The sequence below is a fragment of the Actinoplanes sp. NPDC024001 genome (assembly GCF_040638955.1).
In the GTDB taxonomy this organism is placed as follows: domain Bacteria; phylum Actinomycetota; class Actinomycetes; order Mycobacteriales; family Micromonosporaceae; genus Actinoplanes.
Genome location: NZ_JBEZZB010000074.1, coordinates 1 through 48,091 on the forward strand (window position 1 = coordinate 1; position 48,091 = coordinate 48,091).

At 72.4% G+C, this 48,091-nt stretch carries 46 protein-coding genes and 1 pseudogene; 31 read left to right on the plus strand and 16 right to left on the minus strand.

The genetic code is table 11. The features are described from left to right. A partial coding sequence (locus AB0F81_RS26945) for a hypothetical protein (RefSeq protein WP_360201565.1) occupies positions 1-508 on the plus strand: 508 nt, incomplete at its 5' end. Next, on the plus strand, positions 505-1,071 hold the full coding sequence (locus AB0F81_RS26950; protein WP_360201567.1) for an ATP-binding protein: 567 nt from the start codon (positions 505-507) through the stop codon (positions 1,069-1,071). The genes AB0F81_RS26945 and AB0F81_RS26950, both read left to right, overlap by 4 nt. An 11-nt stretch (positions 1,072-1,082) precedes the next feature. Here AB0F81_RS26950 and AB0F81_RS26955 read toward each other — a convergent pair whose 3' ends face one another. Continuing rightward, positions 1,083-1,817: a VOC family protein gene (locus AB0F81_RS26955; protein WP_360201569.1), complete on the minus strand. Its 735-nt coding sequence runs from the start codon at positions 1,815-1,817 to the stop codon at positions 1,083-1,085. A 110-nt stretch (positions 1,818-1,927) separates the two neighbouring features. Between AB0F81_RS26955 and AB0F81_RS26960 the strand changes: the two genes are divergently transcribed. The 7 genes from AB0F81_RS26960 to AB0F81_RS26990 all read left to right on the plus strand — a co-directional run bounded on the left by AB0F81_RS26960 (position 1,928) and on the right by AB0F81_RS26990 (position 7,777). After that, entirely contained in the window at positions 1,928-2,470 is a 543-nt protein-coding gene (locus tag AB0F81_RS26960; protein WP_360201570.1) for a DoxX family protein, read from the plus strand. Positions 2,471-2,501: 31 nt separating this feature from the next. Further along, entirely contained in the window at positions 2,502-2,885 is a 384-nt protein-coding gene (locus AB0F81_RS26965; RefSeq protein WP_360201572.1) for a VOC family protein, read from the plus strand. 16 nt (positions 2,886-2,901) lie between these two features. Next, positions 2,902-3,732, plus strand: coding sequence for an NAD(P)-dependent oxidoreductase (locus AB0F81_RS26970; RefSeq protein WP_360201573.1), 831 nt, complete (start codon positions 2,902-2,904; stop codon positions 3,730-3,732). 123 nt (positions 3,733-3,855) lie between these two features. Beyond that, entirely contained in the window at positions 3,856-4,377 is a 522-nt protein-coding gene (locus tag AB0F81_RS26975; RefSeq protein WP_360201575.1) for an RNA polymerase sigma factor, read from the plus strand. Beyond that, complete coding sequence (locus AB0F81_RS26980) at positions 4,370-5,611, plus strand: sialidase family protein (RefSeq protein ID WP_360201577.1); 1,242 nt, start codon at positions 4,370-4,372, stop codon at positions 5,609-5,611. The genes AB0F81_RS26975 and AB0F81_RS26980 overlap by 8 nt, the downstream gene beginning before the upstream one ends. A 107-nt stretch (positions 5,612-5,718) precedes the next feature. Then, complete coding sequence (locus AB0F81_RS26985) at positions 5,719-6,210, plus strand: CAP domain-containing protein (protein ID WP_360201578.1); 492 nt, start codon at positions 5,719-5,721, stop codon at positions 6,208-6,210. 88 nt (positions 6,211-6,298) lie between these two features. Next, entirely contained in the window at positions 6,299-7,777 is a 1,479-nt protein-coding gene (locus AB0F81_RS26990) for a gluconokinase (protein ID WP_360201580.1), read from the plus strand. 180 nt (positions 7,778-7,957) lie between these two features. Here the strand turns inward: AB0F81_RS26990 and AB0F81_RS26995 are convergent, their stop codons facing one another. Then, positions 7,958-8,482 (minus strand): hypothetical protein, encoded by a 525-nt coding sequence (locus AB0F81_RS26995; RefSeq protein WP_360201582.1) that lies wholly within the window; start codon positions 8,480-8,482, stop codon positions 7,958-7,960. 88 nt (positions 8,483-8,570) lie between these two features. On the opposite strand from AB0F81_RS26995, the gene AB0F81_RS27000 reads away from it, so the two are divergent. The 3 genes from AB0F81_RS27000 to AB0F81_RS27010 all read left to right on the plus strand — a co-directional run bounded on the left by AB0F81_RS27000 (position 8,571) and on the right by AB0F81_RS27010 (position 10,632). Then, positions 8,571-8,987 carry an MmcQ/YjbR family DNA-binding protein gene (locus AB0F81_RS27000; protein ID WP_360201584.1) on the plus strand — a complete coding sequence of 139 codons (417 nt, stop codon included), beginning with the start codon at positions 8,571-8,573 and terminating at the stop codon, positions 8,985-8,987. A gap of 583 nt (positions 8,988-9,570) precedes the next feature. Then, positions 9,571-10,026 (plus strand): hypothetical protein, encoded by a 456-nt coding sequence (locus tag AB0F81_RS27005; protein WP_360201586.1) that lies wholly within the window; start codon positions 9,571-9,573, stop codon positions 10,024-10,026. A 30-nt stretch (positions 10,027-10,056) separates the two neighbouring features. After that, entirely contained in the window at positions 10,057-10,632 is a 576-nt protein-coding gene (locus tag AB0F81_RS27010; RefSeq protein ID WP_360201588.1) for a dihydrofolate reductase family protein, read from the plus strand. 15 nt (positions 10,633-10,647) lie between these two features. Here the strand turns inward: AB0F81_RS27010 and AB0F81_RS27015 are convergent, their stop codons facing one another. Continuing rightward, complete coding sequence (locus AB0F81_RS27015; protein WP_360201590.1) at positions 10,648-10,824, minus strand: hypothetical protein; 177 nt, start codon at positions 10,822-10,824, stop codon at positions 10,648-10,650. Positions 10,825-11,116: 292 nt separating this feature from the next. Between AB0F81_RS27015 and AB0F81_RS27020 the strand changes: the two are divergent. Both AB0F81_RS27020 and AB0F81_RS27025 read left to right on the plus strand, forming a co-directional pair. After that, positions 11,117-12,495, plus strand: a pseudogene (locus AB0F81_RS27020) (FAD-linked oxidase C-terminal domain-containing protein). Positions 12,496-12,573: 78 nt separating this feature from the next. After that, positions 12,574-13,785 (plus strand): PHB depolymerase family esterase, encoded by a 1,212-nt coding sequence (locus tag AB0F81_RS27025; RefSeq protein WP_360201592.1) that lies wholly within the window; start codon positions 12,574-12,576, stop codon positions 13,783-13,785. Here AB0F81_RS27025 and AB0F81_RS27030 read toward each other — a convergent pair. Then, a complete protein-coding gene (locus AB0F81_RS27030; protein WP_360201594.1) occupies positions 13,772-14,266 on the minus strand; it encodes a DinB family protein in 495 nt (164 codons plus the stop codon). The genes AB0F81_RS27025 and AB0F81_RS27030 overlap by 14 nt on opposite strands. A 159-nt stretch (positions 14,267-14,425) precedes the next feature. Here AB0F81_RS27030 and lon point away from each other — a divergent pair, with 159 nt between their 5' ends. Continuing rightward, on the plus strand, positions 14,426-16,735 hold the full coding sequence (gene lon / locus AB0F81_RS27035) for an endopeptidase La (RefSeq protein ID WP_360201596.1): 2,310 nt from the start codon (positions 14,426-14,428) through the stop codon (positions 16,733-16,735). Positions 16,736-16,748: 13 nt separating this feature from the next. Here the strand turns inward: lon and rph are convergent, their stop codons facing one another. The 3 genes from rph to AB0F81_RS27050 are packed head-to-tail and all read right to left on the minus strand — an operon-like array spanning position 16,749 to position 21,879. Then, positions 16,749-19,322, minus strand: a complete 2,574-nt coding sequence (rph, locus tag AB0F81_RS27040; RefSeq protein WP_360201598.1) for a rifamycin-inactivating phosphotransferase — start codon at positions 19,320-19,322, stop codon at positions 16,749-16,751. Beyond that, entirely contained in the window at positions 19,319-20,194 is an 876-nt protein-coding gene (locus AB0F81_RS27045; protein WP_360201600.1) for an alpha/beta hydrolase, read from the minus strand. The genes rph and AB0F81_RS27045 overlap by 4 nt, the downstream gene beginning before the upstream one ends. A gap of 29 nt (positions 20,195-20,223) precedes the next feature. Further along, positions 20,224-21,879 (minus strand): hypothetical protein, encoded by a 1,656-nt coding sequence (locus tag AB0F81_RS27050; RefSeq protein ID WP_360201602.1) that lies wholly within the window; start codon positions 21,877-21,879, stop codon positions 20,224-20,226. A gap of 143 nt (positions 21,880-22,022) precedes the next feature. Here AB0F81_RS27050 and AB0F81_RS27055 point away from each other — a divergent pair, with 143 nt between their 5' ends. After that, positions 22,023-24,887: a BTAD domain-containing putative transcriptional regulator gene (locus tag AB0F81_RS27055; protein WP_360201604.1), complete on the plus strand. Its 2,865-nt coding sequence runs from the start codon at positions 22,023-22,025 to the stop codon at positions 24,885-24,887. Here AB0F81_RS27055 and AB0F81_RS27060 read toward each other — a convergent pair whose 3' ends face one another. Then, positions 24,888-25,991, minus strand: a complete 1,104-nt coding sequence (locus AB0F81_RS27060; RefSeq protein ID WP_360201606.1) for an SGNH/GDSL hydrolase family protein — start codon at positions 25,989-25,991, stop codon at positions 24,888-24,890. It lies immediately after the preceding gene. A 90-nt stretch (positions 25,992-26,081) separates the two neighbouring features. Between AB0F81_RS27060 and AB0F81_RS27065 the strand changes: the two genes are divergently transcribed. Then, a complete protein-coding gene (locus tag AB0F81_RS27065; RefSeq protein ID WP_360201608.1) occupies positions 26,082-26,252 on the plus strand; it encodes a hypothetical protein in 171 nt (56 codons plus the stop codon). Positions 26,253-26,306: 54 nt separating this feature from the next. Here the strand turns inward: AB0F81_RS27065 and AB0F81_RS27070 are convergent, their stop codons facing one another. The 3 genes from AB0F81_RS27070 to AB0F81_RS27080 form a co-directional block, all read right to left on the minus strand. Next, a complete protein-coding gene (locus AB0F81_RS27070) occupies positions 26,307-26,693 on the minus strand; it encodes a hypothetical protein (RefSeq protein WP_360201610.1) in 387 nt (128 codons plus the stop codon). Between the two features lie 207 nt (positions 26,694-26,900). Further along, entirely contained in the window at positions 26,901-28,463 is a 1,563-nt protein-coding gene (murJ, locus tag AB0F81_RS27075) for a murein biosynthesis integral membrane protein MurJ (RefSeq protein ID WP_360201649.1), read from the minus strand. Positions 28,464-28,547: 84 nt separating this feature from the next. Beyond that, positions 28,548-28,925 carry a VOC family protein gene (locus tag AB0F81_RS27080; protein WP_360201612.1) on the minus strand — a complete coding sequence of 126 codons (378 nt, stop codon included), beginning with the start codon at positions 28,923-28,925 and terminating at the stop codon, positions 28,548-28,550. 59 nt (positions 28,926-28,984) lie between these two features. Here AB0F81_RS27080 and AB0F81_RS27085 point away from each other — a divergent pair, with 59 nt between their 5' ends. Further along, positions 28,985-29,524: a histidine phosphatase family protein gene (locus AB0F81_RS27085; protein WP_360201614.1), complete on the plus strand. Its 540-nt coding sequence runs from the start codon at positions 28,985-28,987 to the stop codon at positions 29,522-29,524. A gap of 13 nt (positions 29,525-29,537) precedes the next feature. Here the strand turns inward: AB0F81_RS27085 and AB0F81_RS27090 are convergent, their stop codons facing one another. Further along, the gene (locus tag AB0F81_RS27090; RefSeq protein ID WP_360201615.1) at positions 29,538-30,743 is read right to left on the minus strand and encodes a helix-turn-helix transcriptional regulator; all 1,206 of its coding nucleotides are present in this window, start codon (positions 30,741-30,743) and stop codon (positions 29,538-29,540) included. Between the two features lie 100 nt (positions 30,744-30,843). Here AB0F81_RS27090 and AB0F81_RS27095 point away from each other — a divergent pair, with 100 nt between their 5' ends. Further along, positions 30,844-32,169 (plus strand): MFS transporter, encoded by a 1,326-nt coding sequence (locus tag AB0F81_RS27095; protein ID WP_360201616.1) that lies wholly within the window; start codon positions 30,844-30,846, stop codon positions 32,167-32,169. A 90-nt stretch (positions 32,170-32,259) separates the two neighbouring features. Next, a complete protein-coding gene (locus AB0F81_RS27100; RefSeq protein ID WP_360201618.1) occupies positions 32,260-32,754 on the plus strand; it encodes a hypothetical protein in 495 nt (164 codons plus the stop codon). Positions 32,755-32,761: 7 nt separating this feature from the next. Here the strand turns inward: AB0F81_RS27100 and AB0F81_RS27105 are convergent, their stop codons facing one another. The 3 genes from AB0F81_RS27105 to AB0F81_RS27115 all read right to left on the minus strand — a co-directional run bounded on the left by AB0F81_RS27105 (position 32,762) and on the right by AB0F81_RS27115 (position 34,559). After that, positions 32,762-33,055: a hypothetical protein gene (locus AB0F81_RS27105; RefSeq protein ID WP_360201620.1), complete on the minus strand. Its 294-nt coding sequence runs from the start codon at positions 33,053-33,055 to the stop codon at positions 32,762-32,764. A gap of 45 nt (positions 33,056-33,100) precedes the next feature. Continuing rightward, a complete protein-coding gene (locus AB0F81_RS27110) occupies positions 33,101-33,526 on the minus strand; it encodes a response regulator (RefSeq protein ID WP_360201622.1) in 426 nt (141 codons plus the stop codon). A 217-nt stretch (positions 33,527-33,743) separates the two neighbouring features. Then, on the minus strand, positions 33,744-34,559 hold the full coding sequence (locus tag AB0F81_RS27115) for an SAM-dependent methyltransferase (RefSeq protein WP_360201624.1): 816 nt from the start codon (positions 34,557-34,559) through the stop codon (positions 33,744-33,746). Between the two features lie 113 nt (positions 34,560-34,672). Between AB0F81_RS27115 and AB0F81_RS27120 the strand changes: the two genes are divergently transcribed. From AB0F81_RS27120 to AB0F81_RS27155, 8 genes are all read left to right on the plus strand, one after another. Then, on the plus strand, positions 34,673-35,911 hold the full coding sequence (locus tag AB0F81_RS27120) for a GAF domain-containing protein (RefSeq protein WP_360201626.1): 1,239 nt from the start codon (positions 34,673-34,675) through the stop codon (positions 35,909-35,911). A 50-nt stretch (positions 35,912-35,961) separates the two neighbouring features. Then, positions 35,962-36,366: a RidA family protein gene (locus tag AB0F81_RS27125; protein ID WP_360201628.1), complete on the plus strand. Its 405-nt coding sequence runs from the start codon at positions 35,962-35,964 to the stop codon at positions 36,364-36,366. Position 36,367: 1 nt separating this feature from the next. Then, entirely contained in the window at positions 36,368-37,327 is a 960-nt protein-coding gene (locus tag AB0F81_RS27130; RefSeq protein WP_360201630.1) for a serine hydrolase domain-containing protein, read from the plus strand. A gap of 737 nt (positions 37,328-38,064) precedes the next feature. Then, positions 38,065-40,680 (plus strand): SDR family NAD(P)-dependent oxidoreductase, encoded by a 2,616-nt coding sequence (locus tag AB0F81_RS27135; protein ID WP_360201631.1) that lies wholly within the window; start codon positions 38,065-38,067, stop codon positions 40,678-40,680. Positions 40,681-40,715: 35 nt separating this feature from the next. Continuing rightward, positions 40,716-41,429, plus strand: coding sequence for an ABC transporter ATP-binding protein (locus AB0F81_RS27140; protein WP_360201633.1), 714 nt, complete (start codon positions 40,716-40,718; stop codon positions 41,427-41,429). Next, a complete protein-coding gene (locus tag AB0F81_RS27145; RefSeq protein WP_360201635.1) occupies positions 41,426-42,748 on the plus strand; it encodes an FtsX-like permease family protein in 1,323 nt (440 codons plus the stop codon). The genes AB0F81_RS27140 and AB0F81_RS27145 overlap by 4 nt, the downstream gene beginning before the upstream one ends. After that, positions 42,745-43,968 carry a sensor domain-containing protein gene (locus tag AB0F81_RS27150; protein ID WP_360201637.1) on the plus strand — a complete coding sequence of 408 codons (1,224 nt, stop codon included), beginning with the start codon at positions 42,745-42,747 and terminating at the stop codon, positions 43,966-43,968. The genes AB0F81_RS27145 and AB0F81_RS27150 overlap by 4 nt, the downstream gene beginning before the upstream one ends. 1 nt (position 43,969) lies before the next feature. Then, positions 43,970-44,617 carry a response regulator transcription factor gene (locus AB0F81_RS27155; RefSeq protein ID WP_360201639.1) on the plus strand — a complete coding sequence of 216 codons (648 nt, stop codon included), beginning with the start codon at positions 43,970-43,972 and terminating at the stop codon, positions 44,615-44,617. Between the two features lies 1 nt (position 44,618). Here AB0F81_RS27155 and AB0F81_RS27160 read toward each other — a convergent pair whose 3' ends face one another. After that, positions 44,619-45,038, minus strand: a complete 420-nt coding sequence (locus AB0F81_RS27160) for a nuclear transport factor 2 family protein (protein ID WP_360201641.1) — start codon at positions 45,036-45,038, stop codon at positions 44,619-44,621. A 165-nt stretch (positions 45,039-45,203) separates the two neighbouring features. On the opposite strand from AB0F81_RS27160, the gene AB0F81_RS27165 reads away from it, so the two are divergent. From AB0F81_RS27165 to AB0F81_RS27175, 3 genes are all read left to right on the plus strand, one after another. After that, positions 45,204-45,902, plus strand: coding sequence for a BTAD domain-containing putative transcriptional regulator (locus AB0F81_RS27165; RefSeq protein WP_360201643.1), 699 nt, complete (start codon positions 45,204-45,206; stop codon positions 45,900-45,902). A 34-nt stretch (positions 45,903-45,936) separates the two neighbouring features. Then, complete coding sequence (locus AB0F81_RS27170; protein ID WP_360201645.1) at positions 45,937-46,314, plus strand: hypothetical protein; 378 nt, start codon at positions 45,937-45,939, stop codon at positions 46,312-46,314. A 102-nt stretch (positions 46,315-46,416) separates the two neighbouring features. Then, positions 46,417-48,000 carry a peptide chain release factor 3 gene (locus AB0F81_RS27175; RefSeq protein ID WP_360201647.1) on the plus strand — a complete coding sequence of 528 codons (1,584 nt, stop codon included), beginning with the start codon at positions 46,417-46,419 and terminating at the stop codon, positions 47,998-48,000. Positions 48,001-48,091 lie beyond the last annotated feature (91 nt).

Sequence of the window (48,091 nt, forward strand, 5' to 3'; positions counted from 1 at the left end):
CCCCGCCATCGCCGCGGTCGGGGCCGCGGTGATCTTCCCGGCCGGCGCCGCCACCGCGGCGCTGGCCGGCGCCGACCTTCCGGTCGCGGCCTCGCCCGCCTTCGGCCTGCGGTTCGCCGGCCCGCCGGGCCTGATCCGGGCCGTGCTCTCCACACCCGACTTCGACGTACGGGAGGTCCGCCCCGGCCGCTACCTGATCGCGGCCCGGTGGACCCGGGATGCCGACGCGGACGCCCTGGCCGAGCGCTGCCTGCGGCGGTTCCGCGCGATGTTCCGCTTCGACGGGCGACTGCGACCCCTCACCTACGGCGTGGTGCACCGCCCGATGCCCGCCGCCGGCCCGATCGTCGGCGCGGTCCGCCCCGGCCGCTACGTGGCGGTCCTGCACGCGGGCATCACCTTCGCCCCTACCGTGGCCCGCCTGCTCGTCGCGGAACTGATGACCGGCGAGCCCGCCGCCGGGCTGCGCCGCGCCCGACCGCCCGTGATGAGAAGCTCTGAGCTGTGACGGGAAAGCCCACGCTCTACCTGACGGTCGGTTTGCCGGGCGCCGGAAAGACAACGCTGGCCAGGCAGCTGGCGCAGGAACAGCGTGCGCTCCGGCTCACCCCGGACGAGTGGATGGCCCCGCTCTTCGGCCACAACGAAGCCGACGGCCGGCGGTCGATCCTCGAGGGCCGGATGATCTGGACCGCCCACGAGGTGCTCCGCGGCGGAGCGTCCGTCATCCTCGACTTCGGCTGCTGGACGAGCGAGGAGCGCTATGCGATCCGCGTGATCGCCGAGGCCGCCGGCGCCGATTTCGACCTGCGATACGTCGCACTCGACGAGCCGGAACGCCGGGCCCGGGCCCGTCGCCGCACGCTCGAATCCCCCGAGACCTCGTTCGCGATGACCGAGGCGGACCACGACCTCTACCTCTCCCAGTTCCATCCGCCCACCGCGGAGGAACTCAGCTGCGCTCCGCCACCCGCGCCCCCAGTGGGCTTCGCCAGCTGGCATCACTGGGCGAGCGACCGTTGGCCGTCGCTGCCGCGCCTGGACATGCCCGCGGGTGCTACCGCTCTGTGACGAGGGTGGCCTCAGTGCGGGGCGAGGACGCAGAACTCGTTGCCCTCCGGGTCGGCCAGGACCCGCCACGGGAATTCGCCCTGATCGGTCCGGGCCTCGGTGGCGCCCAGTGCCAGCAGCCGGTCCACTTCCGCCTTCTGCCCGTCGGGGTGCGGCAGCAGATCGAGGTGGAGACGGCTGGGGGCGCCGGTCGCGCCGGGCGTGCGCAGCAACTCCAGGTACGAGCCGACGTTCGCGGCGGAACGCAGCCGCGCGAAGTCGTCGCCCACCTCGTGCGGGGTCCAGCCCAGCGCCTCGTGCCAGAACCGGGCCATGGTCCGCGGGTCCGCGCAGTCGACCACGACCGCGGCGATCGGCCCGGTGTCCCGGTAGACCTCCCGGGGCTCCAGCACGCAGAACACGTTGCCTTCCGGGTCGGCCAGCACGGTCCACGGGACGTCGCCCTGCCCGACGTCGGCGGGCCTGGCGCCGAGACCCGTCAGGCGCGCGACCAGCTCCGCCTGGTGGGCCGCCGAGGTGGTGGCGAGGTCAAGGTGGACGCGGCCCTTCCCGGGCGCCGGGTCCGGGACGGCGATGACGTCGACGCAGAAGGCCACCGGGTCCGGCCAGACGAAGCCGGCCGGCCCGACAGCCGTCGCACCGGGACCCTCGCTGAAGATCTCCCAGCCGAGCGCCGCCGCCCAGAACCGGCCGAGCGCCGCGGCGTCTCGCGCCTTGAGGTTCACGTGAGCGAGCCGCAGTGCCATGCCGCTGATCATATGGCTGTTCCGTGGGCCGTTCCGTGGTGAGCACGGATGTGACTCCGTGGTCCCGGCCGCGAAGCTGAGGTCCTCAGCCACTCGGACAGGAGACCACCATGAACGCGAACGTCATCGCCACCGCCCCGCCCCGCGTCCGCTTCACCCTCGACGGCGCGCTCTGGGCGCTGCAGATCGTGTGGGGCTTCTTCTTCGCCGGCAGCGGGTTCGGCAAGGTGCTGCTCTACGACACCACCCTCTACGCGGCGGCGCCCCAGTCGGTGGCCTGGTACGCCGCGGTGCCGCAACCGCTGATCGTCGTCATCGGGGTCGCTGAGGTGCTCGGAGGCATCGGCCTGTTCCTGCCGGCCCTCACCCGGGTCAAGCCGTGGCTGACCCAGGTCTCCGCCGCCGGACTGGCCCTGACCATGGTGCTGGCCGCCGGCTTCCACCTGGTGCGCGACGAATGGATGCTGGTGCCGGTGAACCTGGTGCTGGCCGCGGTCGCCGTGTTCATCGCGGTGGGCCGGTCGAACCGGCGACCGATCGCATCGGCGCCGCTCACCACCCGGCGCGTGCTCACCGCGGCCGCGGTGCTCGCACTGATGACGCTGACCATGATCATCCCTACCTGGTACAGGATGACCCAGGGCCAGTTCTGACCCCAGATGATCACCGATCTATGGTGTGACCATGGCGTCGGTCAAGCAGGTCCAGATCACCTTCGACTGTGCGGAGCCCCAGCGTGTCGCCCGCTTCTGGAGCGAGGTGCTGGGGTACGTCCGTGCCGCCGACGACGACGAGTCGTGGTCCGCGTGCACCGACCCCACCGGTGTGGGCCCGCGGCTCTACTTCCAGCGGGTTCCCGAGGGCAAGGTCGTCAAGAACCGCGTGCACCTCGACGTACGCGTGGGGGTCGGTCTCAAGGGTCAGGAGCGCGTGACCGCGCTGGAGACCGAGGGCACCCGCCTGGTCGCGCTCGGCGCCACCCGGGTGCGGCTGCTGGAAGCGGATGAGGAGAACGAGTCCTGCCTGGTGATGCAGGATGTCGAGGGCAACGAGTTCTGTCTCGACTGAATCACGGGAGGTCGTCATGCGGATCGCCGTCACCGGAGGCAGCGGCAAACTGGGCCGGGCCGTCGTCGCCGACCTGCGCGAGCACGGCAACGAGGTGATCAATCTGGATGCCGCCGCCCAGCGGCCGGACATCCGTATCGACCTCACCGATTACGGGCAGACGATCGAGGCGCTCACCGCGATCGACGACCGTTACGACCGGATCGAGGCGGTCGTGCACCTCGCCGCCATTCCGGCTCCCGGACTGACCGGCAACGCCGCGACTTTCCAGAACAACATCACCGCGACGTACAACGTGTTCGCCGCCGCCAAGGCGGCCCGCATCACCAACGTGGTCTGGGCCTCGAGTGAGACGCTGCTCGGCATCCCGTTCGACACCCCGCCGCCCTACATTCCGCTGGACGAGGAATACCCGGCCCGCCCGGAATCCCGGTACGCCCTGGCCAAGCATCTGGAAGAGGCCATGGCGGCGCAGTTCTGCCGGTGGGATCCAGCGCTGAAGATGATCGGGCTGCGGTTCTCGAACGTCATGGATCCCGAGGACTACGCGGAATTCCCCTCGTTCGATTCCGACCCGCACCTGCGCAAATGGAATCTGTGGGGTTACATCGACGCCCGTGACGGCGCGCAGGCGGTCCGCAAGGCGCTCGCCCACGACGCCACCGGCGTGGAGATCTTCATCATCGCCAACGCGGACACGGTGATGAGCCGCTCGTCGGCGAGCCTCGCGGCCGAGGTCTACCCGGACGTCCCGGTGACCAAGGAGCTGGGCGAGCACGAGACCCTGCTCTCCATCGACAAGGCGCGGCGCATTCTCGGATACGAGCCGCAGCACACCTGGCGCTGAGCCGGCGCACGGCGCCGAGCGCACCCAACCGGCCCCGGCGGGCCGAGGAACAATCGACACCGATGCAACCGCACGACCGTGCCGGTGGTCCTTCCTCATGACCGTCGACCACGAGGAGGGTGCGTGGATGCCGAGGAGGCAGTGCGGCAGGCCTACGAGGCCTACTACCGGCGGCTGGTGACTCAGATCTTCGGCCTGGTCGGTGACCTCGCCGAAGCGGAGGACGCCGTGCACGAGGCGTTCGCCCGGGTGCTGGCCTCGCCGGGGTCCTTCGTGCGGGCCGACGACGCCGAGCGCTGGCTGCGGGTGGTCGCCCTCAACGTCGCGCGGAGCCGGTACCGCCGGCGGTGGCTGTTCGATCGGCTGATCCGTTCCGGTCGCATCCCGGCGTCACCGGCTGCCGTCCCGGGGCTGTCGGCGGACCGGGTGGCGCTGCTCGCCGCACTGCGGCGGCTCGCGCCACCGACCCGCGAGGCGGTGGTGCTGCACTACCTGGCCGACCTGTCGGTCGCCGAGGTCGCCGCCACCCTCGAGGTCCCGGTCGGCACGGTCAAGGCCCGGTTGGCCCGCGGCCGGGCCAGTCTCGCCCGGCTCCTCGCCGACGACGAGCCCGCTGCGCTGCCCGAGGAGATACGTCATGCTTGAGACACACTTCTCCCGCCTGCGGTCCGATGTCGGCGATGCGGTGCGCCAGCCTGATTTCGCCACCGTACGCGGGCGCGCGCGCCGGGTGCGCCGCCGCCGGGCCGTCACCGCGTCCAGCGCGGCGCTGCTCGTCACGGTGCTGACCATTTCCGGTCTCGGGTACGCGACCCGAACCGGCCCGGTGGCGTCTCCGCCACCGGTGGTGAACGACGGCCGGCCGCGGATGGGCCTGGTGGTGAGCGCGGGAAGCACCCTCTACAGCATCGTCCTGCCCTGCGACACCTGTGCCATGGAGCTGCACGCCTCCGGGGACGGCGGCGACACCTGGCTGCGCCGCGCCGAACCGCCCGAAGCGACGGGAACCGACAGCTCGCGCTTGGTGTCACTCTTTTCGCTGGGCCGGGGGATCCTCGCCTGGAACGTGCGAACGGTCGCCGTCGACGCGCTCGCCACTTCCCCGCCCACGCCGTCCGAGCGGCTGTGGGTGACCCTGGACGGCGCCCGGAGCTGGCACGAAACCACGATCGACACCGAACCGGTGGACGTGGTGCCGGCCGGTACCCAGCCCGTCGACTGCGACCGGCTGAACCTGACGAGCTGCCGGGTCGCCGCGGTGAGCGCGACCACCGGCCGGTTCGCCCCGCTGGCCACCCAGCCCACCGGCATCACGGTCCTCCCGGGATGGCAGCAGCGGGTCAACGTGCCGCTCGACGGCCGGATCTGGGTTCCCGGGGTGGACCCGGCCACGAAGAAACCCGCGGTGGCAAGCAGCTCCGACGCCGGGCGTACCTGGGAGACCCACGTCTTCACCGACGGCGTCCCGGCCGTGCTCAAGGGCGGCGGCCGGACCGCCGAGAACTACCTGCCGCAGGTGGCCGCCGGCCCCGACGGGACGGCGTACGCCATGACCTACCGCTCGGACGGCGTGGTGGACGTGCGGTACACCGCCGACGGCGGGAAGGCTTGGAGCCCGGCCGTCACCCTGCGCGAGTTCCAGCAGAAACCGGGGTTCGTCGCCGCCGACGGCACGCACATCGTCACCACCGGCGCGGGGCTCCTCGCCGGGCGCGCCGGCGGCCGATATGAGCCGGTGAGCCTGCCCGGATATCCGGCCGAGCCACGGCAGACGCAGGTCACCTCGCGAGACGCCGCCGAGCCTTACCTGGTGCTTTCCCCGACGGAGCCGTACCTGTCCCGGGACGGACTGACCTGGCGGCGGATTCCGCTCCCCTGATCCCGGCAACCAGCCTGCGACGATCACGCACCACGTCGCTAATCCGGGCGGCCGGGGGCGGGCCGAACAGAACGGTGCAAGCAACGAGATCTACGAAAGGGACCTTCTTGCGCAACGTTCTTCGCCGCTTCGCCCTGGCCGTCATCCTCACCCCGGCCGCCGTCGGCGCCGCCACGATGATCGCCAGCCCCGCCGAAGCCGCCCCGGCGAAGGCCAGCGAGACCGCCCTGCAGACCGAGATCAACCGCCTGGTGAACGTGGAGCGCGCCGCGCACGGCTGCGCCGACCTGACCGTCGACGCCCGGCTCACCGAGGCCGCCCGCGAGCACAGCTCCTGGATGGCCCAGACCGGCGACTTCTCGCACACCGGCCGCGCCGGCTCGAACTTCGCGAGCCGCTCGAAGGCCGCCGGGTACGCCCAGCCGTCCGCCGAGAACATCGCGTGGGGCTACCGCAGCGCCGCGCAGGTGGTCGAGGGCTGGATGAAGAGCCCGGGTCACCGCACCAACATCCTCAACTGCGCGTCGAAGACGGTCGGTGTCGGCGCGGTGTTCGCGGCCAGCGGCACCCCGTACTACACCCAGAACTTCGGTTACTGAGAAGACCCCCAAGGCGACGCCCCAGCCGATCCCTCTGCGGCTGGGGCGTCGCCGTGTCTCGTTCGATGATCACGGTTAGGGTTGGCGGATGACCCGGACCGACGACGACGTCGCCCTCCACGCGGCGCTGGACCCGCTGGTGCTCGCGCTGGACATCGGGTCCACGGCCACCCGCGGCGGCGTGCACGACGCGTCCGGCCGGCGGGTTCACGGCCTGCAGCACAAGGTGCCGCACGCCTTCACCGTCGCGCCCGACGGCACCTCGGTCATCGACCCCGAGCAGGTGACCGCGGAGGTCGGGCAGGTCCTCGACGCGGTGACCGGCGACCCGCGACTGGGCACCCGCATCGCCGGCGTCGCGATGGACACCTTCGCCGCCTCGCTGATCGCGGTCGACGCGGCCGGGCGCGCGCTCACCCCGTGCGTGACCTACGCCGACTCGCGCAGCGCGGGCGCGGTGACGGCACTACGGGACGAACTGGACGAGCAGGCGGTGCAGCAGCGCACCGGGACACGGCTGCACACGAGCTACCACGCGCCGCGGCTGCGCTGGCTCGCGAGCAGCCAGCCACGCGTCGTCGCCGAGGCGGCGGCCTGGTGGTCCCTGGGCGAGTACATCCTGGCCCGGCTGATCGGGCTCCCGCTCGCCGGGACGTCCACGGTGGCGTGGACCGGGCTGCTCGACCGTCGTACCGGTGAGTTCGACACCGAACTGCTCGCCGCCGCGGGGATCGGGGCCGGGCAGCTCTCGCCGCCGCGGGACATGACGGAGCCGGCAGCCGCGGCGGCCCCGGCACGCTGGCCCGCTCTCGCCCGGGCCGTGTGGTTCCCCGTCATCACCGACGGCTTCGCCAGCAACATCGGGGCCGGGGCGGTCGACGCCACGGTGCTCACCGCGGCGACCGCCACCAGCGGCGCGCTGCGGGTGCTGCTCGACGGCCCGGCCGATCCGCTGCCGTTCGGCTTGTGGAACTACCGGGTCGGCGCGGGACGCACCCTGCTCGGCGGGGCGATCAACGACGTCGGTCGCGCGATCAGCTGGGCGCAGAGCACGTTGCGGCTCAGCCCGGCGCTCGCGCCGGTCCTCGCCGCACCGCCCAGCGACGGTACGCCGCTGGTGCTGCCGTATCTCACCGGTGAACGCGCGCCCGGCTGGGTCGGTGGGGCCCGTGCGATCTTCGGTGGGGTGTCCGCCGCCACGGACGCCGACCTCATGTTCCGCGGGATCGTCGAGGGTGTGGCCATGACGTACGCGCGGGTGGCCGACGAGCTGCGTCCGGCCGCCCCGGAGGTTCTGGAGGTCGCGGCGTCCGGGCGGGTCAGCAACGACCAGCCGGAATGGCTCCAGGTGCTCGCGGACGTACTCGGGCGGCCCGTCACGCATGTGACCCGGCGGCGCGCCACGCAGCGCGGCACCGCACTGCTCGCGCTCGACGTGCTGGCGCCCGGCGTCCCGCGGGCACCTCGCGCCACCGGCGTGACCTATGAGCCGCGGCCCGCCCACGTCGAGCATTACGCGCAGCGGCGCGTGCGATTCGCAACGGTGTACGACGCGCTGGTGCGCTGATCTCAGATCGCCCGCCACCGGACGCGGTAGGCGGGACGCTGGGCGCCATAGCGATGTGGCACTTTCGACGAGCGCCATTCCGCATCGAGACGCCGGGCATTGCCGGGAACGGCGCGATGCGGTCTTCAATACGAAGATGTCCCATTGCTCGCGTTCCCGCCGCGGAGTACGGGCCCGGCGCTATCGCCGTAAGCCGGCCAGCAGGTCCGTCAGCAGGGCCGTCAAGTCGTCAGCGCGGGAGTCCAGCGTCGCCATCTCCTCGGGGAGATTGCTGAATCCGGCTGTGACCATGGCGTTCTCGGACCAGGCCCGGATCCCGATCTTCTCCTCCAGAAAGCCCACCGCCGGGACGCCTACGTCGGGCAGCTCGACAGCGCCGACCCAGCCGTCCTCTTCCTCCGGCCGGCCCACCATCATCTCGACTTCCTTGTGGGTATATCGCCGGTTGTTCCTATTGATGGAGAATTGCACTCCGAACGCGGCGGGCGCGTCTTCTTCGCCGTAACGACAATGGACGGTGTATGTGGCGTCGCTGAGGTTGGTCCAGTCCAAAATGCCGACCCCGATCTCGGCGAACGCCGGCGCGGTCACTTTCGGGCAGGTGCCTCCGATGCCGGTCCAGGGCGGCGGCGGCGCGGGTTCGGCGGCGCACCCCTGCAGGGCGGCCAGGACGAGACACCCGACGATCCAACGACGCACACTCACGCTCCGGTTCCTGCCCTTCTCCGCCGAGTGCAGCATGATCGCACGCCGGGGGCGGCGAGGTTTCGCCGGTGACCGCTACAGTCGGCCCATGTCCGGCCCCGGAGACGTGCCATCGGAGATCCTCGACCGGCTTCGACCGATCTGCCGGCGGTTGCCCGAGACGCATGAGGAGCCGGCGTGGATCGGCGTCCGCTGGCGGATCCGTGCGCGGACCGTCGCCCACGTCTACACGCCGGACCTGGAGCGGTCCCCGGTCTACGCGCGGCACCTGGTCGACGGCGAGGCGCCGACCGTGATGACGTTCCGCGTGCCCGCCGACGACCTGCTCGGCCTGACCGCGGCGGGCTTCCCGTTCTTCCGCGCTCCCTGGGGCACCAACGTCGCCGCCGCGATCCTCGGTGACCACACCGACTGGACCGAGATCGCCGAGCTGATCACCGACAGCTACCGCGAGCTGGCCCCGAAGTTCCTCGCCGCCCGGCTCACCCCCCAGCACCGCACGTGAGGAAGTGCGGCGGTGAGTCTCCCGCTCGTGAGCGCACGCCGATCACGGCCAGCTGGCTCCCAGTGCTGTTCTGAGCGCGTGCAGACAGCCCTAACGCCCAGCCGGTCCCTCCGGCTGCACCCCAGAGCCGCCCCGGCCGGCCCGACTCGACACTGACCGCCAGCCAGCCCACCCGGCTGCACCTCAGAGCCGCCCCAGCCGGCCCCACACGACACTGACCGCCAGCCGGATCGCCCGGCTGCACCTCAGAGCTGCCTCGACCGGCCCCACACGACACTGGCCGCCAGCCGGGTCGTCCGGCTGCACCTCAGAGCTGCCTCGACCGGCCCGACACGACACTGGCCGCCAGCCGGGTCGTCCGGCTGCACCTCAGAGCTGCCTCGGCCGGCCCGACACGACGCTGGCCGCCAGCCGGGTCGTCCGGCTGCACCTCAGAGCTGCCTCGGCCGGCCCGACACGACACTGGCCGCCAGCCGGGTCGTCCGGCTGCGCCTGAGGGCTGCCCTGGCCGGCCTGAGGCGACGCTGGCGGTCAGCCGAGTGGTTCGGCCGTTCACGGGACAGTCCTGTGTACCGGCGGGGAGGTGATCTGCAACGATGCGCGGGTGCGGACGGATGAGGACCGGCTGGCGGGAGCCGCGGTGGCGCTTGTCGGGCTGTTCTCGGGCAAGGACAGGGAGTTCGGCACCACGCTGGATCGGCTCGCGTCGATGGTGGAGGCGCACGGCGGCAGGGTGGTGGGCCGGCATGTCCAGCGGCGCGGTGTCTCACACGGCGGCGTGAGCAGGATGTCCGCGCCGTTGTCGCGGCGGACGTTGCTGAGCCCGGGCAGAGCACGCGAAGTCGCCGAAGCATGCCGCGCGGCCGGGGTCGATGTGGCGGTCTTCGCCAATCCGCTGACCGATCACCAGCGCGCTGTGCTCACCGACCTGTTCGGCTGCCCGGTCATCAGCGGGGCGAACAAGCCGGCCAGCAGCGCGCCGAACGGCATCGCGGCCGGGCCTGTCAGCGATGAGAATCGCCGCCCGGTTCGGTCTTAGCGATGTCGGGACGAGAAGGCGGAGGCGGAAATGAGTGCTGCGGTTCTCTACATGTCGGTTTCCCTCGACGGGTACATCGCCGACGCCGGGGATCGGCTCGGTGGGACGGACGGCAACCGGCTGCACCACTGGGGGCTGATGCCGGACGGGGAGACCTTCCGGTCCGGCGGGGTGGCCGGTGAGATGCTCGCCGAGTACAACGCGACCGGCGCCGTCGTCGCGGGGCGGCGGACAGTGGAGATCGTCGACCACTGGGGTGGCGATCACCACGGGATGCCGATCTTCGTGCCGAGCCACCGGCCGGCCGGGGAGTCGGCGGCGAAGCATCCGCTGGTCACCTATGTGACCGACGGGATCGCCAGCGCGATGCGGCAGGCCAAGGAGGCGGCCGGGGACCGGGACGTGCTGGTGCACGGCGCGTACACCGGGCAGCGGGCGATCGAGGCGGGCGTGCTGGACGAGGTGCAGATCCACCAGATCCCGGTGCTGCTGGGCGGCGGCCGCCGGTTGTTCGACACGTTGCCGTCGCCGGTGGAGCTGGAGATCGTGCGGGTCATCGACACGCCGGAGGCGACCCACCTGCGGTATCGCATCCGGCGTGCGTGACGTCAGCGGCGCGGCTCAGGCGCGCAGCAGGAACTCCGAGCCGACGTAGGCGCCGCCGGACTGGCGCTGGATGAGGCTCGCCTCCGCGCCGACGAAGCCGCGGAACGTGCCGGCGTCGTCGACGATCTGGAGGTAGGCGATGGTGTGACCGTTCGGGTTGGTCGGGCAGTCGATCTCCGCGGCCCGGTACACCTGGTTGTCGAAGTACCTGCGGCGACCGTCGCGGGCGGGCGTGCCGGCGAGGTTCCCCTTCCAGTTGGGGTTGGGGTTCTGCGGGCAGGCCGCGCCCGTGCACCGGGTGTAGCCGGAGAAGTCGCGCCGGTACTGTCCCTCGGGCGTAGCCGGGCCAGCCCGGCCGGGTGCGGAGCTGGCTTGCCTCTGGGCAGCTCGGCGACCTGGCCGGCCGTGGCCGGCACCGCGGACACGATGGCGGACACGGCGATCGCTGTCGATGGAACCGGGGGCGTCGCCGTAGGGTCGGGAGATGGCAGGGATCACCGAGAGCCTGGGGACCATGGATGTGGTCGAGGACCCCGATGTGCTCGCCTCGCTCAGCCACGACGACGCCGAGTGGGCGCCCTACGGCAAGGCCGTGGCCGCTGTGCGACCGCGGAGCACCGAGGAGGTGCGGCGGGTGGTGCGGGCCTGCGCGCAACGGCAGATCCCGATCGTCCCGCGCGGCGCCGGGACCGGGCTGTCCGGCGGGGCGAACGCGGTCGACGGGGCGATGATCCTCGACCTGTCGAAGATGAACCGGATCGTCGAGATCGACGCCGACAACATGACCGCGACCGTGCAGCCGGGTGTGGTCAACGACGACCTGAAGAAGGCGGTCGCCGCGCACGGGCTGTGGTACCCGCCGGATCCGGCGAGCGCGCCGTGGTCGACGATCGGCGGCAACGTCGCCACCAACGCGGGCGGGCTGTGCTGCCTCAAGTACGGGGTGACCCGCGACTACGTGCTCGGCATGGAGGCCGCGGTGGGCGGCCCGGCCGGTGACTACGGCACCGTGGTGCGGCTCGGCCGGCGCACCACGAAGGGCGTGAGCGGCTACGACCTGGCGGGCCTGTTCACCGGCTCGGAGGGCACCTTCGGGGTGATCACCGAGGTGACGCTGCGGCTGCGGCCGGCCCGCCGGGAGGCGCCGCGGACCGTGGTGGGTGCGTTCGGCAGCGTGGTCGCCGCCGGTGAGGCGGTCGCGGCGGTCACCCGGGCGGGGCTGCTGCCGGCCGCGCTGGAGCTGCTCGACCGGACCTGTCTGCGGGCCGTCGAGGAGTGGAAGCACCTGGGGCTGGAGGCGGACGCGGCGGCGCTGCTGCTCGCCCAGCTGGACACCGCGGGGGCGGCCGGGGACGAGGAGGCCGCAGCGGTGGCCGGGGTGTTCCGGTCGGCCGGGGCGCTGTGGGCGGAGCGGTCCACCGACGAGATCGAGGCGGAGGCGCTGTTCGCGGCGCGGCGGCTCGCCTATCCGGCTCTGGAGCGGCTGAGCCCCGTACTCACGGAGGACGTCTGTGTGCAGCGCTCCCGCGTACCGGAAATGCTCCTGGCGATCGAAGCGATCGGCGCCCGGCACGGGGTGACCATCGCGACGATCGCGCATGCCGGTGACGGCAATCTGCATCCGATGATCCTGGCCGCCGCCGGCGACGAGGCGGCGAGGCGCGCGGCGCAGGCCGCGTTCGAGGAGATGCTGAGCGAGGCGGTCGCGATGGGTGGCACGGTGACCGGCGAGCACGGGGTGGGCTGCTGAAACGGGCCGGGATGCGGCAGGAGCTGTCGCCGGCGGTTCTGGCGATGCAGGTCGCGGTGAAGCAGACGCTGGATCCGCTGAACCTGTTCAACCCGGGCAAGGTCGTCGGCTGACGATCCACACAGGTGGATGCGTGGTTGTGGATCCGCTCCACATAGGCCTCTGATTAACATCGCCGTAACGTCCGCGACATGAATCCCCGAAGGTTGTGGCCGGCGCTGCTCGCTGCGGTGCTGGCCGTCGCCGGTCTCGCGATGTCCCCGCTCTCCCCCGCGAACGCGGCCGCCACCCTCACGCAGGTCGGCTCGTTCGGCAGCAACCCCGGCGCCCTGCGCATGTACTCCTACGTCCCCACCGGTCTGCCCGCCGGCCGGCCGCTGATCGTGGCCCTGCACGGCTGCACGCAGAGCGCGAACGCCTACTACAGCAACTCCGGCTGGCCCAAGTACGCGGACCTGTATCAGGCGGCGATCGTCTTTCCCGAGCAGACCTCGGCGAACAACGCGCTCTCCTGCTTCAACTGGTTCACCGCGGGCGACATCGCCCGCGGCCAGGGCGAGGCCCTGTCCGTCAAGCAGATGGTCGATCACGCCATCAGGACGTACGGGTCGGACGCCTCCCGGGTCTACGTCACCGGTCTCTCCGCGGGCGGGGCGATGACCGCGGTGATGCTCGCCGCCTACCCGGACGTGTTCGCCGGTGGCGCGGTCGTCGCCGGCCTGCCCTACAACTGCGGAACCGTCTGCCAGTACCAGGCGCAGAGCAGGACGCCGAAGCAGTGGGGCGACCTGGTCCGGGCGGCGAACCCCGGATACACCGGCCCGTGGCCGCGGGTCGCCATCTGGCACGGCACCGCGGACACCACCGTGGTCCCGGCGAACGCCACCGAACTGCGCGACCAGTGGACCAACGTCTGGGGCATCTCGCAGACGCCGTCGTCGACCGCGGGCCTGCCGGGTTCGACCACGGTGACGAACTACCACGACAGCACCGGGCGCAGCGCGGTGTCGCTCTACGAGGTGCGGGGGCTCGGGCACGGCACGCCGGTCGCGCCGGGCAGCGCGGAGGACCAGTGCGGCACGACGGGCGCGTACTTCCTGAGCTCGATCTGCTCGTCCTACCACATCGCCCGGTCGTGGGGACTGGGCGGCGGCACGCCCCCGCCGTCGCCCTCCCCCACGGTGTCGCCCACGCCGTCTCCCACCGCGCAGCCGTGTTTCACCGCGAGCAACTACGCGCACACCACCGCGGGGCGGGCCACGCAGTCCGGCGGTTACACGTACGCCAACGGGTCCGGCCAGGCGATGGGGCTGTGGAACACCTTCACCGTGCGCACGCTGCGCCAGACCGGCCCGAACCATTACGTCCTCGCGGACGGTCAGTGCTCCGTCAGCGGCCGGTGACGCCGTCGATCAGTTCGCGGAGGATGTCGGCGTGCCCGGCATGCCGGGTGGTCTCGCCGGTCACGTGAGCCAGCACCCAGCGCAGTGTGCGGGGCGCCTCGTTCACCGGCTGGGCGGTACGCACGTCGAGGTCGCCGACAGCGCGGATGAGCGCGTCGCTGTCGGCGATCGCGGCGTGATAGCCGGCGATGACCTGGTCGGCGGACTGCCCGTCGGCGACCGTCATGCCCAGGTCGACGTCGGCATATCGGTCGTCGCCGGCCAGCGTGTAGCCGAACCAGTACCGCTCGGCGCCGGTCAGGTGATGCACCAGCCCGAGCAGCGTCGTCTCGGAGACCACCAGGCGGCGCCGCATCTGCTCCTCGTCCAGGCCGTCCAGCTTCTTCAGGACGCAGGACCGGCTGAAGGACAGGAACGCCAGTGCCGTGTCGGTCTCGTCGTCGTCGTTGAACGGCACCGGTTCGCGCTGTGACTCGAGCATGGGCAGCGACCCTACGGTGATCCGCGCCGGCCGTCATCCCCATTACGCGGCAGCCGGTCTCCATCGCCGGAACGGCCGCTGTTCGCTCGCAGTGAACGCCGGAAGATCCGGAACCCCGCCGAGGTTGAGCCGGTCATACTCAACCTCCCGGAGGTAAACGTGACCAGCAAGCGACTCCCCGTGCTGTTCCTCGACGACGTCGTCCTGCTTCCGGGCATGGTCGTCCCCGTCGTCCTGGACGAGGCCGCCCAGGCCGCCGTCGACGCGGCCCGCACCTCGGCCGGCTCCGAGCTGCTGATCGCCCCGCGGCTGGAGGACCGGTACGCCTCCTACGGCGTGGTGGCCACCCTCGAACAGGTCGGCAGGATCCGCGGCGGCTCACCGGCCGCCGTGTTACGCACCGGCCCGCGCGCCCGCATCGGCAGCGGGGTGACCGGCCCCGGCGCGGCCCTGTGGGTCGAGGCCGAGCCGGTCACCCCCGCGGCGCCGAGCGAGGAGGTACGGGACCTCGCGGACGCGTACAGGAAGCTGGTCGTCTCGGTCCTGCAGCGCCGCGAGGCGTGGCAGGTGATCGACTCGGTCAGCGCCATCGACGACCCCGGCGACCTGGCCGACACCGCCGGCTGGGCGCCCTATCTGTCCAACGACCGCAAGCGCGAGCTGCTGGAGACCCCGGACGTCGAGGCCCGGCTGCGGCTGCTGATCGAGTGGACTAAGGACTTCCTGGCCGAGTCCGAGATCAGCGACACGATCGAGAAGGACGTCCGCGAGAACGTCGAGAAGCGCAACCGCGAATACCTGCTGCGCGAGCAGCTCAAGGCGATCCGCAAGGAGCTCGGCGAAGGCGAGCCCGACGGCACCGACGACTACCCGGCCCGCATCGAGGCCGCCGATCTGCCGGAAGCCGTCCGCGAGGCGGCACTGCGCGAGGCCGGCAAACTCGAGCGCGCCGGCGACCAGAACCCGGAGGCCGCCTGGATCCGGACCTGGCTCGACACCGTGCTCGACCTGCCGTGGAACGTCCGCACCAGCGACAACACCGACCTGGCCGCGGCACGGGCGGTGCTCGACGCCGACCACCACGGCCTCGACGAGGTCAAGGAGCGCATCGTCGAATACCTGGGCGTCCGCGCCCGCCGCGAGTCCCGCGGCCTGGAGACGGTCGGCGGCCGCGGCTCCGGCGCGGTGATCCTGCTGGCCGGCCCGCCCGGGGTCGGCAAGACCTCGCTCGGCGAGTCGGTGGCCCGCACCCTGGGCCGCAAGTTCGTCCGGGTCGCGCTCGGCGGTGTCCGCGACGAGGCGGAGATCCGCGGCCACCGCCGGACCTACGTCGGCGCGCTGCCCGGCCGCATCGTCCGCGCCATCAAGGAGGCCGGCACGATGAACCCGGTCGTGCTGCTCGACGAGGTGGACAAGGTCGGCAGCGACTACCGCGGCGACCCGGCGGCGGCACTGCTCGAAGTCCTCGACCCGGCGCAGAACCACACGTTCCGCGACCACTACCTGGATCTCGACCTCGACCTGTCCGACGTGCTCTTCATCGCCACCGCGAACGTCCTGGAGACCATCCCGCAGGCGCTGTTCGATCGGATGGAGCTGATCACCATCGACGGCTACACCGCGAACGACAAGGTCGCCATCGCCCGCGACTTCCTCGTGCCCCGCCAGCTCGAACGGGCCGCCCTCGCCCCCGGCGAGGTGACGGTCACCGAGGCCGCCCTGCGCGAGATCGCCGCCGACTACACCCGGGAGGCGGGGGTGCGGTCGTTCGAGCGCCTGCTCGCCAAGGCGTTCCGCAAGGTGTCGCTGCGGGACCTGCCCGCCACCATCGACACCGGCGACCTGAAGGATCTGATCGGGCGCCCCCGGTTCACGCCGGAGTCCGGCGAGCGCACCGCGGTCCCCGGCGTCGCCACCGGCCTGGCGGTCACCGGGATGGGCGGTGACGTGCTCTACATCGAGGCGTCCCTGCTGCCCGGCAACACCGGAGGCCTGTCGGTCACCGGCCAGCTCGGCGACGTGATGAAGGAGTCCGCGCAGATCGCCCTCTCCTGGGTCCGGGCGCACGCCGGCGAGCTGGGCATCTCCCCCGAACAGCTGGACCACCCGATCCACCTGCACGTACCGGCGGGCGCGGTGCCCAAGGACGGCCCCTCGGCGGGCGTCACGATGACGACCGCGCTGGTGTCGCTGCTGCTGGGCCGCAACGTGCGCGCCGAGGTCGGGATGACCGGCGAGGTGTCGCTGACCGGCCGGGTGCTGCCGATCGGCGGCGTGAAGCAGAAACTGCTCGCCGCTCAGCGGGCCGGCCTGACCGAGGTCTACCTGCCCGAACGCAACGAGCCGGACCTGGACGACGTCCCGGCCGACGTGCGGGCGGCGCTGACCGTTCACATCGTGTCCGACGTCCGGGAGATCCTGGAGACGGCCCTGGAGCCGGTCTCCGCCGACGCGGTCGCGCGCGCCTGATCGGTGGCGTGGCTCAGTCGAGCAGCTCGACGTAGCCGTCCGTGCCGTGCACGCGGATGCGCTGCCGGTCGCTGATCAGTGTGGTGGCGTTCTCCACGCCGACGACGGCCGGCAGCCCGTACTCGCGGGCGATCACCGCGCCGTGGGTCATCAGGCCGCCGACCTCGGTGACCAGGGCGCCGACGGTGACGAACGCCGGCGTCCAGCTCGGGTCGGTGTAGGCGGTGACCAGGATGTCGCCGGGTTCCAGGTCGGCCTCGGCCATGTCGAGGACGACCCGGGCCCGGCCCTCGACGGTGCCGGCCGAGACGGGCAGGCCGGCCAGCGCGCCGGGCGGCAGGTCGGCGCGCCGGTAGGCGCCGGTGACGGCTTCGCCCTCCGACGTGAGCACGCGGGGCGGGGTGAGCGCTTGGAACTGCGCGAACGCCTGCCGGCGTTCGCGCAGCAGCCCGTCATCGACCTGGCGGGTACGCACGACCTCCGTCAGCTCCGGCACGGTGAGGAAGAAGATGTCCTCGGCGTCGTGCAGGACGCCGGCCTCGACCAGGCGGCGGGCTTCGGCCAGCAGCGCCTTCTTGTAGACGAAGTAGCGGCTGACCAGGTGGTACTTCGGGTACTCCCGGTAGCCGATGAAGGTCCGGACCCGGTCGATCATCCGCTTGGTCTCGGTGGCCTTCGCCTCGCCGCCGGGCAGCTCCCGCAGGCGGGCCAGCAGGTCGCGCTCCTTCTCACGGGCCTCGCGCAGGCCCTGGGCGAAACGCCGCTCGCGGGCGCCGGGTTCGGCGTTGCGGACGTTGCTGAGGATCATCGGCACGATCGCGGTGGGGTGTTCGCTCCACCGGGGCCGGGTGATGTCGATCTCGCCGACGCAGCGCATGCCGTACTCGTCGAGCCAGGCCTGGATGGCGTCGCGCGCCTGCTGCCCTCCGGGCAGCCGCGGCAGCGCGCCGAGGAACCCGTCGTCCGCGGCGCTCTCCAGGACTGCGATCACTTCCGGGTACGGGCGGACCGCGTCCGCGACGTCCAGCAGCGCCAGCCCCATCTCCGAGGTGACGTTGTGCGCGGCGGACTGGGTGAGCGTGTCGGCCGCGCCCCGTTCCCCCAGCCAGGTCTGCAGGTTCTCGTTCAGCCACCAGGTGGCGTCCATCCCGGCCATGATCGCCTGCAGGTTCCGGGGCTCGAAGACCTGCCGCCGGATCGCCCGGATGTCGGACTCGACGAACTCCAGCAGCTCCGCGCCGGACCTCGCGCCGATCTCCCGCCGCAACGTGTCGAGGGAAGCCACCATCCCCTCGATCAGGGCGGTGACGATCGCCGGATCGGTCGCGAGCGGCTCCGGCTCGGGCCGGTCACCGGCCGGGGCGGCCTGCGGTGCGGCCGCCGTGGGCAGGAAGCCCTCCCGGTCGGCGACGGTCCGCAGCGCGTCGCCCATCAGCGGATCCGAGCGTTCGATCGCCTGCACCATGGCCGGATCCGTCAGGCGCGGGGTGACGTCGACGAAGAGCCGCCCGCCCGCGTCGACCATGGGCGCCGGGGAGGTCAGCTTCCACACCGACAGCCCCAGCGGCCGCATCGCCTCGGTCATCATCTGCTGGTGGCCGACCGAGAGGTAGACGTGGTTGCCGTCGTCGGCGGCCTCCGGGATCGGGAACAGCGTGGTGATCGGCCGGCTCTGCACGATCGCGAAGCCGTCGTCGTCGCGGCACCACTCGATGTCCTGTGGGCTGCCGAAGTGCGCCTCGACCACCCGGCCGAGCTCGGCCAGCCGTACGATCTCGGGGTCCTGCAGGACCGGAAGGTCCTGGCGCTGCGGCTCGACCTGCTGGTGTTCGGTGCCGCCGCCGGGCGCGGCGTGGATGGCGAGCCGCTTCGCGGCGATCTTGCGGGTCACCACGGCGCCGTCGCGAACCCGGTAGACGTCGGCGTTGACCAACCCGGAGACCAGGGCCTCGCCGAGGCCGAACCCGGCGTCGATCGAGGTCACCCGCCGGTTGCCGGTCACCGGGTCGGCGGTGAACAGGATCCCGGCTGCCGTCGGAAAGACCATTTCCTGTACGACGACAGCCATCCGCACCGTGTGGTGATCGACCCCGGCGCGCAGCCGGTAGGTGACCGCCCGCTCGGCGAACAGCGACGCCCAGCACCGGCGGACGTGGTCGAGCACGGCCGCCTCGCCGATCACGTTGAGGTAGGTGTCGTGCTGGCCGGCGAAGGAGGCCGCGGCCGAGTCCTCCGCGGTCGCGCTGGACCGCACCGCGTAGGCGGTCCCCTCCCCGAGCGCGTGGCTGATCTCCGCCGCCAGATCGTCCGGCACGGCCAGCGTCTCGACCGTGTGGCGCAGCCGCGCGCTGAGGTCGCGGATCGCGTCCCGGTCGCCGGGGTCGAGCTCAGCCAGCCGGGCGAGCTCTGCGGGCAGCGCCGGCGTCTCGGCGATGATCCGGTCGAAGGCGGCGGTCGTGACGCAGAAGCCGGGCGGGACCCGGATGCCGTCGATCCGCGAAAGCTGCCCGAGGTGGGCGCCCTTGCCGCCGGCGAGGTCGATCCGCGTCCGGTCGAGGTCCTTCAGATTGATGACGTAGCGGGTCACCGCTCACCGCCCTCTCGCATCGTCGCGTCGTCGCCTCGCGGCGTCGCCTCGTCGCGTCGTCGCGTCGCGTCGTCGTCGTCGTCGTCGAGGAAGTCGCTCAGCGCTCGCACCCAGGCATCGTGCTGCTCCAGGTGAGCATCATGACCGGCGTCCGGGATGACGACGTGCCGGGCGCCGGGCCGTAGCTCCCGCATCCGCCGGACCTCAGGATCCGGCAGGATGCCGTTCTCTCCCTCAACGAGCAGGGTGGGCGCGGTGATTCTCTGCCATTCTGCCCACCGTGCCGCATTCGCCACCGGCGCGATCGCGTTTCGCATGACGTCGGCGTCGAACCGCGGCCACAGTCCGTCGCCGCGATCCTCCAGATCGCGGAGCCATGCCCGGGCTATCGGCGTCGAGCCCAGGAATTCGGCGGCGGCCGCGGCGCCGGGGAACGGCACCGGCCAGGAGGCGAACCAGGCTTCGAGCTCGGCCGGGTAGTCCTCGCCGCTGCTTCCGCCGACCCCCGCTTCCAGCAGCACCAGCCGGCGCACCAGCGCGGGGTGGTCCGCAGCCACCAGCATCGCCGTGTGCCCGCCCATCGACTGGCCCACCAGCGACACCGGTTCGCCGGCAGTGAGCGTGCGGATGACCGCGACCACGTCCTGAACGTAGGCCTGCCGGGACAGATCAGCGGGCCGGCGCGTGGAACGGCCGTGCCCGCGTTGATCCACGGCGATGACCCGGTGGCCGCGCCGGATCAGGGACTCGGCGGTGGGCAGCATCTCCTGAGCGCTCCCGGCCAGGCCGTGGAGCAGGACGACGGGGTCACCCTCCCCTCCGTCGAGGCAGCAGAGGGTGACCCCGTCACGGTAGATCTCGGCCCGCTTCACACGGCCGAAGATCGCACTGATGGGCCCCGTCAGGCAACCGGCGCGAGACCGATGTCGACGACGGTGTCGCCGGCGTCGGTGACCTCCACGACGGCGCTCCAGCCGCGGTTGTAGTAGCCGCCGACGCTGCCGACCACGTCCGAGTCGGTGGCGTCGTCGCCCGCGTCCGGGGTGGTGAACTCATACGGGATGCCGTCCATCAGGTAGACGTTGGCGACGTACCGGCCGGGCTTGAGCCGGGTGGAGTAGACGCCGCTCTCGTCGACGTAACCGCGCGGCACGTCCCAGGTCGGCTCGGTGCCCTCCAGCACGAACTCGATCTTGCCAACCTTGCCGTACGCGCTCGGCTCGCCGGCGTCGCGCTGCCCGTCACGGTCGTTGTCGAGCCAGGCGTGGCCGCTCATCGTGCCCTCGGCGAAGTAGACGGTGCCGCCCTGGGCGGAGTTGTTCCCGGTGTTCTCCTCCGGGCTCGTCGTGGCGACGGTGGCGGTGAAGTCGAGCGGCCCGTCCGGGGTGCCCGCAACGGCGACCAGCCGCATCCGCAGCCGGTTGTAGAGCTGCGCCACGTCGTAGGCGCTGTCGCGGGCGCACTCGACGGCCCGCTCCGCTGTCGTGCAGGTCCAATCGGCGGACTCGGGATGGAGAGAGACGACCCGGACGGTCGGGGGCAGCGGGACCCGGACCTTGACGTTCTCGGCCGGGCTGCCGCCGGCGTTGTCCAGCTCGACGTGGAGGTCGAACTCCTCGTTCGCCTTCACCTGGTAACTGGGCACGGCGGAGACGCTGGTGACCATGACGTCGGCCGGGCGCGGCACCACGTACCGGAAGGAGGTCTGACCGCTGTTGTTGCTCAGCGACCGCTCGGTCGCCGTGGTGGAGACCGATCCGCTCATGGTGACGGTGTCGCCCACCGTGCCGGCCGGCATCGCGATCGTCAGGTTCAGGTACGCGGACTCGCCGGCCCCGAGCGTGCGCCCGTTGGTGCAGGTCCAGGCCGGAGCCGAGGTGTCGCAGGTCCAGTCCTGGCCGGGGTCGACCGTGGCCGCGGCCGGCGGCGTGAACCGGAAGCGCACGCCGGGCGCCGCCGCCGTGCCGATGTTGGTGGCGAACGCCTGAACGAAGGCGCGCGCACCCATGCCACCCAGGTACGACACGTCGCTCGACTCCGGGCGCCACTCGAACGCCAGGTCCGGCTGGACGATGTAGCTGACCGAGACGGCGGCGGTGTTGTTCGTCTTCGACGACTCCCGGCTGGGGGTTTCCGCCGTCACGGCGATGGTCGCCGTCTGGCCGTGCGTGCCCGCCGGGAGGACGACCGCCAGGCTCAGGGTGGGAGCCGCCGTGCCCGCGGCGACATCCCCGAAGGAACAGGCGCTCGCGGCGACGTCGCAGGTCCAGCCGTCCGGCAGCTCGCCGTAGCGGAACGTCGCGCCGGCCGGCAGGGCGAGCTTCAGCGCACCGGCGGAGGCCTTCGTTCCGCCGATGTTGCGTAACGCGACGTCGACGACGACCGTGGCGCCGTCCGGACCGGCCTCGCTCCGATCCGCCGTGAGGCCGACCACCAGATCGGCGGATCTCGGAGCGGCCGCGGCGGGGCTTGCGGGCAGCAGCGTCGCAAACGCGGCGGCCGCCAGTGCCAGCGCCGAGGTGAGGCGCGTACGCGCGGATGCCGGTGAGTGGAACATGATCCCCCTCTTGCTGTGCGGGATGAGCGCTGTCGATGCGCTCGCACTGGAAAGAGCGTTCAGCGGATCTTCGGCGTTACACCCCCACGACTCCGGCCCGGCCCGGCTCCTATGATCACGTCACTCATCAGGGAGGACCAGAGTTGACGAGGCCACTGGACATCGGCGTGCTCGGCCGGACGAGTGTGCTGGTGGACGGCGCCGAAGCGGCGATCGGCGGTCCCGGGCCACGGGCCGTGCTGTGCCGGCTCGTGGTGTCAGCCGGCCTGATGGTGACCGACGACGAACTGATCGACGCGGTCTGGCCCTCCGATCCACCGCCGTCGGCGAAGGTGACCCTGCAGGGCCACATCGCCACCCTCCGCCGGGCGCTCGAACCCGAACGGGCAGCGCGGCGCCCGCGCGTGCTGCTGCGCGGCGGAACCGGATACACCCTGACTCTCGACCCGGACGCGGTCGACGCCTTCCGCTTCACCACATCGTCCGAGCTGGGGCGCGCCGAGCTGGCCGCCGCCCGGCCGGCCGAGGCCGCCCGCGCCTTCGGGCAGGCGCTGGCGCTGTGGCGCGGGCGCGCGTATGCCGACTGTGCCGGCCGCGCCTTCGCCGACGGCGAGTCGATGCGCCTGGAACAGCTGCGGGTGGACGCCGAGGAGGGACGGCTGGAGGCGGAGCTCGCCCTGGGCGATCACGTCTCGGTGGCGGCCAGGCTGGGCGTCTTCACCAAGGAGCATCCGCTGCGCGAGCACGCCTGGACGCTGCTCGCGACGGCGCTCTACCGGGCCGGTCGCATCGGGGACGCGCTAGCCGCGCTGCGCTCGGCACGGGACGTTCTCGCCGAGGAACTCGGCACCGACCCCGGACCCGAACTCGAAGCCCTCCAGAACGCCATCCTCTGCCAGGACCCGCGACTGCTCGCCGTACCGGAGCGGGCCGAGATCGCCGCCGCACCGGCGCCCGAGGTCCGTACCGGAAACCTGCCCGCCGCCCTGTCCACCCTGACCGGGCGCGGCCGCGAACTCGAACAGCTCACGGCGCTGATCGACGAGCACCGGCTGGTCACGCTGACCGGCACCGGCGGGATCGGCAAGACCCGGCTGGCGGTCGAGACGGCCCGCCGGCACGGCGGCGGCGACGGGCCGTGGCTGGTCGAGCTGGCCGGCCTGCACGATCCGACCCTGATCGCCGACACCATCGCCGGCGCCCTGTCGATCGCCGCGAACGGCAACCCGGCCGTGCTGCTCGACGCCCTGCGGCGGCGTACCACGCTGATCGTCCTGGACAACTGCGAGCAGATCGTCGACGGCGTCGCGGAGTTCGTCACCACCTTGCTGCGGACCTGCCCGAACGTGCGGGTGCTGGCCACCAGCCGGGAGGTGCTGCAGGTCGAAGGAGAGCGACGGTTCGAGGTTCCGCCGCTGTCGGCCGGTACCGCGGGTGAGGCCGTCGAGCTGTTCGCGCAGCGGGCCGCGGCGGTCGACCCCGACTGGGCCACCGGCGTCGACGGCGCCCGCGACCCGGTGGCCCGGCTCTGCGCCGAGCTCGACAACCTGCCCCTGGCCATCGAGCTGGCCGCCGCGCAGTGCGCCGTGCTCTCCGTCGACCAGCTGGCCACCCTCGCCCACGACCGGTTCGCGGTGTTGCGCGGCGGACCGCGCGGCAACCGCCGGCACGCCACGATCCTCGCGACCGTGCAGTGGTCCTGGGACCTGCTCTCCGACGCGGAGAAGGAGTCCTTCACCGCCCTCGCGGTCTTCGCCGGCGGCTTCGACCTGCGCGCGGCGATGGTGGTGACCCGGAGCACCGACATCTTCGCGCACCTGGACACCCTGACCGCCAAGTCGATGGTCACCGTCGTCGGCGGCAACCCGCGCCGCTATCAGATCCTGGAGACGCTGCGCCAGTTCGCCGACCGGCAGCGCACCCCGGAACGCACCGCCGAGCTGCGGAAACGGCATGCGGCATGGGTTTGTGAACTCGCCGACGAGGCGGTCGACGCGTTGCGTGACGCGCGCAGCGCCCAGTGGATGGCCCGGCTCTCCACCGAGCACGCGAACATCCGGGCCGCGCTCGACCACAGCCGGGACGATCCGGCCGTCAGCCTGCGGATCTGCGCCGGCATGTACTGGTACTGGTATCGGACCGGGCACATCACCGAAGGCCTGCGACACGTACGGCCGGTCGTCGACCACTGGCGTGACGCGGAATCCGACAGCGCACCCGTACGGCTGCGGATCCTCACGACCATCGGCCTGGCCGTGCTCAGCTACCTCGGCGGGGATCTGCCCTCGGTCGGTGGGGCGCTGGCTCACCTCGGCCGGCTGGCCGCCCGGTGCGACGATCCGATCGCCGCCGGTGAGGCGCTCACCACGATCGCGTACTTCGAGGCCGGTGGCGGCCAGGTCGTCGAGGCGGAACAGCACGCCGGCGCCGCCTTGGGGCTGGCGCGGGCCAACCAGGCGACGCGGACCGAGGCCGAGGCGTTGATGAGCCTCGGCACCGCCTACTTCCGCGCCGGTGACCTCGACCGGGCGGCCGCGGCGCTCACCGACTCGATCGAGGCGGCCGAGCGGGCCGGGCACGCCTGGTGTTACGGCTCCTCGTCCTGGCTGCTGGCCAAGTGCCGGGTGGCGCAGGGCCGCTTCGACGCCGAGGTGGAGCGGATGCTCGTCGACGGGCTGGCGCGCATCTATGCCGAGGGCGACCGCACCTCGTGGATCGTCCTGCTCACCACGCTCGCCTATGTGCGGTACCGGCAGGGCCGGGCGGAGCATGCCGCCGAACTGCTGGCCGCCGCCCTGCATCAGGGCGAGCTGATCGGCTTCTCGCCGACCCTGATGGATCCGGTCGACCTCGGCCGCTACGTCGATGAGATGACCGGGCGGCTCGACGACGTGGTGCCGGCCGAGGTCGCGGCCCGGGGCCGCACGCTGGACCACTCGCGGATCGCCCTTCTCGCGGCGAAGGGGACGGTCCCTGAGGACCCGTCCCCTTCGCGTGTGTTGCGGTGATCAGCTGGTCGCGATCCAGCTCAGCGAGTTGTACAGCTGGTTGCTCCACGCCAGGTGCCCGGCGGCGTTCGGGTGCATGGTGCCCTTGATGTCCTTCTGGAACCACATGCTGTCGTTGAACGTGTTGATGAGCTTCTTGGTGGAGCAGTACCCGTTACGGGTGAAGTCCGGCGCCGGGATCAGCTTCCAGACCGGCTTGTGGCCGACGGTCCGCCGGGCGTTCGCGTCGGCGACCGCCTTGGCGAGCATGCCGTTGAGCTGGGCCAGGTAACCCCGCATCACCTCGTTCTCCGCCGCGGTGAACCCTTCGACGAAGAGTCCGCCGGTGCTGTTGCAGGCGTTGCCGTTGGCGTCGTTGAACAGGTCCGGGTACGCGGTGAGGTACACGTAACTGGCGTTGCCGTCGAGGTACCGGTACCTGCCGTTCTCATCCCCCTGGATCGCCGTGATCAGGGAGTTGAGGCCGATCTCGAGCCGCGGGGTGTCCCAGGCGACCATCTTGCGGGTCTTGCTGTCCCACGGCACGCAGTTGCCGAACGAGCAGTCCTGCAGGATGTCCGCGTAGCTCAGGTCGTTGCCGCCGATCGAGATGCTCAGCGCGTCGATCTTGCGGCTGCCGTACTTCGCGTTGACCTGGGCGATCTGCGAGGGCATGCCGGTGGAGGTCTGCCCGGTCAGGATGCCGCCGTCCTTCGTCCCGTTCAGCCCCATCGACCAGTCCAGGGTCGCCCCGCTGCAGGCGAAGCTGGAGTAGAGGATGTTGCCGGCGTACTTGTTGTTCTGCGCGAGGCGCTTGGCGGCACGCAGCGGCGCGGACAGCGAGGACCGGTGGCACTTCTCGTGGGTCCACGGCTGCAGGGTGTCCGGGGCGCCCTCGCCCGAGCCGAACGAGTCGCCCAGCGCGACGTACAGCGGCTCGTACCCGCCGGGTCGCGAGGGTTTGACCGGCACGGGTATCGGATCCTCGACCGGATCGTCGCAGTTGCTCAAGTCGCCGCAGGGAGCGGCCACCGCCGGTTGCGTGATCGCGAGTTCCGCGCCCACCAGGAGGGTCGTCGCCGCCAAACCGACTCCGAGCAGCCGGCGGAACTTGTTGAGCTTCATCTGGATGTTTCCTCTTCGGTAGTTCGTGTTGCTCGTTGCTGTTGAAAAGGAGCATCCGGATGCCGCTGGCGATTCACTGGTGATCCGCTGGTGGTGACCGCGCTCTTCGACGGCCACGGCGCGGCGGCGCACCTGGTGGTGCTTCTCGGCCGGCCGGCCGCCGGTCTGGCGATGTGCGTGGCCGGTCAGCGCCGCGCCGCCCGCTCGAACCCGGCGCCCGAGCCGGCCGCCGAGCCGATGGCCGTCCCCGCAGCCGTCTGAACCGCCGGAGCGGGAAAGGCCGGGGCCGCGATCGCGGCCCGGCCGTCTTCGCTGTTACGCCGGATCACCGGCCGTCACCAGCGCCCGCATGGCTTCGGGGTTGCGGGGCAGCCCGTAGGCACCGATCAGGCCCAGCGCCACCAGGGCCGTCGCGGCCACCGGCGCCTCCGGATCGGCGACCGCGGCGGCCAGCGGGCCGCTGCTGAGCGCCGCGTCCTCACTGAACCACGCCAGCGCATAGGCGGCCGCCACCCGCAGGGGCGGGTCAGCGTCGGTCAGCAGGTCGCAGAAGAGCGGCACCCCGGCCCGGACCGCGTCGTAGACGCACAGCTCGATGTGCGCGAACATCCGCTCCTGATCCGGCCCGTCCAGCGACTCCCAGTAGAGAAAACTGCTGTCGTCGTCCTCCTCACCGGTCGGGACCGGCCGGCCGCGCAGCACCTCGGCGCCGCCGACCGCGTCGCGCCGATAGTCGGCGACCGGGAACGTGCCGGGCAGCCAGGACTCGTCATATCCGATCGCCAGCGAGGTCAGCAGGTCGAGGATGGCCGGCCGGTCCGGTGTCGCGGGGTCGGCCAGCAGCTCCAGCAGGAAGGGCGCCGCGGAGGAACTCGCCTCATAGCGCGAGCCTTGATGGAGTTTCGGGTTTCACCAGGTCCGGACGCCGGGCAGCGCCGCGTTCAGCAGATGCCGCAGTTCAGCCAGGCGCAGCAGCCGGCCGGCGGCGAGGTAGCCCACTCCCCCGGCGAGCGCGGCGAGACCCCCGGTGACCAGCGCGTCCACCCACGCCGAGGCGTCCAGCGCCGGCGCCAGCGCCCACCGGGTGAGCAGCGCGCAGCCGGCGCCGCAGGCCGCCGCGGCGAAAACCCGGGCATGGGTACGGATCAAGCGCTTGCCGTCGATGAACCCGAGCCGCCGGCGCAGCACCACGGCGGTGAGGCTCAGCCCGGTGGTGTAGGCGACGGCGTACGCGATCGGGATCCCGATGACGATGTCCTCGGCGGACAGCAGCCACCCGGCCGCGGCGCAGCCCGCCACCCCGACGCCGGCCACCACAGCGGTGATCACGGCCGCCGTCCTGGTGTCCTGCAGCGCGTAGAGCCCCCGCTGCATGATCGTGTAGCTGGTGAACGGCACCAGCGTCAGCCCGTAGGCCGACAGGACCAGGCCGAGCACCCGTACGGTATCGGTGTTGCTGTTGCCGTGATCGAAGAGCACGGTCGCGATCTGCGGTCCGAGCAGGATGAACGCCGCCGCGATCGGGGCCATGACGACCAGGGCGGTGCGCACCGCCCCGGACAGCCCGGCGATGACCCGCTGGTGTTCGTCCCGCGCGGCGTACTGGCTCAGCCGCGGCAGCATCGCGGTCATCACGGAGACGGCGATGACCGCGAACGGTACGTGATAGATCGCGTTCGCGTTCTGGTAGGCGGTGATGCCGCCCGGCCCGCTCCACGAGGCCGCCCGGGTCGCCGCGGCGACCAGGATCTGCGTGGTGACGACCGACAGCAGCACCCAGCTGCCCAACTGACCGATCCGCCGGATCGCGATGCCCCGCGGATCGAGGCGCAGGCGGATCGGGAACCCGGCCCGGCGCAGCGCCCACACCACGAGGGTCATCTGGGCGAAGACGCCCGCGGTGGTGCCGACCGCCAGGAGCAGCAGGTGGCCGTCCGCCAGGGTGGTCGTGGTGCTGCCGCCGACCGCCGCATAGCTCAACCCGACCGCGATCACGATGACGCTGTTGCACAGCGGCGCCCACGCCGGCGCGCCGAACCGCCCGCGGGTGTTCAGGATCGCGGCCGCGGTCGCGCTGATGCCGTAGAACAGGATCTGCGGGAAGAAGTACCGGCTGAAGACGATCGCCAGGTCCCGCTGCTCGGTGGTGAAGCCGGGCGCGTAGATGTCGATCAGCAGCGGCGCGGCCACGATCGCCAGCACGGTGATGCCGCTGAGGACGTAGATGATCAGGGTGAGCAGCCGCTGCGCGTACAGCACCCCGCCGTCGGGCTCGTTCAGCGCCGCCCGGGTCAGCAGCGGCACCACGACGCTGGCCATGGTGCCGCCGACGATCAGCTCGTAGACGGCGTTCGGCAGGGTGTTGGCGATGTTGTACGTGTCCAGCAGCCGGGTGCCGAGCCCGAGCGCCGCGGCGAGCACCACGATGCGCACGAACCCGGCGATCCGGGATGCCAGCGTGGCGACCGCCAGGTTCCGCCCGGCCTGCCTGATCGAAGATCCATCCGTCACGGCGACCTGTCTACCAGCGGCGCGCCCGCCGCTGTGCCGGGTGGGTCAGCCGTTCGGCCGGTAGTCGATCGCCTGCAGCGACCAGCTGTTGCCGTCCGGGTCGCGGAAGTGCACGAAGTTGCCCCACGGCTGCACGTCCACCTCGCCGGCCTCGACCCCGGCGTCCAGCAGTTGCTTGCGGGCGTCGTACGCGTTCGCCACCACGATCTGGATCTCCTGGCTGCCCGGCGCCTTCTCGGTGAGGCCTTCGCCGATGGCGATCGAACAGGCCGATCCGGGCGGGGTGAGCTGCACGAACCGCAGGCCCTCCCGCACGGTGTAGTCGTGGTCGGCGTTGAAGCCGATCCGCTCGTAGAACGCCTTGGCCCGGTCCACGTCGGTGACCGGGACGGGGATGAGCTCAATCTTCCACGTTGCTGTCATGCCCTCATCCTCCCGCCTATTGCGGCCACTTCCCGACCGCTTTTCGATAGCATCGGGCAATGTCGATCGCGGTGGTTTTCGAGACGCATGCGTTGAGCGAGGACAACGAGCGCGGCATCGCCACCGGCTGGCTGCCCGGGCGTCTCAGCGCGCAGGGCCGCGCCGACGCGGCGGCCATGGGCCGCCGCCGGCGGGACGACGGCATCGCCGCGGTGTTCAGCTCCGACCTGCGGCGCGCGGCCGATACCGCGCGGATCGCCTTCGGCGACACCGACATCCCGATCCTGTACGACTGGCGCCTGCGCGAATGTGACTTCGGCAGCCGCAACGGCTCTCCCGCCGACGAGGTCAAGAGGGACCGCCTGGACTTCTGCGACCGCCCCTATCCCGGCGGTGAGAGCCACGCGCAGGCGATCGCGCGCGTGTCCAGGCTCCTCGGCGACCTGCCGACCCGCTGGGCCGGCCGGCGCGTCATGCTGATCGGCCACCTCGCGACCTATCGCGCGCTGGAGCGGGCGACCACCGGCCGTACCGTGCGTGACCTGGTCGCCGACACCTTCACCTGGCAGCCGGAGGGCTGGGAGTTCCGGCTCGGCTGACCAGCGTGCCGGATCAGCCGACCTGCATGCGCTCGTGCAGGCCGCGCAGCTCCGTGCCGCCGGCCTGTCGGCGGGAACGGTCGAGCAGCAGGCGGATGGTCGCCGCGAGCTCGGCCGACGTGCGGACGTGCTGGGGTGCGACGCGTTCGGCGGTGAGCAGGAAACGGACCGCCTCGCGGTCGCGCCCGCCGATGCGGGCCAGCGCACGGGCGGTGTCGGCGTAGTAGAAGACCTGCCGGACACCGACCGGGATGGCCGCCGGGTCGGTGCGCCGGGCGATCTCCACGACCCGGCCCGGGTCGCCGTCGTCGACCTCGATGCTCATCCGCCAGATGTCCACGTTGGTGGGGCCGAAGAACATGCTCAGCGTGTCGGTCTCGCCGGTGCGGCGGGCCAGCGCCGCCGCCTCGGTGAGCCAGTCGCGGCTGTCGTCGAGGCGTTGCCGGCAGCGGCTGGCCAGGGCGGCGACCAGGTGCAGCGAGCCGAGCACCTCCGGGCCGCCGGGACGGCTGAGGTGGCGGCCCAGGTCGTCGACGGCCCGCTCGGCGATGGTTTGTCCACGCTGGTGCGAGCCGCATGCCACGGCGGCTCTGGCCAGGGCGTACGCCGCGGTGCCCCGCAACACCGGATCGCCGGAGGCGTCCGCCGCGTCGCGGCATCGTTCGGCGCCCAGCCAGGCGTCCGCGGGGTGCCCGAGGCTGCGCAGCACCGAGGACGCGATGGACGTCGCGTCGCAGAGCAGGCGCAGCGCCTCGCGATGGTCCGGGCCGGCGGTCTCGATGTGCAGGTCGCGCAGCAGGCCGGGGAGCAGGCGGGCGGCGCCGGCGTAGTCGCACGCCTGGTGCAGGGCGTCGGCCAGGGCCACGCTGCGGGCCAGGTCGGCGAGCGGTGGCGCGGACCCGTCCGGTGACTCGGTCAGGTCGATGTCGACCAGGGCCCGGCGCAGGCCGAGGACACCGGCGCGGGCGGCGGCGGTCGCCCGGTCGGGGGCCGGCACGTCGGCGCCGGCCAGGTCGGCCGGAGCACACTCCAGCGCACCGGCGATGGTCGCCAGCATGAACCGGTTGTCGGCCGCCTGCAGCCCCCGTTCGATTCTGCTCCAGGTGGCGTGCGAGATCCCGGCCCTGCTGGCGGCGTACCGGACGCTCCATCCGCGAAGCAGCCGGCGCGTGCGGATCCGCTCGCGGACCTCGGGATCGGCGCCGCGTCGTGACGTCATACGGCCGACCGTAGCGGCGCCGCGGCGGGGACCGGTGCAACCCTGTACCACCGCGTCACTCCATCGGCGTACTTTGATGGAGTTCCGGGTACCCGATGGCATGTCCGCAGCCGCGCACCCGCGTACCCCGTCGTCGCCGCGCCGGGTCATCGTCGCCAGCCTGATCGGCACGTCGCTGGAGTGGTACGACTTCTTCCTCTACGGGTCGGCCGCCGCGCTGGTCTTCGGGGAACTGTTCTTTCCGCAGTTCGAGTCGCTGACGGCCACGTTGCTGGCGTTCACCACGTACGCGGTGGGGTTCGTCGCCCGCCCGCTCGGCGGGGTGGTCTTCGGTCACTTCGGTGACCGGGTCGGCCGCCGCAACGTCCTGGTGGTCACCCTGCTGCTGATGGGCGCGGCCACGTTCGCGATCGGGCTGGTGCCGACGTACGCCGCGATCGGCGTGGCAGCGCCGATCCTGCTGGTGGTCCTGCGGTTCCTGCAGGGCCTCGGCCTGGGCGGCGAGTGGGGCGGCGCCGTGATCATGTCGGTGGAGCACGGCGATCCGCACCGGCGCGGCCTCAACGCCAGCTGGCCGCAGGTGGGTGTGCCCGCCGGGAACCTGCTGGCCGCGGGCGTGCTGTGGATCCTCAACAGCATGCTGTCGGAGTCCGCGTTCCTGTCCTGGGGCTGGCGGGTGCCGTTCCTGCTCTCCGGCGTGCTGGTCGTGGTCGGCCTGTGGATCCGGCTGGCCATCAGCGAGTCGCCGCTGTTCGCCGAGGTCGAGCAGTCCGGGGCGAAGGCGAAGTTGCCGCTGGTGGAGGTGCTGCGCCGGCATCCGCGTGGCCTGCTGGTGGCGATGGCCGCCCGGATCGGGACGGACGTGGCGTTCTACACCTTCTCCCTCTACATCCTGACCTACATCACCGGCACGCTGGGCCTGCCACGCAGCGTCGGCCTGGCGGCCGTGCTGATCGGCTCGGCCTGCCAGCTCGCCCTGATCCCGGTGTTCGGCGCGCTCTCCGACCGAATAGGCCGGCGGCCGGTGTACGCCATCGGCGCCGCCAGTGCCGCCGTCTGGGCGTTCGCGTTCTTCCCGCTGCTGGCGACCGAGAACCGGGCGGTGATCGTGCTCGCGACCGTGGTGGCGCTGGCCACGCACGCGGCGATGTACGGCCCGCAGGCGGCGTTCATCGTCGAGCTGTTCAGCACCCGGTTGCGCTACTCCGGCGCCTCGATGGGCTACCAGATCGCCGGCATCCTCGGCGGCGCTCTCGCGCCGATCATCTCGATCAAGCTGGTCCAGGCCACCGGCAGCGCGTTCGCGGTCTCGGCGTATGTCCTCGCGGCGCTGTTGATCACGCTGGCGGCTCTGTGGTTCGCGCCCGAGACCTCCCGGGTGGATCTGCACGCCGAGCATCCGGACGCCGCCGAGGCCGGAGTGTGATCGCGCCTCATCCGGCACTCCAGCGCACGCCGGTTACCGGTCTCGGCGACGTTGCCGAACGGGACGGCAACCGGGCTTAGCGTGGACGGCATGTCGTACGTTGCCAGCCGCGACGGCCGCAAGAGCCGTCGCGCCGCCGACCGGGATCCGTCCGTCCCCGGCCGCCTCGACGATCTGCACGGCCACAGCGTCGGCGTTCTCGAGGTGCCCCACCACATGGCCGCCGGCCACCCCAGCCGCCGCCGCTTCGACCTCGAGGACCCCGCCCAGCGGCGCAGCGCCTACCAGCACGTACTGTGCGAGGCGGCGAACTGCTGCGAGGTCGAGGATCTGCTGAACCCGGACCTGCTGCGCCGGGTGTGGCGTGACCTGCACCTGCCCGCGAAGGTCCGGCAGGCGTGGGAGAGCAAGCATCCGAGCCTGCGCCAGACGAGCGTCGCCCGCACGTCGTCGATCCGCAGCGTCTTCACCGGCGAGGCCGCGGCCGGCGGCAGCCGCCGCAGCAGGGACGCGGTGCGCGGCACCACGATCCGCGGCCGCGTCCGGACGATCCGGGGCCAGGCCGGCCTGCCGGTCGCGGTCTAGCCGGCCCTCAGGGGCGGGGAGCGGTCCGCGTCCACGCGCGTTCCCCGCGCCGGCCGGTCGCCGCGACACAGCGCGGACAGATGTAGCGGACCTCGTCCTCCGCGGTGATCACGTCGGTCGCCCGGAAGTCGAAGCGCACGTGCGGGAACCGCCGCAGCCGGGTCCGGCTCAGCGCCAGCCCGCACAGCGTCTGGTTCATGCCCGGCGTCCACGCGTGCACCTCTCCCCCGGGCTGCCGGACACCGTCGTCCCCGACGAATTCGCTGGAAGCCGCCACCGACGCGGCACGTGGTCTGGCCATGCCCGCGGGATTCCCGTTCCTGGCCGGGATATGCCCGGCCGGCCGTCACGGAGCGGTGCGCCAGACCTCGAAGCCGAGCACTTCGAGGGATCTGACGATCGCGGCCAGGCAGGCGAAATCGACCGGCTTGGCCGCGTAGCCCTGGACCGGCAGGAACTCGGCGCGCAGGATCCGTTCGGCGGCCGGGGAGTCGGTCAGCAGGACGACCGGCACGTCGTGGGTCTCCGGCCGGGAGCGCAGGCGGTGCAGCACGGTCCGGCCGTCGTGGCCGGGCAGGTTGACGTCGAGCAGCACCAGGTCGGGGACCGCCGGCTGGGCGAACGGCGCCGCGCCGTCGAGGTAGGCGAGCGCGCGGGGCACGTCGTGGGCGACCTGCACCCGGTTCACGAGCCGGTGGTCGCCGAACTCCTCCCGCATCAGCAGGGCCTCGGCCGGGTCGTCCTGCACGACCAGCAACTCGATCTGTTCCATGCCGCGGCTCATCCTCACCGTGCCCGTTTCGTCCCGCGCTGCCGCGCGAGGACTCGATGGTAGGGACTCGCCGGATCATGTCCGGCGCGGCTGATCCCGTCACGGCCGCCACCGGCAAGCGCCCTCACCAGGCGATATCCATATCCGTTCCCGCTCCGGCCGCACGGCGAACTGTCATGAGACTGTCACGAGAACGGAGGGACACTGAGACACCGGCTCAGGGTTTGCGGCCCACCGCGGTCCACACGTTGATGTCCGAGCGCGCCGGGATCTCCGCGCCGGGCTCCGGGCGCCACTCGCTGGCCGGCACCACCCCGGGCTCGACCAGCTCGAGGCCGTCGAACAGCTCGGCGAACTCGTCGCGGGTGCGGGTCCAGACGTCGGACCTGCCCTGCTCGACGAGCTGCTGGTAGAGCGCCTGCTGCTCGGCGGTGCCGAAGTCGGAGGTGGCGTGGGTGGCGACCAGGTAACTGCCGGACGGCAGCGCGTCGAGCAGCCGGCTCACGATCGGTTTGGCGGCGCCGTGCCCGTGGATGAAGTGCAGCACGGCGATCAGCATCAGGCCGACCGGCTGCTTCAGGTCGAGCGTCTCGTGCAGCACCGGGTCGGCGAGGATGGCCTCCGGGTCGTTGAGGTCCGCCTCGATGTAGGCGGTGCGGCCGCCTGGGCTGCTGTTGAGCAGGGCGCGGGCGTGCACCATCACGAGCGGGTCGTTGTCGACGTACACGACGCGGCTGTGCGGGGCGTGCCGCTGCGCGACCTCGTGGGTGTTGTCGGCGGTCGGCAGACCGGTGCCGATGTCGAGGAACTGCTCGATCCCCGCCTCCGCGGCGAGGAAACGGGTGGCCCGCTGCAGCAGCGCCCGGTTGGCCAGCGCGCCCAGGCGTACCTTCGGGAAGTGCCGTTCCAGCTCGTCGCCGGAGGCCCGGTCGGCGGCGAAGTTGTCCTTGCCGCCGAGCCAGTAGTTGTAGCGCCGGGCCGGATGCGGCTGTGTGGGGTCGATCCCCGCGGGGGCTGATCTTGTGTCATCCACAGCGTGCACGATAGCGCGGCCATTGTGGAGAACCGAGCCGTCCGCCGCGTGCTCCGGTAGGCTGCCCCGGCGGCGCCGGCAATCTGCTGCGCTGCGGACGAGAGGCGGAGTTCATGACGGCGGTTTCAGGTCGGCGACCGAACGCGGCAGACGAGGATCTGCGCCCGCTGTTCGGCCGGTCCACCGCCGTCTTCGCCTCGCTGGCCGGGCCGGAGCACCTGGTGGAGACGGCGAACCCGGCGTTCCTCGCCACCATCGGCGAGGAGCGAGCCCGCAGCGGGGTCGCTCTCGCCGACCTGATGCCCGAGCTCGACCAGGTCTACCGCACCGGTGAGCCCCACACCGGCCGGGATGTCCGGATCCTGCTGGGTGCCGGCCCGCAGGCACGCGAGGCGTTCTTCGACGTCACCTACGAGCCGCGGCAAGACGCCGACGGCACCGTGACCGGGGTCCGGGTGATCGGCGTGGAGACCACCCAGGTCAAGCAGGCCCAGCGGCTGATGGCGGAACACCGGGCCCTGCTGGAGCAGATCGCCCGGCAGGCGCCGCTGGCCGACGTGCTCGACGGCATGGCCCGCTGCATCGAGGATCTCGCACCGGACGAGGTGCTGGTCTCCGTGCTGCTCGCCGACCCCGACGGCCGGCACCTGCGGCACGGCGCCGCGCCCAGCCTGCCCGGCTTCTACAACGAGGCCATCGACGGGATCGCCACCGGTGAGGGCGTCGGCTCCTGCGGCACGGCCGCCCACCGGCGGCAACCGGTCATCGTCACCGACATCGGCACCGACCCGTTCTGGGACGACTTCCGGGAGCTGGCCGGACGGGCCGGGCTGGCCGCCTGCTGGTCGACGCCGATCCTGGCCCGCGACGGCGGCCTGCTGGGCACCTTCGCCATGTACCACCGCACTCCCCGGGTGCCGCAGGAGACCGACCTCGCGCTCGCCCGGGTCTTCGCCGGCACCGCCGCCCTGGCGATCGAGCGTCACCACATCGAGCAGGCGAAGGCGGCCGCCGAGGAACGCGCCAAGGCGGCCCACGACGAGCTGGCCACGGCGATGCGCGCCGAGCGGGAGCTGCGGGCCGAGGCCGAGCAGCGCGCGGCCACCGCCGCGGAGCTCACCGCCCGGATGCGGGCCGCGGCAGCCGCCCAGGCCGCCGCGCCGCACCCCGACGCCTGCCAGCTCGGCGGGGCGCAGGGCTGCACGGCGCCGGCCGAGATCAAGGTCGCCGATTCCTGGGGGGACTCGGCGTGGGGCTGCCCCACCCATGTCGAGGAGGCCATCCTCAACGTGCGGTCGGTCTTCATCGCCAGCGAGGAGCTCGGCGGCCTCGCCGCCTACGTCAACCGCTGACCGACGGTTATTCGGTGTACGCCTCACCGGGGCGCGCCGAGAATGAGCCGGTGATCGACAAATTCAATCCGTCCACCGTCCATGAACCCGCCGGCTACAGCCACGTGACCATCTCCGACGCCGGCCGGCTCGCGCACCTGGCCGGCCAGTGCCCGCTCGACCTGTCCGGCGCCGTGGTCGGTCAGCCCGGTGATTTCGCCGCGCAGACCGAGCAGGTGATCGCGAACTGTCTCGCCGTGCTGAAGGCCGCCGGCGCCACCCCCGAGGACGTGGTCCGGTCGGTCGTCTACGTGGTGAGCCCGGACAGCGAGGTCCTGGCCGGGGTGTGGGCGCAGCTCACCGCGTCACCGCTGGCCGGCGCCTTCACCACCGCCAGCACCCTGCTGGGCGTGGCGTCGCTCGGCTACCGCGGCCAGCTCGTCGAGATCGACCTGACCGCCGCCCTGCCCGACTGACGTGACCTCACCGCACCGGATCGCGGCCCTGATCGAGGCCGCCGGCTACGGACCCGACGACGCGATCGTGGTCGGCGCGCGCCAGGGCGACGCGCCGGCGATCTGCGTCGCCGCCGGCCGCACCGCGGCCGGCGCGCCGATGACGACCGGCACGGTCGCCTACACGGCGTCACTGTCCAAGCAGATCACGGCCGCTTGCGCCGCGCTTCTGGTACGCCGTGGACAGCTCGACACCGAGTCGGCCCTGCAACGGTGGATGCCCGAGCTGCCCACCTGGGCGTCCACCGTGCGGGTGCGCCACCTGATCCACCACACCAGCGGCCTGCCCGACGTTCTCGCCTTCGACGACCTGCAGCGGGCCGGGCTCGACCGCACCACCGGCGGCGTGCTCGAGGCGCTGCGCCAGGCCGACCGCCTCGACGGCACGCCGGGGGCAGCGTTCCGCTACTGCAACGCCGGCTATGTCTGCCTGGCCGTCGTCGTCGAACGCGCGACGGGCCGGCCTCTGCCCGACTTCGCCCGCGAGCAGATCTTCGAGCCGCTCGGGATGGCCGACAGCCGCTATTGGTCCGGCCCGGCACCGCATCCGCCCGGAGCGGCGCCCACCGCCGTCCACGAACCCGCGGCGTTGTCCCTCGGTGACGGCGGCGTCTGGTCCACCGCTGCCGACCTGCTGCGCTGGGACCTGGCTCTGGAACGCGACGAGCTGGGCGTCTCCGCACTGCTGCACACGCCCGGCCGGGCGAACGACGGCACCGAGCTGGACTACGCGTGGGGGCTCGGCGTCCGCACACACGCGGGTAACCGGGTCTACCGGCACGGCGGCCTCTGGGCCGGCCTGAGCAGCCAGCTCGTCCGCATCGCCGACCGGCGTTCCGGCTTCGTGATCATCGCGCTGGACCACGACGAGGATCGCACGGCCCGCCTGGCCACCGCCCTGATCGACGACCTCACGGCCTAGCTGCGACTGTCGCCCTTGGGCAGCCCAGCAGCCACCGCTAACAACCCTGAGCAGCAGCCGACACACCGGCTGACCCTGAGAGCCGCCTCGGACGCCGCAAAACGCCCCTGAGCAGCAGCTGAGACATCGGGCTGCCCTCCAGAGCCGCCCCAACCCCACAAAAACAACGCTGAGCAGCAGCCGACACATCGAGCTGGCCTTCAGAGCCGCCCCAACCCCCGCAAAACAACCCTGAGCAGCAGCCGACACATCGGGCTGACCCCCAGAGCCGCCCCAACCCCCACAAAACAACCCTGAGCAGCAGCCGACACACCCGGCTGACCCCCAGAGCCGCCCCAACCCCCACAAAACAACCGTGAGCGGCAGCCGACACATCGGGCTGACCCCCAGAGCCGCCCCAGCTCCCACAAAACAACCCTGAGCAGCAGCCGACACACCCGGCTGACCCTGAGAGCCGCCTCGGACGCCGCAAAACGCCCCTGAACAGCAGCTGAGACATCGGGCTGCCCTCCAGAGCCGCCCCAGCTCCCACGGAACAACCCTGAGCGGCAGCCGACGCATCGGGCTGGCCCTCTGAGCGGCGGCGGGGGTGGAACGACCTGGAGCGGCAGCCGGATGGGGCGGCTGGGCCTTGGGGTGGTGAGGGGCGTGTGGACAGCGCTGAGCGGCAGCCGGACAGGGGGCCCGCTGGCGGGCGCCGGTAAACGCGGCGGGACGGCGTGCCACACAATGGCGCGGTGAATCGGGTCAGGCGGTGGGTGCGGATCGCGGTGGGGATCACCGGGCGCGGGCCGCGGGAGCGGCGGCTGCGGGCGGCCGTGGACGGGCGCACCGTGCTGGTCACGGGCGCGTCCGAGGGGATCGGCGAAGCCACGGCCCGGCGGCTCGCCGCAGCCGGGGCCAGCGTCATCCTGGTGGCGCGGACGGTCGACCGGCTGCAGGCGGTGCGCGACGACATCGTGGCGGCGGGCGGGCGCGCCTTCGTACATCCGGCTGATCTGTCGTCGCCGGAGGCGGCGGCTGCGCTCGCGGCCGACCTGGTGGCGCGCTACCGCCGGATCGACGTGGTGGTGAGCAATGCCGGGCGGTCGATCCGGCGGTCCGTTGCCGACACCGCCGACCGGTTCCACGACATCCAGCGGACGAACAGCCTGAACCATCTGGGGCCGGTGCAATTGCTGCTGGTGCTGCTGCCGGCGATGCGGGCGGCCGGTGGTGGGCACATCGTGAACGTCTCGACGGCCGGGTTGTCACTGCACTCGCCGAACTGGTCGGCCTACCACTCGTCGAAGGCGGCGTTCGACACCTGGCTGCGCTGCGCCGCCGTCGAGTTGCGCCGGGACCACGTGAGTGTCAGTACGACGTACCTGAATCTGGTCCGCACCCGGATGAGCGCGCCCACGCCGCAGTATCGCCGGGCGCCGGCGATGTCGGCGGCCGAGGCGGCGGAGATCGTCTGCCGTTCGGTGGCGCATCGCCGCTCGTGGTGGCCGTGGTGGGCCCGGCTCGGTGGCGTCGTGTCGGCGGCGGCGCCGCGCACCGTGGAGCGGGCGCTGGCCGCGGGGGTGCGGGTGATCGACGCCGTCGAGCCGTTGCGCGTGCTCGCGCCGACCGGCCTGTGGCGGCCCGGGCGGCTCATGCGGCTGGCCAGGGCCGGGCGCCGGCACGGGCGCAGCCTCGCCACCGCGCTCGCGGGCGGGCCGCCGGACGGGATCGCGCTGGTGGACGCGGACGGGCCGGTCACCTATCCGGAGTTGGACGCGATGGCCGGCGTCTGCGCGGCGAACGCGGCCGCCGGGCTCGGCCTGCGGCCGGGCGACCGGGTCGGGCTCGCCTGCGCGGGGCACCGGGGTTTCGTGGCGGCGGCGGCCGGCCTGGCCCGGCTGGGCGCCGACGTGATCCTGCTGCCGCCCGACCTGCCACCCGATCGCGCCGCCGAGCTGCTGCGCCGGGAGCGGGCCAGCGCGCTGGTGAACGAGCCAGGCGAAAGCACCGTCGAGACGCGACGCCAGGAACAGGCCGGCGCGCTGGTGAACGAGCCGGGCGAGAACACCGCCGAGACGCAACGCCAGGAACGCGCCGGCGCGCTGGCAAACGAGCGCGGCGAGAACACCGCCGAGACGCAACGCCAGGAACAGGCCAGCGCGCTGGCAAACGAGCCCGGCGAGAACACCGCCGAAACGCGACGCCAGGAACGCGCCGGCGCGCTGGTGAACGAGCCGGGCGAAAGCACCGTCGAGACGCGACGCCCGGTGAACGAGCCGGGCGGGATTTCCGCCGGCTTGCCCTCGATGTCGTGGGTGGACCTGCTCGCCGACGCCGGGAATCCGCCGCCGGCCCGGCCGCCGCGGCCCGGGCGCACGTTCGTGCTGACCTCCGGCACGACCGGGGTTCCGCGCGCGGTCTCACGCCCGCTCACCGTGCGCATGCTGCTCGGCCCGGTGACCACCCACCTGCGGCTGACGCCGGTGCGGCGCGGCGAGCCGATCGTGGTGGCGACCCCGCCGCATCACGGGTACGGCCTGACCTACCTCTCCGCCGGGCTGACCCTGGGCGCGCCGGTGGTGCTGGTGCCGTCCGGCGACCCGGAACGGATCCTGAACGCGGTCGCCGAGAACCGCGCCGGCCTGCTGTTCGCCCTGCCGATCCAGCTGAGCCGCATCTGCGACCTGTCGGATTCGCGCCGGCCGCCGCTCGACTCGCTGCGTGCCGTCGTCAGCGGCGCCGCCCCGCTGACCGCCGGCCTGTGCGAGCGGCTGCGCGACCGCTTCGGCGACCGGACCTTCAACATGTACGCCACCACCGAGGCGGGCTGGGCGGCGATGGCCACCCCGGCAGACCTGCGGGCCGCGCCCGGCACGGTCGGTCGCGCTCCCCGCGGGGTACGGATCCAGGTCACCGATCGGGACGGCACGCCGCTGCCACCGGGCCGGGTCGGCGAGATCCGGGTACGCGGCTGGCACCCGGACGGCCGCTGGTCCGCGACCGGCGACCTGGGCCACCTCGACCCGGCCGGCCGGCTGTTCGTCGACGGCCGCCTCGACGACATGATCGTCTCGGGCGGCGAGAACGTCTATCCCGGCCCGGTCGCGGCGGTCGTCACCAGCCACCCCGACGTCGCCGACGCGCTGCTGGAGCCGGTCGCGGACGCCGAGTTCGGCCAGCGGCTGCGGGCCACCGTGGAGATCCGGCCCGGCAGTGCGCTGACCGCCGAGCAGTTGCGAGACTGGCTGAGCACCCGGCTGTCCCGGCCCGAGCAGCCGCGCGAGATCGAGATCGTCGCGGCGCTGCGGCGCACGGCGACCGGCAAACCGGTGCGGTCGACCGCACCTCCACCGGGCGGCGCACCCTGATGTGACCGCGGCTCGACCTGACCAGGGTTGAGCACATGAATGTCGCGGTGGAACTGAACGAGGTGTCGCGCCGGTACACCAGGCGCGGAACCCTGGCCCTGAACAGCGTCTCCCTCGCCGTCCCGGCGGGCACCTTCGTCGCGGTGATGGGCCGGACCGGCTCCGGCAAGAGCACCCTGCTGCAGTGCGCCGCCGGGCTGGACCGCCCGACCAGCGGCACCGTGCGGCTGGCCGGGCAGAACATCACCCGGATGCGCGAGCGGGCCCTGACCCGCCTGCGCCGCGAGCGGATCGGGTTCGTCTTCCAGTCCTACAACCTGCTCTCGGAGTTGACGGTCGGGCAGAACGTCCGGCTGCCGGGGCAGCTCGGCGCCCCCCGTACCCGGGGCGTCGACGACGTGCTGGAGGCCGTCGGCCTGGCCGGGCTCGGCCGGCGGCCGGTCGGTGAGCTCTCCGGCGGCCAGCGACAGCGGGTCGCCCTGGCCCGCGCGCTGATCACCTCCCCCGCGGTGATCTTCGCCGACGAGCCGACCGGGGCGCTCGACCCGACGACCGGCGCGCAGGTGCTGCGGCTGCTGCGCGACGCCGTGGACCGCGACGGGGTCACCGTCGTGATGGTCACCCATGACCCGGTGGCCGCCGCCTGGAGCGACCGCCTGGTGCTGCTGCGCGACGGCACGGTGGCTGCCGACGACCCCACCCCGGACGCGGCCGCGGTCGCGCAACGGCTGGCGGGGGTGGCCGCGTGATCGCCGGGCTGGTGCGGCAGGCGCTGCGCAAACACCCGTGGACCTTCGTCGGGCCGGCGTGCACGCAGGCGCTGGCCGCCACGATCGTCACCGCGTCGCTGGGGTTGCGGGCTTCAATGTCCGCCGCGAACGTCTCCTCGCCGGAGAACGGGCTGGACGTCGTCGCGCCGCTGTTCGTGATGATCTCCGTCTACCTGTCGCTGATCATCGTCGGGGTGACGATGGGATCGGCGATCAGCCGGCAGGCCCGCGACATCGCGCTGGCCAGGACGATCGGCGCCGGCCCCGGCCAGGTACGCCGGGCGATCGCCCTGCAGGCCGCCGTGGTGGCGCTGCCGTCCACCGCGGCCGGATATCTGCTCGGCGGACTGGTCGGCCGGCTGTGGGTGGACGGCCTGGTCACCAACGGTGTCGCCCCGGAATCGGTCACCTTCCACGGGCAACCGGCCGCGCTGCCGATCGCGCTCGCCGTCACCCTGCCCACCTCCCTGCTCGGCGCCATGATCGCCGCCATCCGCCTGTCCCGGATACGTCCCGCCGCGGCGATGAGCGACACCGCGGCGCCACGGCGGGGCGCCGGCATCGTCCGTACGATCGCGGGCCTGCTCTTCGCCGCCGGCGGCGTCTTCGCGGCGAGCCGGGTCGCCACGCTGGACGCGGAGGAGGCCGGCGCGGCGGCGTTCATCATCATGCTCGCGATGTGCGCGGCCGCCGGGCTGCTGGGCCCGATCCTGCTGCGCGCCGGCGCTCCCCTGGCCAGGGTCTTCGGCCGCACCGGGGCGATCGCCGCGGGCACCATGGCGGTCCGGGCGCGGTCGCTCTCCGGTGCGCTGGTGCCGTTGGCGCTGGCCACGTCGTTCGCCGCGGTCAAGGTCGCGATGCACACCACGGTCGCCCACGTGACCGGGGTGGACGAGGCCCGGGACGTGCTCTGGCTGGACTATTCGGGGACGGCCGTCTACACGGCCTTCGCCACGGTCGCGGCGCTGGCCACGCTGGTCACGGTCACCATGAGCCGGCGGCGGGAGTTCGCCACCGTACGGCTGGCCGGCGCGACCCGGGCGCACGCCCTGCGCATCGTGGCGTGCGAAGCGATCGTCGTCATAGTGACCAGCCTCGTTGTCGCGGCCGCCGCGGCCGCTACGCTGCTGGTGCCGTTGCTGCACGCCAGCCTCGGCGTCGCGATGCCCCACCTACCGGCCGGGGCGGTGATCTCGGGGGTGTTCGGCGTGGTTGCGGTGGTGGGGCTCGGCACGGTGCTGCCCGCCGCGTTCCTGCTGCGCCGCCCGCCGCTCGAGGCCGTGAGCGTCGACGCGTGACGATCGCGCGGATGCTGCGGGCGCCGGTCGAGGGGCGCACCTGGCGGCCGGTGGGCTACGCGTTGATCAGCATGCTCCTCGCGGCGCCGGCCTTCCTGCTCGCGCTGCTCGGGCTGGTCGCCTCGGTGCTGTCGGTGCTCACGATCGGCCTGCCGTTCCTCGTCGGCGTGCTCTGGCTCCTGCGCCACGCCGGGCGCTACTTCCGCGTCCCGGCACGACTGGTGCTCGGCTGGGACTGGCCGTCGCCGGCCCGGCGCCCCACCGCCACCGGGCCGGTGCGGTGGGCGACCGCGGTCCTGCGCGACGTCGCCGGCTGGCGCGCGCTGCTCTACTGCCTGCTCAAATTGCCGCTGTCGCTGCTCACGGTCCACCTCGGCTACTTCACCGTCGCGGGGCTGGCCGCGATGACGTACCCGGCGTGGTGGACGCCCGCCCGCGACGTCTTCGGGGTGGAGAGCGTCGCCACCGCCGGCCAGGCGTGGGCGGTGGCCGCCGCCGGTCTGGCCGCCGCGCTCGCGAGCCCCTGGCTGATCCGGCTCTGCACCGGCCTGGACCGGCTGCTGATCCGCGCGCTGCTCGAACCGGACCCGGCCCAGGCCCGCATCGCCCAGCTCGAAGCCGGCCGGGCGGCGCTGCAGGCGGACGCGGCCGCGGTGCTGCGCCGGGTCGAGCGCGACCTGCACGACGGCACCCAGGCCCGGCTGGTCGCGCTGGCGGTGTCGCTGTCGCAGATCGAACGCCGCACCGGCGACGAGGTGCGGCCGCTGATCCGCGACGCGCAGGACAACATCACCGAGGCCCTGGCCGAGCTGCGCGACATCATCCGCGCGGTGCATCCGCCGGCGCTGGACGACGGGCTGCCGACCGCGCTGCAGACGCTCGCGGCCCGCAGCTCGGTGCCGGTCGACCTGAGCGTCGAGCTGGCCGGGCGGCCCAGCGACGCGGTCGCCTCGGCGCTCTACTTCACCGTCGCCGAGCTGCTCACCAACGTCGCCCGGCACGCCCGGGCCACGCGCGTCACGGTCGCGCTGCGTTCGGAGGACGACATCGTACGGCTGAGCGTGCGCGACGACGGTCGGGGCGGTGCACGGCCCCGCCCCGACGGAACCGGTCTGGCGGGGCTGCACCGCCGGGCCACGGCACTCGACGGGTCGCTGACCGTGGACAGCCCCGCGGGTGGGCCCACCACCATCACCATGACGCTACCCGGGGAGCAGTGAGATGCGGACGGTCATCGCCGAGGACAATCCGGTGCTGCGCGACGGGATCGTGCGGCTGCTCGCCGACTACGACATCGACGTGGTCGCCGCCGTCGACAACGCCGACGACCTGGTCAGCGCGGCGGCCGAGCACCGGCCGGACATCGTCGTCGCCGACGTACGGATGCCACCCACGCACACCGACGAGGGCCTGCGTGCGGCGTTGACCATTCGTCAGGCGTACCCGGAGATGGGTGTCCTGGTCTTCTCCCAGTGGGTGGAGACGTCCTACGCGCGGCGGCTGCTCGCCGACCAGCCGGCCCGGATCGGTTATCTGCTGAAGGACCGGATCGTGCGCACCGACGACTTCGTCGACGCGCTGCGCCGGGTCGCCGCCGGCGGCACCGCGCTGGACCCGGAGGTGGTCCGGCAGCTGCTGGCCGCCCCGGCCGTCGACCGGGGCGTGGCCAGTCTCTCCCCCCGGGAACGCGAGATCCTCGACCTGGTGGCGCAGGGCCGCTCGAACCCGGCGATCGCCGAGCAGCTGCATCTGGCCGGGCGCAGTGTCGAGAAGCACGTGACGGCCATCTTCACCAAGCTCGACCTGCCGCAGGCCAAGACCGATCACCGGCGCGTGCTGGCGGTCCTGCGCTACCTCAACGCTCGCTGAGTCACGGCTCCAGGGTCACCGACGCCCGGAACGAGCCGTCCATCTCGAACGGCACCGACTCGTGCTCGTGGGTGATCAGCCAGCGGCCGTCGGCGCGGCGCAGCCCGACCGTCACCCGGTACCAGAGGCTGAAGCTCTCGCTGGAGCCCCGCGGGGTCGCCGACAGGTTGTCGATGCTGGTCGCGAACGCGACATCACCATCCGTGGTGATCTCCAGCTGGGTGACCTGACGCCGCGGCGGCGCCTCGAAGGTGCTCATCCACGCGCGCAGCGCGGCCGGGTCCATCTCGGCCGGCTGACGCAGCGGCGGCGCCAGGTTGAACTCGACGATCTGCGGGGCGTAGTGCGCGATGATGCCCTCGACGTCGCCCTTCTCCATCAGCGCTGCCCGGGTCTCGATGACCTTGCGGATCTCCTCCATGACGGTTCCTTTCTTCGGCGGGCTGTTCAGCGGTACGTCGAAGCCGGCCTCTCGCGATTCGACATCGCGCGGGCTGATCCTCTGACCGGGTGACCGCGTCGCTATGCTGCTGCCGACTGCCGTACCGTCGCAGTCGGGAAACGGCTGCTCACTGGGGGATTCGAGATGACCGACGGCTCCTCCCCCGTCGCGCTGCGGTTCGAGATCCTCGGCCCGGTCCGCGCCTACCGTGGCGCCGAACCGGTCGACCTCGGCCCGGTCAAACAGCAGGCGCTGCTCGCCCTGCTGCTGTTGCGCGCCGGCGAGCCGGTGCCGATGCCCGACATCCTCCGCGCCCTCTGGGGCGGCGATCCGCCGGAGAACGGCGTCGACGCGGTGCAGAGGTACATCGGCGGGCTGCGCCGGGCGCTCGAGCCGTCGCTGCTCGCGCTCACCCCGGGCGGCTATGTCCTGCGATCCGGCGAGAACATCGACGCCGGCGCCTTCCGCGCCGGCGTCGCCCGGGCACGCGCCGAACACCAGACCGGCAACCTCAATGCGGCCGGCGACGAGGTACGGCGCGCGCTCAGCCTGTGGGGCGACGAGCCGCTGGCCGGGCTGACCGGGGCGGTCTTCCAGTCGGCCCGCGCCCGGCTCAACGCGGAGCGCGCCGCCGCCGCGGCACTGCTCTCCGAGCCCACCCCACCGGCGCCGCGATCACCGGCATCGCCACCGGCCCCGCAGTCACCGGCCGCCCCACCCGCGCAGGCCGCGCCCGTCGCGCCGAAGCCCGCCCGGCCCGAGCCGGACTCCGGCTATGCCGAGCCGGTCGACCCGTGGGCCGGGCACGAGCTCTTCCCGCCCGGCCCCCATCCGATCATCTAGTGAGCCGCCGGTTCCGCTGGATCGGCGGCTCGCCGTGCTCGGGGAAGACCACGATCTCTACCGCGAAGAGTTCCCGCTGATCCTGGCCGACCTGCGGCACGCCGCCGACGGCACCGTGATCGAGGGCGCCGCGCTCCTCCCCGAACTGCTCGCCGCCCTGGGCGTTCCGCCGGATCACGCCGTGTGGATCGTGCCGGCCCCCGAGTTCCAGCTGCGCCACTACCAGCAGCGGACCTGGGCACACGACCTGCTCGCCGGCACCGCCTCCCCCGAGGAGGCGTTCACCCGCTGGATGCAGCGCGATGCCCTCTTCGCCCAGCGTGTCGCCGCCCAGGCGACCGATCTCGGCTACCGCGTCATCGTCACCGACGGCTCCGCCGGCGCCACCCAGCTCGCCGCCGGCCTGGTATGACGCTCCCCACCTGGGGGTTCGGGGGGTTTGCGGGCGTGTGACGTTAAAGTTGGCTCGGGTTGCCGCCGACCGACGGCGCACTGTGTCGTGGGGAGCGGATTGGTGAGTCAGAGCGTGCTGGCATCGACGGGGGTCGCCGCGGAGGCGAGCCGGCGGCGGACTTTTGCGGTGATCTCGCACCCCGACGCCGGTAAGTCGACGATGACCGAGGCTCTCGCCCTGCACGCGCGGGTGATCGGGCAGGCCGGCGCGGTGCACGGCAAGGGTGACCGCCGCGGTGTGGTCTCCGACTGGATGGCGATGGAGCAGGAGCGCGGCATCTCGGTCACCTCGGCCGCGCTGCAGTTCTCCTACCGGGACACCGTGATCAACCTGCTGGACACGCCCGGCCACGCCGACTTCTCCGAGGACACCTACCGGGTGCTGACCGCGGTCGACAGCGCGGTCATGCTGCTGGACGCCGCGAAAGGCCTGGAGCCGCAGACGCTGAAGCTGTTCGAGGTGTGCCGGCAGCGCGGCATCCCGGTGATGACGTTCATCAACAAGTGGGACCGGCCCGGCCACGAGGCCCTGGCGCTGATGGACGAGATCGAGCAGCGGATCGGGCTGCGGCCGACCCCGCTGACCTGGCCGGTCGGCATTGCCGGGCACTTCCACGGCGTGGTCGACCGCCGCACCGGTGTGTTCACCCGGATGCAGCGCTCCCCCGGCGGCGCCGACCTCGCCATCGAGGAGGAGATGAGCGCGGAGGAGGCGGCGCGGCAGTTCGGCGGGGACTGGGACACCGCCGCCGAGGAGCTGGAGCTGCTGGCGCTGAGCGAGGCCGACTACGACGAGAAGGACTTCCTCGCCGGCCGCAGCACGCCGGTGCTGTTCGGCGCGGCGGTCGCCAACCTCGGCGTCCGGCAGCTGCTGAACGTGCTGCTGGAGCTGGCGCCCGCGCCGTCCGCACGGCCGACCACGTCGGGCACCGACCGGCCGGTCGACAGCACGTTCTCCGGGTTCGTGTTCAAGATCCAGGCGAACATGAACCGCACCCACCGTGACCAGCTCGCGTTCGTGCGGGTCTGCTCCGGGCGGTTCGAGCGGGGCATGGTGGTCACCCACGCGGGCACCGGCAAGCCGTTCACCACGAAATACGCGCAGCAGATGTTCGGCCAGGGCCGCGACACCATCGACGAGGCGTTCCCCGGCGACGTGATCGGCCTGGTCAACGCGACCGCGCTGGGCATCGGCGACACGCTGTACGCCGGGGACCCGGTGCAGTTCCCGCCGCTGCCGTCGTTCCCGCCGGAGCACTTCGCCGTGGTGCGCACCTCCGACACGTCGGCGTTCAAACGGTTCCGGCGTGGCATCGAGCAGCTCGACGGCGAGGGCGTGGTCCAGGTGCTGCGTTCGGAGCAGCGCGGCGATCAGGCGCCGGTGTTCGCCGCGGTGGGCCCGATGCAGTTCGAGGTCGCCACCCACCGTCTCGAGGCCGAGTTCGGGGTGAAGGTGCAACTCGACCGCCTGCCGTACGAGATTGCCGCCCGTACCGATGCGGCCGGCCAGGAAATTCTGCGTACCGAGGCGAACGTCGAGGTGATGACCCGGGTCCGCGACAACGCCCTGCTCGCGGTGTTCCCGCACAAGTGGCGGATGCGCACGGTCGCCGGCCGGTACCCTGACCTGCGCCTCGACACCTAGTACTGCTACGGCGGATCACTACTTCGAGTAGTTCTGGATCGTTTCCCGGACGTGGTCACGGTTGAGCAGGTGCAGGGTTGGGACGAGGCGT

Coding starts and splice junctions, on each gene's coding strand:
- AB0F81_RS26955 (WP_360201569.1), bottom strand. CDS start 1,817: ATGGCACTGCGGCTCGCTCACGTGAACCTCAAGGCGCGAGACGCCGCG.
- AB0F81_RS27105 (WP_360201620.1), bottom strand. CDS start 33,055: ATGGCCAGACCACGTGCCGCGTCGGTGGCGGCTTCCAGCGAATTCGTC.
- AB0F81_RS27030 (WP_360201594.1), bottom strand. CDS start 14,266: ATGCTCGAGTCACAGCGCGAACCGGTGCCGTTCAACGACGACGACGAG.
- AB0F81_RS26960 (WP_360201570.1), top strand. CDS start 1,928: ATGAACGCGAACGTCATCGCCACCGCCCCGCCCCGCGTCCGCTTCACC.
- AB0F81_RS27095 (WP_360201616.1), top strand. CDS start 30,844: ATGTCCGCAGCCGCGCACCCGCGTACCCCGTCGTCGCCGCGCCGGGTC.
- AB0F81_RS27090 (WP_360201615.1), bottom strand. CDS start 30,743: ATGACGTCACGACGCGGCGCCGATCCCGAGGTCCGCGAGCGGATCCGC.
- AB0F81_RS27140 (WP_360201633.1), top strand. CDS start 40,716: ATGAATGTCGCGGTGGAACTGAACGAGGTGTCGCGCCGGTACACCAGG.
- AB0F81_RS27000 (WP_360201584.1), top strand. CDS start 8,571: ATGTCCGGCCCCGGAGACGTGCCATCGGAGATCCTCGACCGGCTTCGA.
- AB0F81_RS27100 (WP_360201618.1), top strand. CDS start 32,260: ATGTCGTACGTTGCCAGCCGCGACGGCCGCAAGAGCCGTCGCGCCGCC.
- AB0F81_RS27025 (WP_360201592.1), top strand. CDS start 12,574: ATGAATCCCCGAAGGTTGTGGCCGGCGCTGCTCGCTGCGGTGCTGGCC.
- AB0F81_RS27050 (WP_360201602.1), bottom strand. CDS start 21,879: ATGTTCCACTCACCGGCATCCGCGCGTACGCGCCTCACCTCGGCGCTG.
- AB0F81_RS26965 (WP_360201572.1), top strand. CDS start 2,502: ATGGCGTCGGTCAAGCAGGTCCAGATCACCTTCGACTGTGCGGAGCCC.
- AB0F81_RS27060 (WP_360201606.1), bottom strand. CDS start 25,991: ATGAAGCTCAACAAGTTCCGCCGGCTGCTCGGAGTCGGTTTGGCGGCG.
- AB0F81_RS27165 (WP_360201643.1), top strand. CDS start 45,204: ATGACCGACGGCTCCTCCCCCGTCGCGCTGCGGTTCGAGATCCTCGGC.
- AB0F81_RS26990 (WP_360201580.1), top strand. CDS start 6,299: ATGACCCGGACCGACGACGACGTCGCCCTCCACGCGGCGCTGGACCCG.
- AB0F81_RS26970 (WP_360201573.1), top strand. CDS start 2,902: ATGCGGATCGCCGTCACCGGAGGCAGCGGCAAACTGGGCCGGGCCGTC.
- AB0F81_RS27010 (WP_360201588.1), top strand. CDS start 10,057: ATGAGTGCTGCGGTTCTCTACATGTCGGTTTCCCTCGACGGGTACATC.
- AB0F81_RS27080 (WP_360201612.1), bottom strand. CDS start 28,925: ATGACAGCAACGTGGAAGATTGAGCTCATCCCCGTCCCGGTCACCGAC.
- AB0F81_RS27160 (WP_360201641.1), bottom strand. CDS start 45,038: ATGGAGGAGATCCGCAAGGTCATCGAGACCCGGGCAGCGCTGATGGAG.
- AB0F81_RS27110 (WP_360201622.1), bottom strand. CDS start 33,526: ATGGAACAGATCGAGTTGCTGGTCGTGCAGGACGACCCGGCCGAGGCC.
- AB0F81_RS26980 (WP_360201577.1), top strand. CDS start 4,370: ATGCTTGAGACACACTTCTCCCGCCTGCGGTCCGATGTCGGCGATGCG.
- AB0F81_RS27085 (WP_360201614.1), top strand. CDS start 28,985: ATGTCGATCGCGGTGGTTTTCGAGACGCATGCGTTGAGCGAGGACAAC.
- AB0F81_RS27120 (WP_360201626.1), top strand. CDS start 34,673: ATGACGGCGGTTTCAGGTCGGCGACCGAACGCGGCAGACGAGGATCTG.
- AB0F81_RS27155 (WP_360201639.1), top strand. CDS start 43,970: ATGCGGACGGTCATCGCCGAGGACAATCCGGTGCTGCGCGACGGGATC.